Origin of the sequence: Klebsiella sp. 141161 (assembly GCF_050600815.1) — a bacterium.
GTDB classification, from domain to species: Bacteria; Pseudomonadota; Gammaproteobacteria; order Enterobacterales; family Enterobacteriaceae; genus Klebsiella; species Klebsiella aerogenes.
Window position 1 is genome coordinate 518833 of sequence record NZ_JAQIRN010000003.1, and the last position, 55695, is coordinate 574527.

Consider the following 55695-nt stretch of genomic DNA (forward strand, 5'->3'; position numbering starts at 1 on the left):
AGTTGAGCCAAAACGTCTGCAAGAGCTGGCCAAACGCATCAGCACGGTACCGGAAAGCGTTGAGATGCAGTCTCGCGTAGCGAAAATCTACGGCGACCGTCAGTTGATGGCGGCGGGCGAGAAGCTGTTCGACTGGGGCGCGGCGGAAAACCTGGCGTACGCCACCCTGGTTGACGAAGGTATTCCGGTACGTCTGTCCGGCGAAGACTCCGGTCGCGGCACCTTCTTCCACCGTCATGCGGTTATCCATAACCAGAGCAACGGCTCTACCTATACGCCGCTGCAGAACGTACACAACGGCCAGGGCCAGTTCCGCGTCTGGGACTCCGTGCTGTCTGAAGAAGCGGTACTGGCATTCGAATACGGTTACGCCACCGCGGAACCACGCACCCTGACCATCTGGGAAGCGCAGTTCGGCGACTTCGCCAACGGCGCGCAGGTGGTGATTGACCAGTTCATCAGCTCCGGCGAGCAGAAATGGGGCCGGATGTGCGGCCTGGTGATGCTGCTGCCGCACGGCTACGAAGGGCAGGGCCCGGAGCACTCCTCCGCGCGTCTGGAACGTTATCTGCAGCTGTGCGCTGAGCAGAACATGCAGGTTTGCGTACCGTCCACTCCGGCACAGGTTTACCACATGCTGCGTCGTCAGGCGCTGCGCGGTATGCGCCGTCCGCTGGTGGTCATGTCGCCGAAATCTCTGCTGCGCCACCCGCTGGCGGTTTCCAGCATGGACGAACTGGCGAACGGCACCTTTATGCCGGCGATTGGCGAAATCGACGAGCTCGATCCGCAAGCCGTGAAACGCGTCGTACTGTGCTCTGGTAAGGTTTACTACGACCTGCTGGAACAGCGCCGCAAAAACGAGCAAAAAGATGTCGCCATCGTGCGTATCGAACAGCTCTATCCGTTCCCGCATCAGGCGGTGCAGGAAGCGCTGAAAGCTTATTCGCACGTCCACGATTTTGTCTGGTGCCAGGAAGAGCCGCTCAACCAGGGCGCATGGTACTGCAGCCAGCACCACCTTCGTGAAGTAGTTCCATTTGGGGCCTCTCTGCGTTATGCAGGCCGCCCGGCCTCCGCCTCTCCGGCGGTAGGGTATATGTCCGTTCACCAGAAACAGCAACAAGATCTGGTCAATGACGCGCTGAACGTCGATTAATTAAAGGATACACAATGAGTAGCGTAGATATTCTGGTTCCCGACCTTCCTGAGTCCGTAGCTGACGCAACCGTCGCCACCTGGCACAAAAAACCGGGCGACGCGGTAGTCCGCGACGAAGTTCTGGTCGAAATCGAAACTGACAAAGTGGTACTGGAAGTACCGGCATCAGCGGACGGCATTCTGGATGCAGTACTGGAAGACGAAGGCGCCACCGTGCTGTCTCGTCAGATTCTGGGCCGCCTGCGTGAAGGCAACAGCGCCGGTAAAGCCGCTGATGCGAAAGCTGATACTAAAGAGTCCACCCCGGCTCAGCGTCAGCAAGCGTCTCTGGAAGAGCAAAGCAACGACGCGCTTAGCCCGGCTATCCGTCGTCTGCTGGCTGAACACAGCCTCGACGCGGCGGCGATTAAAGGCACCGGCGTTGGCGGCCGTCTGACCCGCGAAGACGTTGAGAAGCATCTGGCGAGCGCGCCGGCGAAAGCTGAAGCGAAAGCGCCAGCCGCTGCTGCGGCGCCGGTTGCGCAACTGGGCCACCGCTCTGAAAAACGCGTACCGATGACCCGTCTGCGTAAACGCGTTGCCGAGCGTCTGCTGGAAGCGAAAAACTCTACCGCCATGCTGACCACGTTCAACGAAGTCAACATGAAGCCGATTATGGATCTGCGTAAGCAGTACGGCGAAGCGTTCGAAAAACGTCACGGTATCCGTCTGGGCTTCATGTCCTTCTACGTGAAAGCGGTGGTTGAAGCGCTGAAACGCTACCCGGAAGTGAATGCTTCCATCGATGGCGACGACGTGGTTTATCACAACTACTTCGACGTAAGCATGGCGGTTTCTACGCCGCGCGGCCTGGTGACTCCGGTTCTGCGTGACGTTGACCTGCTGGGCATGGCGGATATCGAAAAGAATATTAAAGAGCTGGCAGTGAAAGGCCGTGACGGCAAGCTGACCGTAGATGACCTGACTGGCGGTAACTTCACCATTACCAACGGCGGCGTATTCGGTTCTCTGATGTCCACGCCGATCATCAACCCACCGCAGAGCGCCATCCTGGGTATGCATGCCATTAAAGACCGTCCGATGGCGGTGAATGGCAAGGTAGAAATTCTGCCGATGATGTACCTGGCGCTCTCCTACGACCACCGTCTGATCGACGGACGTGAATCGGTAGGCTTCCTGGTAGCGATTAAAGAGCTGCTGGAAGATCCGACTCGTCTGCTGCTGGACGTGTAGTAGTCACAATGGCCCGGTGCGTCTGCCCGGGCCAATAAAAACATCATCGGCCTGCAATTGTGTCGGCTACATGATAACGATTACCTGAAGGATGGACTGAACACATGAACTTACATGAATATCAGGCAAAACAACTTTTTGCCCGCTATGGCTTACCGGCGCCGGTGGGTTATGCCTGTACTACTCCGCGTGAAGCAGAAGAAGCCGCTTCAAAAATCGGCGCGGGTCCGTGGGTAGTGAAATGTCAGGTTCACGCTGGTGGCCGCGGTAAAGCGGGCGGTGTGAAAGTAGTTAAGAGCAAAGAAGAGATTCGCGCTTTTGCTGAGCATTGGCTGGGCAAACGCCTGGTGACTTACCAAACAGATGCTAACGGCCAGCCGGTAAACCAGATTCTGGTTGAAGCGGCGACCGATATTGATAAAGAGCTGTATCTGGGCGCGGTTGTTGACCGTAGCTCCCGTCGCGTAGTGTTCATGGCGTCTACCGAAGGCGGCGTGGAAATCGAAAAAGTGGCGGAAGAAACCCCACACCTGATCCACAAGATCGCTATCGATCCGCTGGCGGGCCCGATGCCTTACCAGGGGCGTGAACTGGCGTTTAAACTGGGTCTGGAAGGTAAACAGGTTCAGCAGTTCACCAAGATCTTCATGGGTCTGGCGACCATCTTCCTGGAGCGCGACCTGGCGCTTATCGAAATTAACCCGCTGGTTATCACCAAGCAGGGCGACCTGATCTGCCTCGACGGTAAACTGGGCGCTGACGGCAACGCGCTGTTCCGCCAGCCGGATCTGCGCGAAATGCGCGACCAGTCTCAGGAAGATCCGCGCGAAGCTCAGGCGGCGCAGTGGGAACTGAACTACGTTGCCCTTGACGGCAACATCGGTTGCATGGTTAACGGCGCAGGCCTGGCGATGGGCACCATGGACATCGTTAAGCTGCACGGCGGCGAACCGGCTAACTTCCTCGACGTTGGCGGCGGCGCAACCAAAGAGCGCGTGACCGAAGCGTTCAAAATCATCCTCTCTGACGACAACGTTAAAGCGGTTCTGGTTAACATCTTCGGCGGTATCGTACGTTGCGACCTGATCGCTGACGGCATCATCGGCGCGGTTGAAGAAGTGGGTGTTAACGTACCGGTTGTGGTTCGTCTCGAAGGTAACAACGCCGAACTGGGCGCGAAAAAACTGGCTGACAGCGGCCTGAATATTATTGCAGCGAAAAGTCTGACGGACGCAGCACAGCAGGTTGTTGCCGCAGTGGAGGGGAAATAATGTCAGTTTTAATTAATAAAGACACCAAGGTTATCTGCCAGGGCTTTACCGGTAGCCAGGGTACATTCCACTCTGAACAAGCGATCGCTTACGGCACTCAGATGGTTGGCGGCGTAACGCCAGGTAAAGGCGGCACCACTCATCTGGGCCTGCCGGTATTTAACACCGTGCGCGAAGCCGTTGAAGCCACCGGCGCGACTGCGACCGTCATCTACGTTCCGGCGCCGTTCTGCAAAGACTCCATTCTGGAAGCTATCGACGCGGGCATTAAGCTGATTATCACCATCACCGAAGGTATCCCGACCCTGGATATGCTGACCGTGAAAGTGAAGCTGGACGAAGCTGGCGTTCGCATGATCGGCCCGAACTGCCCGGGCGTTATCACTCCGGGCGAATGCAAAATCGGCATCATGCCTGGTCACATTCACAAGCCGGGTAAAGTGGGCATCGTTTCCCGTTCCGGTACCCTGACCTATGAAGCGGTTAAGCAGACCACCGACTACGGCTTCGGCCAGTCTACCTGCGTCGGTATCGGCGGCGACCCGATCCCGGGCTCCAACTTCATCGATATCCTGAAAATGTTCCAGGAAGACCCGCAGACCGAAGCGATCGTCATGATCGGTGAAATCGGCGGCAGCGCGGAAGAAGAAGCGGCAGCTTACATTAAAGAGCACGTGACTAAGCCGGTTGTCGGCTACATCGCGGGCGTTACCGCGCCGAAAGGCAAGCGTATGGGCCACGCCGGCGCCATCATCGCGGGCGGTAAAGGTACTGCTGATGAGAAATTTGCTGCGCTGGAAGCGGCCGGTGTGAAAACCGTTCGCAGCCTGGCGGATATCGGCGAAGCGCTGAAAGCAATCATCAAGTAAACCCTCACTGCTCCTCAGGAGCAGACTAATGTCCGATTTCGACATGGTTGGCCACCGTCAGGTGGCCTTTTTTTTTGCCTTGTCGTCATGCCGCAGGCTCTCCCTTGCGTTCAAAAACGCTATTGTATTGATTTGATGAGTATTATTGGGAATAATCACTCGCCGCTTTCCGGGGGAGGGGAGATGGTTAATTTTATGTGAAAATAAACAGAAAAACGCAGACGTTATTTTTTTGCATTTCGATTGGGAAAAATAGTGTGACCGGTCTAACATTATTAGGATCGCATCATTTCTTGCCTTAAATTGGTTAAAGTTAAAATTATATTACCTATAATTCTCATTCCCCCCTTTTTAGTAACCGCTAGCGGCAGACTTTAAACACATTTTTAACATCAATTTCACCGTTATTCTTTATTGCGCCACATAATTAACATAAGAAGAAAAAATTGATTTATATCAATGCTTAATCCTTGGAAAAAATCACCAAAAAACGTTAAATTGTCGCAAATCAAATTGGCCTATTCCGGGCATTTTCGCTATATATTGATCACCGTCGAAAAATGTAAAGCTGGAACAATAAAATCCTATTTATTGTAAGGTTATTGCGGCGTAATATATTAGAGAATCATTTGGTTTTTTCGTTAACGTATTTGTAACCTTTGCGAGGGCGCTGTTTCATCGCCAGATGAGCAGTAACGTACCAGGGAGCAAATAATTTTGTATTGGGGCATGCGTATGAACCTGAATTATTGGGTTCGTTCTCGGAGTCTTCATGCGATGAGCAAGGAGTCATGATGTTAGATATAGTCGAACTGTCGCGCTTACAGTTTGCCTTGACCGCGATGTACCACTTCCTTTTTGTGCCGCTAACGCTCGGTATGGCGTTCCTGCTGGCCATCATGGAAACGGTCTACGTCCTTTCCGGCAAACAGATTTATAAAGATATGACCAAGTTCTGGGGCAAGTTGTTTGGTATCAACTTCGCTCTGGGTGTCGCAACCGGTTTGACCATGGAGTTCCAGTTCGGGACTAACTGGTCTTACTATTCTCACTATGTGGGCGATATCTTCGGTGCGCCGCTGGCCATTGAAGGTCTGATGGCCTTCTTCCTCGAATCTACCTTTGTAGGTCTGTTCTTCTTCGGTTGGGATCGTCTGGGCAAAGTTCAGCACATGGCGGTGACCTGGCTGGTCGCGCTGGGGTCTAACCTCTCCGCGCTGTGGATCCTTGTGGCCAACGGCTGGATGCAGAACCCGATCGCATCGGATTTCAACTTTGAAACCATGCGTATGGAGATGGTCAGCTTCTCCGAGCTGGTCCTGAACCCGGTTGCTCAGGTTAAATTCGTCCACACCGTGGCCTCCGGCTATGTGACTGGCGCGATGTTCATCCTTGCCATCAGCTCCTGGTACATGCTTAAAGGCCGTGATTTCGCCTTTGCTAAGCGTTCCTTCGCGATTGCTGCAAGCTTTGGTATGGCCGCTATCCTCTCCGTTATCGTCCTCGGCGATGAGTCCGGTTACGAAATGGGTGACGTGCAGAAAACCAAACTGGCGGCGATTGAAGCGGAATGGGAAACTCAGCCGGCGCCGGCTGCCTTTACCCTGTTTGGTATTCCCGACCAGGAAGCGCAAACCAACCACTTCTCCATCCAGATCCCTTACGCGCTGGGTATCATCGCTACCCGCTCGGTGGATAAGCCGGTTATCGGCCTGAAAGATCTGATGGCGCAGCATGAAGAGCGTATCCGTAACGGGATGAAAGCCTATGCGCTGCTGGAACAGCTGCGCGCCGGCTCCACCGATCAGGCGGTTCGCGATCGGTTCAATGATGTTAAGAAAGACCTCGGTTATGGCCTGCTGCTCAAGCGCTATACCCCGAACGTCGCTGACGCCACGGAAGAGCAGATCGCTAAAGCGACCAAAGACTCTATTCCGAGCGTAGCGCCGCTGTACTTCGCCTTCCGTATCATGGTGGCGTGCGGCGTACTGATGCTGTTGATTATCGGCGCCTCTTTCTGGACCGTGATTCGCAACCGTATTGGCGAGAAAAAATGGCTGCTGCGCGCCGCGTTCTTCGGCCTGCCGCTGCCGTGGATTGCCGTTGAAGCGGGCTGGTTTGTTGCCGAATATGGCCGTCAGCCGTGGGCGATTGGTGAAGTGCTGCCAACAGCGGTGGCGAACTCGTCGCTGACCGCGGGCGATCTGATCTTCTCGATGTTGCTGATCTGCGGTCTGTATACGCTGTTCCTGGTGGCTGAACTGTTCCTGATGTTCAAGTTTGCCCGCAAAGGACCGAGCAGCCTGAAAACGGGTCGCTATCACTTTGAACAGTCCTCCGCGGCTATTCAGTCGGCACGCTAAGACAGGAGTCGTCAAATGATCGATTATGAAGTATTGCGTTTAATCTGGTGGCTACTGATCGGCATTCTGCTGATTGGCTTTGCCGTCGCCGACGGTTTCGACATGGGGGTGGGCATGCTCACCCGTTTCCTCGGTCGTAATGACACCGAGCGTCGAATCATGATCAACTCCATCGCCCCGCACTGGGACGGAAACCAGGTGTGGCTCATCACCGCCGGCGGCGCGCTGTTTGCTGCCTGGCCGATGGTATACGCCGCCGCGTTCTCCGGTTTCTACGTGGCGATGATTCTGGTGCTGGCGTCTTTATTCTTCCGTCCGGTGGGCTTTGACTACCGTTCCAAGATTGAAGATACCCGCTGGCGCAACATGTGGGACTGGGGCATCTTCGTGGGGAGCTTTGTGCCGCCGCTGGTTATCGGCGTGGCTTTCGGCAACCTGCTGCAGGGCGTACCGTTCCATATCGATGAGTATCTGCGTCTGTACTACACCGGCAACTTCTTCCAGCTGCTGAATCCGTTTGGTCTGCTGGCGGGTATCGTCAGCGTGGCGATGATCCTGACGCAGGGCGCGACCTACCTGCAGATGCGTACCGTAGGCGAACTGCATCTGCGCACCCGCACCGTCTCCACGGTGGCGGCGCTGGTGACGCTGGTCTGCTTCGCGCTGGCGGGCGTTTGGGTCTACTACGGCATCGACGGCTATGTGGTGAAATCGGTGCTGGATCATACCGGCCCGTCTAACCCGCTGACCAAAGAAGTGGCGCGTGAAGCCGGCGCGTGGATGGTGAACTTTAACAATATGCCAGCGCTGTGGGCTATTCCTGCCCTGGGCGTGGTGCTGCCGCTGCTGACCGTCGCGTCAACAAAAGCAGATAAAGGCGCCATGGCGTTCCTGTTCTCCTCGCTGACGCTGGCCTGCATCATCCTGACCGCGGGTATCGCGATGTTCCCGTTCATCATGCCGTCCAGCACGATGCTGAATGCGAGCCTGACGATGTGGGATGCCACCTCCAGCCAGCTGACGCTGAATGTGATGACCTACGTGGCTATCGTGTTTGTGCCGATTATCCTCGGCTACACCACCTGGTGTTACTGGAAGATGTTTGGCCGCATTACCCGCGAAGACATCGAAAAGAACACCCACTCGCTGTACTAAGGTAAGGAGCTATATATGTGGTACTTCGCATGGATTTTGGGAACGCTGCTTGCCTGTGCCTTTGGGGTGATTACCGCGCTGGCGCTTGAGCACGTGGAAGCCACCAAAGCAGGTAAAGAAGAGCATTGATGAAAATTATCGCGACCCTTTACGCGATAATGGACAAGCGCCCGTTAAGGGCGCTTTCCTTATTATTGGCGCTGCTGCTGGCAGGCTGCATCTTCTGGGATCCGTCGCGCTTTGCGGCGAAGACCAGCGAGCTTGAAATCTGGCATGGATTCTTGCTGATGTGGGCGGTGTGCGCTGGCGTCATTCACGGTGTGGGCTTCCGTCCGAAAGCCGTGCACTGGCAGGGGATTTTTTGTCCGCTTATCGCTGATATCGTTCTCTTCGCAGGCCTGATCTTTTTCTTCTTTTGAAAGATAAGAGTATAAGAGAAGTCTGTTAACCGCATGGGCTTGCATAAGCCCATAAAAATTTACTCGCCGTTTACTTTCTCCCATTCCAAACCACGATTCCCGCGCGTATAGTAGCGAAGTTTGAAAGCACTACTCTTTTTTTGCATTACCGGGATGTAAAGTGAATACAACGCTGTTTCGATGGCCGGTCCGGGTCTACTACGAAGATACCGATGCCGGTGGTGTGGTTTACCACGCCAGTTACGTCGCTTTTTATGAAAGAGCACGCACAGAGATGCTGCGCCACCATCACTTCAGTCAGCAGGTTCTGTTGGCTGAACGAGTTGCCTTTGTCGTTCGCAAAATGACGCTGGAGTATTTTGCGCCCGCCAGACTCGACGACATGCTCGAAATCCAGACGGAAATTACCTCGATGCGAGGCACCTCTTTGGTTTTCACGCAGCGAATCGTCAACGCCGAGAATACAGTTTTGAACGAAGCTGAAGTTCTCATTGTGTGCGTTGATCCACTCTTAATGAAGCCTCGTGCGCTTCCCAAGTCTATTGTCGCGGAGTTTAAGCAGTGACTGACATGAATATCCTTGATTTGTTCCTGAAGGCGAGCCTTCTGGTTAAACTTATCATGTTGATTTTGATTGGTTTTTCTATCGCTTCCTGGGCTATTATTATTCAGAGAACGCGTATCCTCAATTCCGCCAGCCGCGAAGCCGAAGCGTTTGAAGATAAGTTCTGGTCCGGCATTGAACTGTCTCGCCTGTACCAGGAGAGCCAGGGCCGTCGCGATAGCCTCGCCGGTTCCGAGCAGATTTTTTACAGCGGCTTTAAAGAGTTCGCGCGTCTGCATCGCGCCAACAGCCATGCGCCGGAAGCGATTGTCGAAGGGGCGTCGCGCGCGATGCGTATCTCGATGAATCGCGAACTGGAAACGCTGGAAACGCATATCCCGTTCCTTGGCACCGTGGGTTCTATCAGCCCGTATATCGGCCTGTTCGGTACCGTCTGGGGGATCATGCACGCCTTTATCGCCCTCGGCGCGGTGAAGCAGGCGACGCTGCAGATGGTTGCGCCGGGGATCGCGGAAGCGCTGATCGCCACGGCAATCGGTCTGTTCGCCGCCATCCCGGCGGTTATGGCCTACAACCGTCTGAACCAGCGCGTGAACAAACTTGAACTGAACTACGACAACTTTATGGAAGAGTTCACCGCTATTCTGCACCGTCAGGCGTTTACCAGCAGCGAAAGCAATAAGGGGTAAGCCATGGCCAGAGCACGTGGACGCGGACGTCGCGAACTGAAGTCCGAGATTAACATCGTTCCGCTGCTGGATGTCCTGTTGGTGCTGTTGCTGATCTTCATGGCGACAGCGCCGATCATTACGCAGAGCGTGGAAGTCGATCTGCCGGACGCCACGGAGTCGCAAGCGGTGAAAAGCAACGATGAACCACCGGTTATCGTTGAAGTCTCCGGAGTAGGGCAGTACAGCGTGAAAGTCGGTCAGGAAACGTTGTCTCAGTTGCCGCCGGAGCAGGTCATTGCTGAAGCGAAGCGCCGACTCGAAGCGAATGAGAAGACGGTGTTCCTTATCGGCGGCGCGAAAGATGTGCCTTACGATGAAATTATTAAAGCGCTTAACCTGTTGCATAGTGCAGGGGTTAAATCGGTTGGCTTAATGACCAAGCCTATTTAATCGGCCCGCAAAGCGAGCGGCGGTGGATATCGATAGCATTCCGCCGTTGCTTTTAAGCGGCAACAGGCGAACAGTTTTTGGGAACCGATAGTGTCAAAGGCAACCGAACAAAACGATAAGCTTAAACGAGCGATCATAGTTTCAGTGGTGCTGCACATCATTCTGATTGCGCTACTGATCTGGAGTTCGTTCGATGAGCATCTGGATGCTTCTGCCGGCGGCGGCGGAGGTTCATCCATTGATGCAGTCATGGTCGATCCAGGCGCGGTAGTCAACAACTACAACCGCCAGCAACAGCAGCAGTCCAGCGCGCGTCGCGCGGCCGAGCAGCGAGAAAAGCAGGCTCAGCAGCAGGCTGAAGAGCTGCGGGAAAAACAGGCGGCCGAGCAGGAACGCCTGAAGCAAATGGAACAAGAACGTCTGCAGGCGCAGGAAGCGGCGAAAGAAGCGAAAGAACAGCAGAAACAGGCTGAAGAGGCCGCAGCTAAGGCTGCCGCCGCGGCAAAAGCGAAAGCGGATGCCCAGGCGAAAGAGGCGCAGGAAGCTGCCGCCAAAGCCGCCGCTGATGCCAAAGCTAAGGCCGATGCTCAGGCGAAAGTCGCGGAAGCGGCTGCCGCTAAGGCGGCGGCTAAAGCGGCTGCCGACGCCAAGAAGCAGGCGGAAGCCGAAGCGGCCAAAGCCGCCGCGGATGCGCAGAAGAAAGCCGAAGCGGAAGCTGCGAAAAAAGCTCAGCAGGATGCAGAGAAGAAAGCGCAGCAGCAGGCCGAGAAGAAAGCCCAGCAGGAAGCGGCGAAACAGGCTGCGGCAGAAAAGGCCGCCGCTGAGAAAGCCGCTGCCCAGAAAGCTGCCGCGGAAAAAGCAGCCGCCGAGAAGGCCGCTGCTGAAAAAGCCGCAGCAGCCGAAAAAGCCGCCGCCGCCAAAGCTGCCGCCGCAGAAAAAGCGGCGGCTGATAAAGCGGCCAAAGCCGCCGCCGCGAAGGCCGCCGCGGCTAAGAAAGCCGCTGCCGCTAAAGAAGCAAGCGGTGTTGACGATCTGCTCGGCGATCTGAGTTCAGGTAAGAATGCGCCGAAAGGTAACACCAGCGGTAGCGCTGGGGGCACTTCTCCTGCTAAAGGAAGTAAGCAGGGGCAGGGTGGAGCATCTCAGGCTGAGATTAACAACTATAGTCAACTGGTTCAGAATGCCATTAGAGGCCATCTCTATGACTGGGATACCTATAAGGGCAAAACCTGTACTTTGCGTGTGAACCTGGCTCAGGATGGAACATTGTTGAGTGTGAAATCTGAAGGCGGCGATCCGGCGTTCTGTCAGCAAATGCTGGCGGCGACAAACCGGATGACGAAGTTCCCTAAACCGCCGTCACAGGCTATTTATGAAACATTCAAAAATGCGCCACTGGACTTTAAACCATAAGTAGAAAATTCCCCGTGCAAGCGGGGAAAAACAATCTATGGTAGTCACAGGGTTTTGGTAGTTTTGTGTATTTGGGTTTGTTAACATTCTGCTAAATTATCGTGGGCTTTCCGCCCGGATAAGGGAGATATGATGAAGCAGGCATTACGAGTAGCATTTGGTTTTTTGATGCTGTGGGCGGCGGTGCTGCACGCAGAAGTACGCATCGAGATCACCCAGGGGGTGGACTCGGCGCGCCCCATCGGTGTGGTGCCATTCCAGTGGGCTGGCCCGGGCGCTGCGCCTGAAGATATTGGCGGCGTGGTAGCGGCTGACCTGCGTAACAGCGGCAAGTTTAATCCGCTGGATCGCTCGCGCCTGCCTCAGCAGCCGGGTAGCGCTCAGGAAGTGCAGCCTGCGGCATGGTCTGCGCTGGGCGTTGACGCCGTGGTCGTAGGCCAGGTGACGCCAAACCCTGACGGTTCTTACCAGGTTGCCTATCAGCTGGTGGATACCGGCGGTGCGCCGGGTACCATCCTGTCGCAAGGCTCTTTTAAAGTGACCAAGCAGTACCTGCGTTATGCCGGACATACTGCCAGTGACGCGGTATTCGAAAAGCTGACCGGGATTAAAGGCGCTTTCCGTACCCGTATCGCTTATGTGGTTCGCACCAACGGCGGCCAGTTCCCGTATGAGCTGCGCGTCTCTGACTACGATGGCTACAACCAGTTCCTGGTTCACCGTTCATCGCAGCCGCTGATGTCGCCGGCATGGTCTCCGGACGGTTCTAAACTGGCCTATGTGACCTTCGAAAGCGGCCGCTCCGCGCTGGTAGTCCAGACGCTGGCGAATGGCGCAGTCCGTCAGATTGCTTCCTTCCCGCAGCATAACGGCGCACCGGCCTTCTCGCCGGACGGCAGCAAACTGGCATTCGCACTGTCGAAAACCGGTAGCCTGAACCTGTACGTGATGGACCTCGGCTCCGGCCAGATTCGTCAGGTGACTAACGGTCGCAGCAATAACACCGAACCGAGCTGGTTCCCGGATAGCCAGAATCTGGCGTTTACTTCCGACCAGGCTGGCCGTCCTCAGGTGTATAAAGTCAACATCAACGGCGGTACGCCGCAGCGTATTACCTGGGAAGGTTCGCAGAACCAGGATGCTGACGTCAGCGCTGATGGTAAAATTATGGTAATGGTGAGCTCGGCCAACGGTCAGCAACACATTGCTAAGCAAGATCTGGAAGCGGGTGGTGTACAGGTTCTGTCATCAACGTTTTTAGATGAAACGCCAAGTCTGGCACCTAACGGCACTATGGTAATCTACAGCTCTTCTCAGGGGATGGGATCCGTGCTGAATCTGGTTTCTACAGATGGGCGTTTCAAAGCGCGTCTTCCGGCAACTGATGGACAGGTAAAATTCCCTGCCTGGTCGCCGTATCTGTGATAATAAATAATTGATTATTAAAGGAATCAAAGAAATGCAACTGAACAAAGTGCTGAAAGGGCTGATGATCGCTCTGCCGGTTATGGCAATCGCGGCGTGTTCTTCCAACAAGAACGCCAGCAACGACCAGAGCGGTGAAGGCATGCTGGGTGCCGGCACTGGTATGGACGCTAACGCTAACGGCGGCAACATGTCTTCCGAAGAGCAAGCTCGTCTGCAGATGCAGCAGCTGCAGCAGAACAACATCGTTTACTTCGATCTGGACAAGTACGATATCCGTTCTGACTTCGCTGCAATGCTGGATGCGCACGCTAACTTCCTGCGTAGCAACCCGTCCTACAAAGTGACCGTAGAAGGTCACGCGGATGAGCGCGGTACTCCGGAATACAACATCGCTCTGGGTGAGCGTCGTGCTAACGCCGTTAAGATGTATCTGCAGGGCAAAGGTGTTTCTGCTGACCAGATTTCCATCGTTTCTTACGGTAAAGAAAAACCTGCAGTACTGGGTCATGACGAAGCGGCATATGCCAAAAACCGTCGCGCCGTACTGGTTTACTAAGAGAATTGCATGAGCAGTAACTTCAGACATCATTTATTGAGTCTGTCGTTACTGGTTGGCATAGCGGCCCCCTGGGCCGCTTTTGCTCAGGCGCCAATCAGTAGTGTCGGCTCAGGCTCGGTCGAAGACCGCGTCACTCAACTTGAGCGTATTTCCAATGCTCACAGCCAGCTTTTAACCCAACTCCAGCAACAACTCTCCGATAACCAAAGCGATATTGATTCCCTGCGCGGTCAGATTCAGGAAAATCAGTATCAGCTCAATCAGATTGTCGAACGCCAGAAGCAGATTCTGCAACAGATCGACGGGCTGACGAGCGGTGGCGGAGCAGCAGCGGCAGGCGCGCAGGCGCAGGCTCCATCGTCTTCTGGCGATCAGAGTTCGGCTACCGCCAGTACAGCGCCGGCGGCCTCTTCTGGGGCGCCTGCGATGACCGGGGATGCCAACACCGATTACAACGCGGCTATTGCGCTGGTTAAAGATTCGTCCCGCCAGGATGACGCGATGGTGGCGTTTCAGAACTTCGTCAAGAAGTACCCGGATTCAACCTATCAGCCGAACGCCAACTACTGGCTCGGACAGTTGAACTACAATAAGGGGAAAAAAGACGATGCGGCATATTATTTTGCCTCGGTGGTGAAAAACTATCCGAAATCCCCGAAAGCGCCGGATGCGATGTTTAAAGTCGGCGTCATCATGCAGGACAAAGGCGACACCGCGAAAGCGAAAGCGGTTTACCAGCAGGTGGTCAGCAAATTCCCTGGCACCGATGGTGCGAAACAAGCGCAAAAACGCCTTAACGCCCTGGGTTGATTATGGCATGACCAGAAATCGCGTTATTTCTGGTCTTGTCGCACGAAACCCAAGCAGTTAAGTGATCTTTATCGAAATTTTAGTTGCGCTGAAATCTGAAATCAGTAATATATGCCGCCGTTGCCAAGGGATATCGAACAAGCCCAAAGCGACGCCAGAGTGGGTCGTTAGCTCAGTTGGTAGAGCAGTTGACTTTTAATCAATTGGTCGCAGGTTCGAATCCTGCACGACCCACCACTAATTAGTTTTAATTGTAGTATCCAGCGTAGTATCGGGTGATTAGCTCAGCTGGGAGAGCACCTCCCTTACAAGGAGGGGGTCGGCGGTTCGATCCCGTCATCACCCACCACCGGGTCGTTAGCTCAGTTGGTAGAGCAGTTGACTTTTAATCAATTGGTCGCAGGTTCGAATCCTGCACGACCCACCATTTTTAGCATCGAACTTCGATGTTAAACGTGAAGGATAACGTTGCTTCAGCAACGGCCCGTAGGGCGAGCGAAGCGAGTCATCCTGCACGACCCACCATCTTAATGATGGGGTCGGTGGAAGCAGTATCGGTAGTATCCAGCGCAGTTTCGGGTGATTAGCTCAGCTGGGAGAGCACCTCCCTTACAAGGAGGGGGTCGGCGGTTCGATCCCGTCATCACCCACCACTCGGGTCGTTAGCTCAGTTGGTAGAGCAGTTGACTTTTAATCAATTGGTCGCAGGTTCGAATCCTGCACGACCCACCAATTTCAGTATTGGTGTCGAGTAAAATTATTCAGGTAGTACCAGAGCGGGTCGTTAGCTCAGTTGGTAGAGCAGTTGACTTTTAATCAATTGGTCGCAGGTTCGAATCCTGCACGACCCACCAATTTAAGTATTGGTATCGAGTAAAATATTCAGTAGTACCAGAGCGGGTCGTTAGCTCAGTTGGTAGAGCAGTTGACTTTTAATCAATTGGTCGCAGGTTCGAATCCTGCACGACCCACCAATGTAAAAAGGCGCCCTAAAGGCGCCTTTTTGCTATGCGTCATTCTCCACAATCAACTCCATGTTCGCACTACGCTTACCTTGACTCCATAGCGCACGAACCGGTAGCCCGGGAAGATGCGCAGCATCGTCCCCGGGGAATACAAAATTCATCACGACATTTCGCTTGCGATCGGCTATCTTGTTTAGCATATAAAACATAGTGACCGTATTAAGGCGATAGAGAGCGATATTTACGGTTTCAAAGTTAAGCCAGTAAAACGAGATTGCATGATGAGCGTAATGTTTGATCCTGAAACGGCGATTTATCCTTTCCCGCCAAAACCACAACCGTTGAACCGTGACGAAAAAGTGTTTTACCGCGAGAAAATTAAACGCCTGCTGCGTGAACGCGACGCCGTGATGGTGGCGCATTACTACACCGATCCTGAAATTCAGCAACTGGCCGAAGAGACCGGCGGTTGTATTGCCGACTCGCTGGAAATGGCGCGTTTTGGTGCGCGTCACCCGGCCTCCACGCTGCTGGTTGCCGGAGTGCGTTTTATGGGCGAAACGGCCAAAATTCTCAGTCCGGAAAAGACCATTTTGATGCCGACGCTGAATGCGGAATGTTCGCTGGATCTCGGCTGTCCCATTGATGACTTTAACGCGTTTTGCGATGCTCACCCGGATCGCACCGTGGTGGTCTATGCCAATACGTCAGCGGCGGTAAAAGCGCGCGCCGACTGGGTAGTGACTTCCAGCATCGCGGTGGAGTTGATTGAGCATCTCGATAGCCTCGGACAAAAGATACTTTGGGCGCCGGACCGCCACCTTGGCCGCTATGTACAGCGCCAGACCGGGGCCGACGTGCTGTGCTGGCAGGGCGCCTGCATCGTCCATGATGAATTCAAAACCCAGGCGCTGGCGCGCATGAAGGGGCTCTACCCCGACGCGGCGATCCTGGTGCATCCGGAATCACCGCAGGCGATTGTCGACATGGCGGATGCGGTAGGATCAACCAGCCAATTAATTGCCGCGGCGAAAAGCCTGCCGCAGCGCCAGCTTATCGTGGCAACCGATCGCGGGATCTTCTATAAAATGCAGCAGGCGGTACCGGAAAAAGAGCTGCTGGAAGCGCCTACGGCAGGTGAGGGCGCAACCTGTCGCAGCTGCGCCCATTGTCCATGGATGGCGATGAACGGCCTGAAAGCGATAGCGGAAGGGTTAGAGCAGGGCGGCGTTGAACACGAAATTCACGTTGACGCCAAACTGCGTGCCGGGGCATTAATTCCGCTTAACCGTATGCTGGATTTTGCGGCTACACTACGGGGATAACTCATTACCGCGTCGCGTTACGCTTAGGGGATAAAATGGATTTTTTCAGTACGCAGAATATCTTAGTACATATACCGATCGGCGCCGGCGGCTACGATCTGTCGTGGATTGAGGCGGTGGGCACCATCGCCGGCCTGTTGTGCATCTGGCTGGCGAGCCTGGAAAAGATTAGCAACTATGCCTTCGGCCTGGTGAACGTAACGCTTTTTGCGATCATCTTCTTCCAGATCCAACTGTACGCCAGCCTGCTGCTGCAGCTGTTTTTCTTCGCGGCGAACGTTTACGGCTGGTACGCGTGGTCAAGGCAGACCAGCGATAACGAAGCGGAACTGAAAATTCGCTGGCTACCGCTGCCAAAAGCGCTGGCCTGGCTGGCGGGCTGCGTGGTGGCTATCGGCCTGATGACGGTGTTTATTAACCCGGTATTTGCCTTCCTGACCCGCATCGCCGTCAACCTGATGCAAATGCTCGGGCTGCAGGTGGCGATGCCGACGCTGGAACCCGATGCTTTCCCATTCTGGGATTCCTGCATGATGGTGCTGTCGATTGCCGCGATGGTATTGATGACGCGTAAATACGTTGAGAACTGGCTGCTGTGGGTGATCATCAACGTCATCAGCGTGGTGATTTTCGCTCTACAGGGCGTATACGCGATGTCGCTGGAGTATTTGCTGCTCACGTTCATTGCCCTGAACGGTAGCCGGATGTGGATTAACAGCGCGCGTGAGCGGGGTTCTCACGCGCTTTCACGTTAATGGTGATGATGATGTTCATGTCCGGAATGCGCCAGATTCAGGTGGCATTCCGGGCCGCTGCAGGGGCGATACTCCATCTGTACCGTCACATGCTCAATTTCATATTTATGCTCAATAAAATGCTGGATGCTATCAAGTAGCGCATCGTGATCGTGTGGCGGCACGACCTGTACATGCAGCGTCATCACCGGTTTTTCCCCCACCAGCCAGACGTGAACGTGGTGAACGTCGCGGACTTCAGGAATTGAGCGGCGTAGATCGCGGCCTAGTGCTTCGACATCCAGCGAGCGCGGCGCGCCCTCCAACAACTCATTCATACTCTCCTGCAGCAGTCGCCAGGCGCTGCGCAGTACTAAACACGACACCAGCACCGAGAGGATCGGGTCAATCGGCGTCCAGCCGGTCATCAGAATGACGATAGCGGCCACGATGGCGCCGACGGAACCCAATAGATCTCCCAGCACATGCAGTGCCGCCGCGCGGACGTTAAGATTACTTTCGGCGCTGCCGCGGTGCAGGATCCAGAAGGCGAGGATATTGGCCAGTAGTCCGGCGACGGCGATAACCATCATGGTTTTTCCCGCGACAGGCTGCGGATGGTTAAAACGCTGTACCGCTTCCCAGAAGATGAAAATGGTAATGACTACCAGGGCGATGGCGTTGACGAAGGCGGCGAGAGTGGTTAAACGCAGCCAGCCAAAGGTGTGGCGGCTATTTGGCGGCCGGCTGGCGAAGCGCACCGCCAGCAGAGCGAACAGGAGGGCGGCGGAGTCGGTGAGCATATGTCCGGCATCGGCGAGCAGGGCCAGGGAACCGGAAATGACGCCGCCGATGGCCTCAATAATCATAAAGCCGGCGGTTACGATAAAAGCCCAAAGCAGCCGGTTGGCGTTACTGTTTTCGCCAGCAGGGGTCGGTGAATGTGCATGCGCCATGATGTCATCCCTTAATAGTTATCATTATTACACTATGACATCTTACCGAAATTCAGCGAACAAAGGGATCAAGGTGAGCACTGCCACCCCGATCCCTTATCTCATCCGTTTCAATTACTGCGAGGTGCCATCCGTTTTGCTGGCATCGTTGTTCATGCCATTGCCGCTTTCCATTTTTTTATCCGTATCCGGACAGCGTCCATCTTTGCACATGCTGTTTTTATGGACCTCGTCGCTCGACATCCCGTCATGATTCATCGTCGAACCATCAGGGTGAAGCATGGTGCCGCCGGAGTTAATTTTGTCGTTATCGACATTATTTGGCGCCACGTTTTCACGGGCATCGGGCGCAACCTGTCCGGCATCAGCGGCGGAATTGGCCTGACCGTTGTTCGATTGCGCGCCGCTATCGGCGGCCAGCGCGGCGCCGCTGGCTAAGCTTAAGGTGGCGGTGAGAAGTAGGGCTGTGAGTTTATTCATATTCATCGGATACTCCTGCTTAGTCGATTTGCTGGCTAAACGCGGCCAACAGAGATGTGCCAGGGATCTGCGGTGCTATGGTTTAACACTCCGCCTTAGCGTGAGGATTTAAAATATAATACTGAAAATAAACATTTAATTGGATGTTGCAGTTAAAAATTGTAGTTGGCTGGCAGGATTTCGCTACTTTATGGCGTATTTTTCCCTAATTCCAGGATTATTCCATCGTCAGTGTAAAATCACGTTTACACTTTTTGACCGAAGAGATAGATTGGAAGGATTGCATTTCATTGTATAAGTATGGCAACGCCTGGAAAGAAGATGAATTATCAGAACGACGATTTACGCATTAAAGAGATCAACGAATTATTACCTCCCGTTGCGCTCCTGGAAAAATTCCCCGCTACCGAAAATGCTGCTAATACCGTTGCACATGCTCGCAAAGCGATTCACAACATCCTCAAAGGCAACGACGATCGTCTGCTGGTGGTCATTGGTCCGTGCTCTATTCACGACCCTGCCGCGGCGAAAGAGTATGCCAGCCGCCTGCTGACGTTGCGTGAAGCGCTTAAAGGCGAGCTGGAAATCGTTATGCGCGTCTATTTTGAAAAACCGCGCACCACCGTCGGTTGGAAGGGGCTAATTAACGATCCGCATATGGATAACAGCTTCCGCATTAACGACGGGCTGCGTATCGCGCGTAAGCTGCTGCTGGAAATCAACGACAGCGGTCTGCCAGCGGCGGGCGAGTTCCTTGACATGATCACCCCGCAATATGTGGCGGACCTGATGAGCTGGGGCGCAATCGGCGCGCGTACCACTGAATCCCAGGTGCACCGTGAACTCTCTTCCGGCCTCTCGTGCCCGGTTGGCTTCAAAAATGGCACCGATGGCACCATCAAGGTCGCTATCGATGCGATCAATGCAGCTGGCGCGCCGCACTGTTTCTTATCGGTAACGAAGTGGGGCCATTCCGCTATTGTGAACACCAGCGGCAACAGCGATTGTCATATCATTCTGCGCGGTGGTAAAGAGCCGAACTACAGCGCTCAGCACGTTGCCGAAGTGAAAGTGGGTCTGGCAAAAGCCGGTCTGCCGGCGCAAATCATGATCGACTTCAGCCACGCTAACTCCAGCAAGCAGTTTAAAAAGCAGATGGAAGTCGGCGCCGATGTGTGCCAGCAGATTGCCGGCGGTGAAAACGCGATTATGGGCGTGATGATTGAAAGCCACCTGGTGGAAGGCAATCAGAGCCTGGAAAGCGGCGAACCGCTGACCTACGGCAAGAGCGTGACCGACGCCTGTATCGGCTGGGAAGATACCGAGACCATCCTGCGCCAACTGGCGGATGCGGTTAAAGCGCGCCGCGGCTAGCCTGTACTTTGCCATTGTTGGCTGCCTTCGCGTTAGGCCTGCAATGGCTAAAAATAAAAAAGCGTGGGAAATTCCACGCTTTTTTGTTGGCGAAATAATTCAGTTGCGTATTACTTCGCTTTACCCTGGTTAGCGACAGCCGCGGCCTTCGCAGCGATTTCGTCAGCATTGCCCAGGTAGTAGTGTTTGATCGGCTTGAAGTTTTCATCGAACTCATACACCAGCGGTACGCCGGTCGGGATATTCAGTTCGAGGATTTCGTCTTCGCCCATGTTGTCGAGGTATTTCACCAGCGCACGCAGGGAGTTACCGTGAGCGGCGATAATAACGCGCTCGCCGCTTTTCAGGCGTGGCAGAATGGTTTCGTTCCAGTACGGTACGACGCGGTCAATGGTCAGCGCCAGGCTCTCGGTGGTCGGCAGTTCCGCATCGGTCAGCTTCGCGTAACGCGGATCGTGGCCCGGATAACGTTCATCGTCTTTGGTCAGTTCCGGCGGGGTGACGGCAAAGCCGCGACGCCACTGTTTAACCTGCTCGTCGCCATACTTCTCAGCGGTCTCCGCTTTGTTCAGGCCCTGAAGTGCGCCGTAATGACGTTCGTTCAGTTTCCAGGATTTCTCAACCGGCAGCCAGGCCTGATCCAGTTCGTCGAGCACGTTCCACAGGGTGTGGATGGCACGTTTCAGCACGGAGGTATAAGCAAAATCAAAGCTGAAGCCTTCTTCCTTCAGCAGTTTACCTGCCGCTTTCGCTTCGCTAACGCCTTTTTCAGACAGGTCAACGTCGTACCAACCGGTGAAACGGTTTTCGTTGTTCCATTGGCTCTCGCCGTGACGAACTAGTACCAGCTTAGTTACAGCCATTCTCTTACTCCTCCTACACGCAACCCGACTACTGTGGTGTATGTGTTTATTGATTGATAACTATTCTCATTATATTGCCGTGATTTGCCTCACGGCAATGCTTATCCCTAACCATAGCGAAAATAGTGACGCAGTGTAAGATGCTTGTAAAACACCGGTTAGCTTTTTGTCTTTTAGCGGTGCAAATTACAGCAAAAAGGCGAAAAAAAACCCTCCGCAGGGAGGGTTATGACGTTATCCGGCGATAAACTGATATTCCGTCAGGCTAATGTACTCGGCGCCGGGCCGTAATACGCAATCTGGCTGCGGCCAGTGCGGATGATTTGGGGAGTCCGGCAGGAACTCGCTCTCCAGCGCCAGCCCTTGCCAGTCGCCGTAAGGTTGACTGCCGCGCGATGGCGTGCCGCCGAGATAGTTACCGGAATAAAACTGCAGCGCCGGGGCGGAGGTGTACACCGTCAGCTGTAGCTTTTCATCCTGCGACCAGACATGCGCCGCCGGCTGGCGGGCATCGCCTTTGGCCTGCAGCAGAAAGGCATGATCGTAACCTTTCACTTTTTGCTGGTCAGCATCGGCAAGGAACTCGTCGGCAAGCACCTTCGGCGCGCGGAAATCAAAGCTGGTGTACTCCACGTCGCGCAAATCGCCATACGGAATACCGTCGCTCTCCACCGGCAGATACTGGTCGGCGAAGATCTGCAGGCGGTGGTGGCGCACGTCGCCCTGCGCGCCGTCGAGGTTAAAATAGACATGGTTAGTCATATTGACCGGGCAGGGCTTATCAACGGTGGCGCGATACTCAATGGCGATACGATTATCGTCAGTCAGGCGAAAGCGCGCGGTTGCCTGCAGATGGCCCGGGAAACCCTGATCGCCATCGGCGGAGTCGAGCGCAAACAGCACCTGGCTGTCGTCGTGGCTGACAATTTGCCAGCGACGCTTGTCGAAGCCGTCCGGCCCACCGTGGAGCTGGTGGCCGGCCTCGTTCGACGGGGTTAAATTCACGATCTCGCCATCGAGCGTGAAGCGGCTGTTGGCGATACGGTTAGCGTAGCGGCCGACGGACGCGCCCAGAAATGCCGCCTGCTGGCGATATTGCTGCGGCGTGGCGCAGCCCAGTAACGCTTCGCGCAGGCTACCATCGGCAAGGGGCACTTGCGCGGAGATTAGCGTTGCGCCCCAGTCCATCACCGTCACCGTCATCCCGGCGTTATTACGCAGCGTTAGCACGTTCCACGGCTGTCCGTCGGGCGCGAGTTCGCGGGTTGGCGTTAGCATTGGCCGGCTCCCTGGGATGGTTTGCAGACGTAAAAAGTCTCTTTAATGCCGGTTTTCGCTTCATACTGAGCGGCAACCGCCTGCTGTACTTTTTCAACCAGTGCTTCCGGCATCAGGGCAACGATACAGCCGCCAAAGCCGCCGCCGGTCATCCGCACGCCCCCCTGGTCGCCGATAACCGCTTTGACAATCTCAACCAGCGTATCAATTTGCGGTACGGTGATCTCAAAATCATCGCGCATGGAAGCGTGAGACTCCGCCATCAGTTGGCCCATGCGCTGCAGGTCGCCGTTTGCCAGCGCGCTCGCCGCTTCGACGGTACGGGCGTTTTCGGTTAATACATGGCGCACGCGTTTCGCCACAATCGGGTCCAGCTCGTGGGCCACGGCATTAAACTGCGCAAGTTCAACGTCACGCAGAGCAGGCTGCTGGAAGAAACGCGCGCCGGTTTCACACTGTTCGCGGCGGGTGTTGTATTCGCTGCCGACCAGCGTGCGTTTAAAGTTGCTGTTGATAATCACCACCGCGACGCCTTTCGGCATCGACACCGGTTTGGTGCCAAGGGTGCGGCAGTCAATCAGCAGCGCATGATCTTTTTTACCCAGCGCCGAAATAAGCTGGTCCATAATGCCGCAATTACAGCCGACAAACTGGTTTTCCGCTTCCTGGCCGTTAAGGGCGATTTGCGCGCCGTCGAGCGGCAGATGATACAGCTGCTGGAACACGGTGCCGACGGCGACTTCCAGCGACGCCGAGGAGCTTAACCCCGCGCCCTGCGGTACGTTGCCGCTGATGACCAGATCGGCGCCGCCGAAGTGGTTATTGCGCTTCTGCAGATGTTTGACCACGCCGCGGACGTAGTTTGACCACTGCTGGGTGTCGTGGCTAACGATGGGCGCATCGAGGGAAAACTCGTCGCGCTGGTTATCGTAATCGGCGGCAATGACCCGCACGATACGGTCAGAACGCGGCGCGCAGCTGACTACGGTTTGATAGTCAATGGCGCACGGCAGCACGAAACCATCGTTGTAATCGGTATGTTCGCCAATCAGGTTGACGCGGCCCGGCGCCTGAATGACGTGACTAGCAGGGTAGCCAAACTGTTCAGCAAACAGCGCCTGGGTGTTCTCTTTCAGACTCATTGTTCAACTCCTGATTCACGAAAATGGATATCGCTAACGGCACGTAACTTTTCGGCGGCTTGTTCCGCCGTGAGATCGCGCTGGGTTTCGGCTAGCATTTCGTAACCGACCATAAATTTGCGCACCGTGGCGGAGCGCAACAGCGGCGGGTAAAAGTGAGCGTGCAGCTGCCAGTGTTGATTATCTTCGTTATTAAACGGCGCGCCGTGCCAGCCCATGGAGTAGGGGAAGGAGGTCTGGAACAGGTTGTCGTAACGGCTGGTCAGCTTTTTCAGCGCCAGCGCCAGGTCGTGGCGCTGGGCTGCGGTTAAATCGGTCAGGCGCTGGATATGCGCTTTTGGCAGCAGCAGCGTCTCAAAGGGCCAGGCCGCCCAATAGGGGACCACGGCCAGCCAGTGTTCGGTTTCTACAACGGTACGGCTGCCGTCGGCCAGTTCGCGTTGCACATAATCCACCAGCATCGGCGAACCCTGCTCAGCGAAATATTTCTTTTGCAGACGGTCCTCACGTTCCGCCTCATTGGGCAGGAAACTGTTGGCCCATACCTGGCCGTGAGGGTGCGGATTGGAGCAGCCCATCGCCGCGCCTTTATTTTCGAAGACCTGGACCCAGGGATAACTTTTCCCAAGGTCCGCGGTCTGCTCTTGCCACGTTTTAACCACGCCTTCCAGTGCTTCAATGCTCAGTTCCGGCAGCGTTTTGCTGTGGTCTGGCGAAAAGCAGATAACCCGACTGGTGCCGCGCGCGCTTTGGCAGCGCATCAGCGGATCGTCGCTCTCCGGGGCGTCCGGAGTATCGGTCATCAATGCCGCAAAATCGTTGGTAAACACGTAAGTGCCGGTGTAATTCGGGTTAGTGTCGCCGGTGACGCGGGTATTACCCGGGCACAAGAAACAATCCGCATCGTGCGCGGGCAACGTTTGTTTTGCCGGCGTCTCCTGCGCCCCTTGCCAGGGGCGCTTGGCGCGATGCGGTGAAACCAGAATCCACTGCCCGGTTAACGGGTTATAACGACGGTGCGGATGGTCGACGGGGTTAAATTGCGTCATGGTATTTCCTTAGAGCCTTACCTTTAGGCTATTAGTCCGGATAACCCTGCGGATGACGGGACTGCCAGTGCCAGGTGTCCTGCGCCATTTCGTCAAGGTTGCGCGTCACGCGCCAGTTCAGCTCGCGGTCGGCTTTGGCGGCGTCAGCCCAATAGGCCGGGAGATCGCCATCGCGGCGCGGCGCGAAGTGATAATTAATCGGTTTACCGCAGGCTTTGCTGAAGGCGTTGACCACGTCCAGCACGCTGCTGCCGACGCCTGCGCCAAGGTTGTAGATATGAACGCCGGCTTTATTCGCCAGTTTTTCCATGGCCGCGACGTGGCCGTCGGCGAGGTCCATCACGTGGATGTAGTCGCGCACGCCGGTGCCGTCTTCGGTCGGGTAGTCGTTACCGAAAATCGCCAGTGATTCGCGGCGGCCGACGGCAACCTGGGCGATATACGGCATCAGGTTGTTCGGGATGCCCTGCGGATCTTCGCCCATATCGCCTGATGGATGCGCGCCGACCGGGTTGAAGTAGCGCAGCAGCGCGATGCTCCAGTCCGGCTGGGCTTTCTGCAGGTCGGCGAGGATCTGCTCAACCATCAGTTTGCTTTTACCGTAGGGGCTTTGCGGGGTACCGGTCGGGAAGCTTTCAACATAAGGGATCTTTGGCTGGTCGCCGTAGACGGTCGCGGAGGAGCTAAAAATAAAGTTTTTAACGCCGGCTGCGCGCATAGCGGAAACTAATTTAAGTGTACCGGTGACGTTATTGTCGTAATATTCCAGCGGTTTGGCGACGGACTCGCCGACGGCTTTCAGGCCGGCAAAATGGATCACCGCTTCAATAGCGTGATCGTGCAGAATTTCCGTCATCAGCGCTTCATTACGAATATCGCCTTCGACAAAGGTGGCTTTCTTGCCGCCGAGACGTTCAATGACCGGCAATACGCTGCGTTTACTGTTGCAGAGATTGTCGAGAATAATCACATCATGTCCCTGCAGCAGCAGCTGTACGCAAGTATGACTTCCAATGTAACCGCTACCACCTGTGACCAGTACTTTCATGATTCGCTCCAATAGGCTTATCGTGTGAGAAGAAGATAGCATACCAAAGAAGGCAAAAGTGTGACACAGGCTAAAATAGTGGAATCGTTTACACTTGATGGTGTATTAAGACTGATTTTATGTAATTATTTATAAAACAGTGTGTTGTTGTGGTTTTTGGTTATTTCTCTGAAAAAATACAGGGATCCGCAGACCCCTGTATAGCGCTATTCCGCCAGCGCGCCGAGACGGTAAGTGTAACCGTCTCCACTGCGAATGAACTCCAGACGGTGAGTGATGCAGTCAGGGGCATCTTCGGCGTGATGCGATACAAACAGCAGCTGCGTGGCCCCTTCGCTAATCAAAACATCAACAAAACGACGTACCAGTTGACGATTCAGCGGATCCAGCCCCTGTAACGGTTCGTCGAGTATCAGTAGAGTCGGATGTTTAACCAGCGCGCGAACGATCAGCGCCAGCCGCTGCTGTCCCCACGACAAACTATGAAACGGGGCGTCGGCGGTGCGTTTATCAATGCCGAGAATATCCAGCCAGCGCTGGACCAGCTTGTGCTGCTTATCAGAGACCGCCTGATAAATGCCTATCGAATCAAAGTAGCCGGAAAGGATCACGTTACGCACGTTTGTGCTGACGCGGTATTCCAGATGCAGGCTGCTGCTGACATAGCCAATATGTTTTTTGATATCCCAGATGGTCTCGCCGCTGCCGCGACGGCGGCCAAAGAGCGTCAGATCGTTGCTGTAACCCTGCGGATGGTCACCGGTGATCAGGCTTAGCAATGTGGATTTTCCCGCGCCGTTAGGGCCGACAATTTGCCAGTGTTCGCCGGGGTTCACCGTCCAGCTTAGCTGGTTGATGATCGCTTTATCGTTATACGACACCGTGCCGTCGTTAAGAACGATAAGTGGAGCGTTCTCTGCTAAGTCATGCCGTGCGGCGGGGGCATCCGGTTCAGGTAGCGTCATACCGGCCAGTTTTTCGCTATGCGCCAGTTGGGCAACCAGCGCCTGCTGTAATAACGCCTGTTTCTCGCCGGTTTCGCTCAGCGTGCAATCCGCCAGCACGCCGGCATATTCAATGAATTCCGGGATTTCATCAAAGCGGTTGAGTACCAGTACCAGGGTGATACCAGCCTGATGCAGGCAGGCCAGCAGGTCGGCCAACTGTTGGCGCGAAGCGACATCCAGGCCATCAAACGGCTCGTCGAGGATCAGCAGATCGGGGTCGCTCATCAGCGCCTGGCAGAGCAGCGTTTTGCGGGTTTCGCCTGTCGACAGATATTTAAAGCGCCGCGTCAGCAGGTGGCTAATGCCAAACTGCTCCGCCAGCCGGGCACAGCGCTCCGGATCGCGTTTTTCATCTTCGATGATTTCCGCGGTAGTGCGCCCGGTATCCTCTTCGCCGGGGCTCAGCATATCGGTGTTGTTGCGTTGCCACTCGTCGCTGACCAGTTTCTGCAGCTGTTCAAAAGAGAGGCGAGTGATACGCTGAAATGCGCTTTCGCGCTGCCCGTTGAGTAGAGTCAGTTCGCCGGCCAGCGCTCTGGCCAGCGCCGATTTACCGCTACCGTTGCTGCCGACGAAAGCCCAGCTTTCGCCAGCGCGCAGCGTGAGGCGATCGATATGTAATGTTTTAGTATCGCTAAGGCGAAACGTACCTTGCGAAATTTGCAATGATGACATTGTGTATCCCACTTTTTGCAGCGTTGTGCTTCAGGGATACGACTTCACGGCAATAAAGTCAATGCCATTAGCATAAGGTCGCCAGAATGATACGATCGGCATTGAAGTAAGCGATCGCCTGCGCGCCTTCCTGCAAACCGTCGGTTTGCGCCGTTGGCAGCGTGGCGCACAGGTTTTGCCCATCCGGCAACGCCATGATAACTTCGCACCGATCCGGCCCGCGTTCAATGTGGCTGATGCGCCCGGTAAGCTGGTTGTCCGCCTGCTGCGCTACGGCGTGGTCAAGCGTGATGCCGACCCACGGCGCTTTCAGCAACACCAGCACTTCCTGGCCTTCATCAAGCCCGAGGCGGTCGGCGCTTTGAGCGGTAATGGCGACTTTAAAACGGGTCTGACCGTCCGCCAGCAGCACGTCGACATGTTGCTGTACCTGCTGGTGGTCGCGACCGGTGATGGTGCCGAACCACTGGTTGCGGGCGCTGGTTTGTAACGAGAAGCGGGAAATCGCCGCCAGCAAACTGTCGAGGGGCAGGGCGTCATCGTCGCTTAACACATCGAAGGCTTTTTGTTGAATCTGCGCCAACAGATCGTATAACTGAATCAACCGCTGGCCATAGCGGGTCAGCACCGCGCCGCCGCCGCCTTTGCCGCCGGTGGCGCGGTCGACCAGCGACTGTTCGCTGAGCTGGTTCATTTCGTTGATCGCATCCCATGCGCTTTTATAGCTGATACCGGCGTTCTTCGCGCCCTGGCTAATTGAGCCAGTCCGATCGATCTGCTTGAGTAAGGCTATCCGGCGGGGATCGGCGAACAGGCGCTGCTGAAGCTTAAGCGTAAGAAGGATTTCGGCCTGCATAATCAATTCCTGACGTAAAAAGCGTATTGTGAACGATAGCGCCCATCTTGCAACAGGCATCTGCCGCGGCGGCGGCGAGGCACCGCACAAATGGGGCGTGTTTTTCCGGCTGAAATGGTTACAATGAAGTATTCGTACTATCTGGAGCCAACCATGTTAGAGCTGTTGAAAAGTCTGGTATTTGCTGTCGTCATGGTACCTGTGGTGATGGCGGTCATCCTCGGTCTGATTTACGGCCTCGGTGAAGTGTTTAACCTTTTCTCCGGCGTCGGTCATAAAGACAGCAGCCAGCAAAATCACTGATTCCCCAACGCCCGGTCCGCCGGGCGTTTTCTTTTGTACCGATCCCGATTCCCCCTAATTGACGCTGTGAAATTCTCACCATAGTCGTTATATTATCTACTACATAACGAATAAACAGGAGTTTCCAATGGCAGGTCAATGGTCGCGTTTTCTCACCGGAGCGGCATTAACGCTCTGCGTTTCTGGTCATGCGCTGGCGCAGGACGGCAAAATTACCGTTTTTGCCGCGGCGTCGTTAACCAACGCTATGCAGGATATCGCGCAAGCGTATAAAAAAGAGCATCGTGTCGACGTGGTCTCTTCCTTTGCTTCTTCCTCCACGCTGGCGCGGCAGATTGAAGCCGGCGCGCCCGCCGATCTGTTTATTTCAGCGGACCAGAAATGGATGGACTATGCCGTAGACAAAAAATCAATCGATACGGCTTCCCGCACTACGCTGCTGGGCAATAGTCTGGTGGTGGTCGCGCCGAAAGCCAGCGATCGCGGCGATATCGCCATTAATGATAAAACCGACTGGACCAGCCTGCTGCAAGGCGGGCGTCTGGCGGTCGGCGATCCGGATCACGTGCCGGCGGGGATTTACGCGAAAGAAGCGCTGCAGAAACTGGGTGCCTGGGAGACGTTGTCGCCGAAGCTCGCGCCGGCAGAAGACGTGCGTGGCGCGCTAGCGCTGGTGGAGCGCAACGAAGCGCCGTTGGGCATCGTCTACGGCTCTGATGCCGTCGCCAGCAAGGGGGTCAAAGTGGTGGGCACCTTCCCGGAGGAATCGCACAAAAAAGTCGAGTATCCGCTGGCTATCGTTGATGGGCATAAAAATGCTACCGTAACCGCGTTTTACGACTACCTCAAAGGCCCGGAAGCCTCGGCTATCTTTAAACGTTACGGATTCACCACACAGCAATGATTTTAAGCGATCCCGAATGGCAGGCGGTACTGCTGAGCCTGAAAGTTTCATCCCTGGCGGTGGTTTGCAGCTTACCTTTTGGGATCTTTTTCGCCTGGCTGCTGGTGCGCCGCCATTTTCCCGGCAAAGCGTTACTCGATAGCATTATACATTTACCGCTGGTGCTGCCGCCGGTGGTGGTCGGCTATCTGTTACTGATTTCCATGGGGCGACGCGGCTTTATCGGTAGTTGGTTATATGATTGGTTTGGTCTGACTTTCGCCTTCAGCTGGCGGGGGGCGGTGCTGGCGGCGGCGGTGATGTCATTTCCGCTGATGGTGCGGGCGATACGCCTCGCCCTTGAAGGGGTGGACGTGAAGCTTGAACAGGCGGCGCGCACCCTCGGGGCTAATCGCTGGCGGGTATTTTTCACCATCACGCTGCCGTTGACTCTGCCGGGCATTATTGTCGGCACGGTGTTGGCCTTCGCCCGTTCGCTGGGGGAGTTTGGCGCGACGATCACCTTTGTCTCAAACATTCCCGGCGAAACGCGCACCATTCCTTCCGCGATGTATACCCTGATTCAAACGCCCGGCAGCGAAGGCGCCGCCGCGCGGTTATGCATCATCTCTATTGTTCTGGCGCTGGTATCGCTGCTGGTGTCCGAATGGCTGGCGCGCCTTAGCCGTAAGCGGATGGGGAAATAACTATGCTGGAGCTCGATTTTAGCCAGACGTTAGGCAATCACTGCCTGGAAGTGCATGAAACCCTTCCCGCCAGCGGCATCACCGCTATTTTCGGCGTCTCAGGCGCGGGCAAAACCTCACTGATTAATGCTATCAGCGGGCTGACGCAGCCGCAGCAGGGGCGCATTGTGCTCAATGGCCGGGTGCTCAATGACGCGCGACAGCGCATCTGCCTGGCGCCGGAGAAGCGGCGTATCGGTTATGTGTTTCAGGACGCGCGGCTGTTTCCGCACTATAAAGTGCGCGGCAACCTGAAATATGGGATGGCTAAAAGCATGGCCGAGCAATTTGATAAGCTGGTGGCGTTATTGGGCATTGAGCACCTGCTCGAACGGCTGCCCGGTAGTTTGTCCGGCGGCGAAAAACAGCGGGTGGCGATTGGCCGCGCCCTGTTGACCGCGCCGGAATTGCTGCTGCTGGATGAGCCGCTGGCCTCGCTGGATATTCCGCGAAAGCGCGAATTACTCCCCTATTTACAGCGGCTGGCGCGCGAGATCCATATCCCGATGCTGTATGTCAGCCACTCGCTGGATGAAATTCAGCACCTGGCCGATAACGTGCTGGTGCTGGAAGCGGGAAAAGTGAAGGCGTTTGGCGATCTCGAAACGGTGTGGAGCAGCAGCGTGATGCATCCGTGGCTGCCGCAGGAGCAGCAGAGCACGATTCTTAACGTCTCGGTGATCGCGCAGCATCCGCAGTATGCAATGACCGCGCTGGCGCTGGGCGATCAGCAACTATGGGTTAATCAGCTGGCGCGAGAGCCGGGCGAAGCGGCGCGTGTTCGTATTCAGGCGTCGGATGTGTCGCTGGTGCTGGAGCACCCGCGACAGACCAGTATCCGTAATATCCTGCGCGCGCAGGTTGTTGGTTGCGTGGAAACCAACGGCCAGATTGAGGTACAGCTTACGGTCAGCGGCAGAACGCTATGGGCGCGAATTAGCCCATGGGCGCGGGATGACCTGGGCATCACCGCAGGTCAATGGCTCTATGCGCAAATTAAAAGCGTATCGATCGCGGCCTGATTACAACAGATGGCGATTGATGAAGTCGGCGATGCTGGTGGTTTCGTTTTCACCAATCACCACTTTTGCCCGCGCTTTTACTTCCTCAACCGCGTTACCCATCGCCACGCCGGTCCCGACGGCTTCCAGCATGCTGAGATCGTTGTAGTTATCGCCAAAGGCGATAACATCCTGCATGGATAATCCTTGCGCGGCGACCCACTGCGCCAGGCGTTTGCCTTTGCTATTGCCGGCGCGGGCGATATCCACCTGATCGTGCCACGACCATTCGCATTCCAGGCCCAGATTCTGGCCGACGGTCTGCGCGAAGTCCTGTAGTTTCGGGATATTTTCATCGGTGAGGGCGAATTTCCACACCGCCTGCACTTCACGCGCCGCCTGGGCCAGAGAATCCACCTGGGTGAAAACCGGGCGCTGTTCAACCGGCAGCGACTGCGCCCAGTTAGTGGTGCGGATCACGTGACCGGTCGGACGCTCATAAAGCATGGCGTCATCAACGTACATCAGACCGTGAATATCGTGTTCGGCGAGCATGTTGGTGAGGCTGAGGGCTTTATCTACCGGCATCGGATCGGCTTCGAGAACCTTTTTTGCATGATAATCATACAAATAGGTACCATTACAACAAATTGCAGGTGTATCGAGAGCCAGTGCCTGATAAAAAGGATGGATAGCGACGTGATGTCGGCCGGTTACGACGATCACCTGATATCCAGCCTCCCGGGCGCGAGCCAGCGCATCGAGCGACGCCGGAAGAATCGTTTTTTTTGAGGTCAGTAGGGTGCCGTCTAAATCGAGGGCGATCACGCGTGAGGTCATGTGTTGGTTCCGGTAAATGGTGAAAAAGGGTCTGCCATGATGGTACACGGCTTCGTCTCAGGGGCAAATTTTTCAGCATCTACCGTTAAAAACGTCTATACCATTCATCGTTGCGCCGCGCGCCGGATGAAATGTATAACGATGTCCACGAGCAGTTTCACGAGCAGTGAGGAAAGGAGTAGTCATGAAACAAACCGTATATACCGCCAGCCCGGAGAGCCATCAGATTCACGTCTGGAGCCTCAATGCTGAGGGAAATCTGACATTGGTTCAGGTTGTTGATGCCCCGGGCCAGGTGCAGCCGATGGTGGTAAGCCCGAACAAAGAGTATCTCTATGTCGGCGTTCGTCCGGAGTTTCGCGTCCTGGCTTACCGCATTGCGCCAGATAATGGCGCGCTGACTTTCGCCGGTGAAGCCGCGCTGCCGGGGAGCCCGACGCATATCTCCACCGACCATCAGGGCCGTTTTGTTTTCAGCGCTTCCTACAATCAGGGCTGCGTGAGCGTGACGCCATTGATTGACGGCCTACCGGGCGAAACGGTCACCGTCGTCGAGGGGCTGGAAGGCTGTCACTCGGCCAATATTTCGCCGGACAACCGCACGCTATGGGTCCCGGCGCTGAAGCAGGATCGTATTTGCCTGTTTAATCTGAGCGATGACGGCTATCTGGCCGCGCAGGAGCCGGCGGAAGTTACTACTGTGGAAGGCGCTGGTCCGCGGCACATGGTGTTCCATCCGAACCAGCAGTACGGCTACTGCGTGAACGAACTGAATAGCTCCGTTGACGTGTGGGAGCTTAAAGATCCGCACGGGAAAATTGAGTGCGTGCAGACGCTGGATATGATGCCGCCAGATTTCACCGGCGTGCGCTGGGCTGCGGATATTCATATTACGCCGGATGGCCGCCATCTGTATGCCTGCGATCGTACCGCCAGCATTATCACCATCTTCAGCGTTTCTGAAGACGGTAGCGTACTGTCTATTGAAGGCTACCAGCCGACCGAAGCGCAGCCGCGCGGCTTTAATGTCGATCACAGCGGTAAGTATCTGATTGCCGCCGGGCAGAAATCGCATCATATCGCGGTATATGAAATTGCCGGCGAGCAGGGGCTATTAAAAGAGAAAGGACGTTATGCCGTTGGTCAGGGCCCGATGTGGGTAGTGGTTAACGCGCATTAATTTGCTATTGATAGAAAAAAACCTCGCGCCGGCGAGGTTTTTTTATTCGGACTGACAGGCCTAAATATCATCCATCGTATAGCCGACGACAATTTCCAGCGTCTTACGAATCACATCCGCGGTGACCACGTTATCGGTGGTTTCCAGGGCATTGATCAACCATAAAATAAGCGCCTTATTGCTCAGATGCCCATCTGAGCTGAGGATACTGTCGATTGCCAGCGACATGACCGCAGATTCATCGACTAATTTATCTCCGGCGCTGCGGAAATATTCTGAGAGCGCTGTATCCTGCAGTCCTGCGTAAATATCTGATTGCTGATGCATAGTCTGTCTCATCATATTCTCACTTGTTTATTAAACTTGATCGGGGATCAGTGTATTTTTTTGCCCGTCGGTTCGACGTTACTATCCACAACAACGGCTCTGTTTTCCCACTGGCCGTTAATCTTTTTAATGACTGGAGCGTGATTGCCGCGCGTCGTGAGTCTGACGCTAATTTCATCAATAACGGCAATAATTGCATTCCTTCGCTGGTGGTTCGTTTCCGCTGCCTGCATTAACCGAAGTTTGACTAGCAGCGTCGGAATATTAATTGGCCGGTTTGTTTTAAGAAGAGATAAAACCGCCTCGCCGATAATCTCATCGCTAACCCGATCTGATTGACTGCTTTTCATCATCGTCCCTCTGCATGCCTCGTGTTCCTGTAAGCCAGGTTAGGTGCAGGCCGACAGTCAGCGTTTACTCCTGACGCTCAAACAGCAGGCCAATCAACGTTTGATAATGATCTTCTTCTTCGGGGGCTCGTGCGACGTCAAGACGGCTCAGTAACTTGGTGCAAAGCGCTTTGCGGTTTAAATGCCGCCCTTCGGTGAGAATGTCCATCACGATTTCGCCCAGCGTCTCCTGCTGAGAAGGTAAAGATGCTTTGTTGAAATACTGGGCTATCGCGTTCGCTGTATCTGGAATGTAACCATTCTGCTGCATATGCGCTCCTTTAATTTCACTCATCTGTTAACTGTGAGTAAACTTATACAATAATTTGTAACTTGTACATAGCGTGTTGCGCAATAAATCGCGTTTAGATTATAGTCTATTGAAATTTATTGATAAATTTATTGTTTTTTTATTTTGTGTAAAATTGCCATGAGGGTTCTAAGCGTGACAATCTGTACAAGATTATGCGGCCAGGCGGCGTCGTGTGTTCAATTTTTGTTAATATAAATACTTGTTTCGCAAGACGTATCGAGCAGTAACTGCTACTGTGAATGCTTATACCTCTCATCTGGAACCGCTATGCTCACCACCATCATTTATCGCAGCCATATCTGCGACGATGTCTCATTCAAATCGCTCGAGTCGATGGTTGCTGCGGCTAACGAGAGAAATGGTCAGGCGGATGTCACCGGTATTTTACTTTTTAACGGCACTCATTTTTTCCAACTCATTGAGGGGCCGGAAGAAAACGTACAGCAAATTTATCGGCATATTTGCGCGGACCCGCGTCATTACAATCTGGTGGAGCTTCTGTGCGATTACGCGCCGTCTCGCCGCTTTGGTAAGGTTGGCATGGAGCTGTTTGATTTAAGGGAACACGATCGCGATGCGGTACTACAGGCCGTGCTGGATAAGGGGACGACAAAATATCAGCTGACTTATGACGACCGGGCGCTGCATTTTTTCCGTACCTTTGTCGAAGCGACGGAAAAAGAGAACTACTATGAAATTCCTTCAGCTGATAGCTGGGATTTTATTGCCGATGAGAGCTCGTTTTACCCGGCCGTGCCCTGTATCGACCGTGCTGAAACATGCTGTTTTGCTTTTCAGCCGGTGGTTGACCCTTTTGCCTGTGAAATAGTCTCCTGGGAAGCGCTGCTGCGTACCGTTGACGGAGAACCGCCTGCGGCCTATTTTGCCGGTTTGTCAGGCGATGAGATTTATGTCGCGGATTTGCAAAGTAAACGGGTTGCGCTGGCCATTGCTGGCAAATTAGGTCTGCGTGAACGTACCCTGACCATCAATCTGCTGCCGATGACGCTGGTGAAAGTGGCGGATGCGGTGCCATTCCTGTTAACGGAAATTCAGCGCAATGACCTGATTCCGGAACAGATAATTGTTGAATTCACCGAGCGTGAAGTGATTTCGCGGATGGATGAGTTTACCGATGCCGTACGCAAACTTAAGGGGGCGGGAATTCGCGTCGCTATCGATCACTTTGGCGCCGGTTTTGCCGGGCTATCGCTGTTGGCGCAATATCAACCGGATCGAATTAAAATCGACCAGCAGCTGATCCGCAACATCCATCGTGACGGGCCGCGCCAGGCTATCGTGCAGGCGATCATCAAATGCTGCCATTCACTGGAAATTGCCGTATCGGTGGTTGGCGTTGAGCAGGCGGAGGAGTGGATGTGGCTTGAGGCGGCGGGTATTTCTCATTTCCAGGGAAATCTGTTTGCCAGCCCGCGACTGGCTGGTCTGCCGGCAATCCTCTGGCCGGGGAAAATATGATCCATCCTGAGATAGCGTAAACGCACTTTCATCCTTTTTCCCGCACGCTGTGAGCTGCAACCTGATATCTTTATCTGTACAAGAAAAGAGAGTTGTACAGTATGCCTAAATTCGTTAGTTTAGGCGCTAAAGTATCAGGTTGAGATAAGGCGGCTTATGGCTTTTTACAGTATCGGTGAAGTAGCCGAGCGTTGCGGAATCAATCCGGTCACCCTTCGAGCCTGGCAGCGGCGTTACGGTTTGCTGAAACCGCAGCGTAGCGAAGGCGGGCACCGTCAGTTTGATGAAGAAGATATTCAGCGAATCGAAGAGATTAAGCGCTGGATAGAACGTGGCGTTTCAGTGGGCAAGGTGAAAGCGCTGCTGGAAGGCCAGCTACCTGCCGCACGCGATGAATCTGCCCAACTGCAGGAAGAGATGATGAGTATCCTGCGCTATATGCAGCCGGCAAAAATCCGCGCCAAAATCACCGCATTAAGCCATCAGTATCCTGTCGACACCCTGCTTGATAGCCTGTTTGCGCCGGTGCGCCAGCGGTTGAAGCTCGATCAAAACACCTCGCTGGTTATTAGCAGCATGCTGGATGGCATTTTGATTGATTGCGTGGCGCTGTTTTTAGCCGAGTCGCGGAAGAAAAATGGCAAGGAGACGCTGCTGGTGGGGTGGGGGAATGAAGACCGCACCGGCCTATGGCTGGAAGCCTGGCGCCTTTCGCAGCGTGGTTGGCACGTCAACGTGCTGGCGGAACCGTTAGAATCTCCCCGCCCGGAACTGTTTCCTGGGCAACATATTTTCGTCTGGACCGGGCGCGCCGCCTCGCCGCTGCAGCTGGAGCTGCTGGGCCACTGGCAGGAGCAGGGCTTCAGTATTCACTTCCACGGTAACGAATAAAAAAACCTGCCTTGTAAGTGAGGCAGGTTTCTGTTTGCTTACGTCGCGCGTGCTTACAGATGGATTTGACTCCAGGACTTAAATGTTTCGCTACGGCTGATATTAAAGAAATCTGTCCTGCCGCTGCAGCCCAGTTTTTTTATCAGATTCAAACGGATTTGATAAATTGTCTTAATATGCAAGTTGAGCGAGCGGCCAATACTGGCAATGGCTTCGCCATTACTGATGAGCTGAATGACTTTCTTTTCTCGCTCGGTAAACTGCACCCGTTCACCAGGGGAGGTATGCGTTTTATAATACCGGGTGGGTTGATTGAGAAATGTTTTTAATTCTGCTGGCGTCGATCTAGCGGGAATGCGTAACATTGGCAATTCGCTGAGAAAATTAAGATCGTTGCCTTCGGTTAATAAAACAAAAACCGTCTCCCGGCGATTATATTTATGTTGTAATACCGAAAAATAACTGTCGCTGGTAAAAAAGACATACTTTTTACTGAAACACCTTTCTGGCAGCGTACGCAGAATGAGGCTAATGCCGCTCAGAAGATAGTGGTTGTCAATCCACAGGTCGTAGCGTTCGGAACAAATGTGCGTGTGTTTACTGAACATTTTGGTCTCCACGAAGCGGGTGGACGAATTAATGGTGAATACCGCGGCGTAGAATATCCAACGCCTGCAAATAGAGATCAGAAAGTATTTCATTACTTTCTGTTTGCAGTCGCTGGTTAATCTCGGTAATTAATTGAAGGTCATCAACTGTTTTATTTTCTTGCAATAAGCTATTTTCAATGTTTTTTAGCAATGCGCAGTTAGCAATAAACTGCACGGGAATTGTATTTTTGATGTGCATAACCCTGAATCTCCCACGCGAAAAATAAAAGCCGCTGGCGTAAACGATTTGCTCATCGTTTACGCCAAAACATTGCGGACAGGCAACGGTAAAGCAGGAACCACCTCAAAATAACCGCGGTATCGGCGCAGAGTGCTGACCCGAACGCCCGCGCAAAATCGAGCTACCCGTCAACTATAGACGCTCAGAACAAACTTGTACAAATTTCTGCGAAAAAATTTGTACACATTAAATTTTTATTTGCTGAGTTAAGTGTATTTTATTGATATTATTGGATTTATTTTCTTGCGTCATTGTACAATTAGAGCGGTGAATATCTCTGAAAAATGACCGGCGCTCACTGCTCGGGGTTATACTTGTCGGCCAAGAAGGTGAAGAAAAAGGGAATGCGATGAAACTATGGCCAATTCTGACCGGGGTAGCGGTATCGCTGGCGCTAGTCGCCTGTAAGACCCCCACGCCGCCTCGAGGTGTCAAACCGATAAACCACTTTGATGCCAGCCGTTATCTGGGGCGCTGGTATGAAGTCGCGCGCCTGGAAAACCGTTTTGAACGAGGTCTGCAGCAGGTGACGGCAACTTACAGCATGCGTGATGACGGCGGCATTCGCGTACTTAATCGTGGATTTGACCCGCGCAACAACCGCTGGCGCGAAAGCGAAGGCAAAGCCTATTTCACCGGCGCTTCCACCACGGCAGCGCTGAAAGTCTCGTTCTTCGGTCCCTTCTATGGCGGATATAACGTGATCGCGCTCGACGACGATTATCAATACGCGCTGGTGAGCGGGCCAAATCGCGACTATTTATGGCTACTTTCGCGCACCCCGGATATTCCGACCCACATCCGACAACAATACCTTGCCCTGGCCGCTGAGCTCGGTTTTGCGGTTAACAAACTGGTCTGGGTGCCGCAGGCGAAGGCTTAAACTATCGCCTGCCGCAGGGTGTGCGCCGCATCGTTGAGCGCGGGCGCCGGCATACGGCCGATCAGCGCAAACTGGTAGCCGCCGTGGCGCCACCAGCGCAGGTTCATGCCCTGTCGCTGCTCATTTTGCGGCGGCGAGGCGGTTTGCCGGGCGGCGGGTGAAATACAAAGCGCGACCGGGCCGTAACCGGTATGCAGCCAGAGGATTTGCGTGATCGAGGTACTTTCGTAACGCAGCATACGGACCATTTTCAGCTCCGCCTCAGGCAAGGCGAGCTGGCGTCGTTCTAGAAACAGTCCTGTATCCTGCGCCGAACGACGCAGGCCACGGTCGAGCATCTCGGGTGAATTATCCACATCGGCCACGGTTTCCGCGCTATATAGCGACATGTACTGGGCTTCAAGACGGCGAATATTCTCGTCATCGTCTTCCTGCGGCGCAGGCCGCCAGAAGTAACTTGTTGCGCTACCGATAACCAACAGGCCCAGTGAGGCGCCGATCAGCGCGCGACGGCTGAAGCGCGCCTGATTTTGCGCTTTACTTTCCGACCCGGTGAGGTAGGGCGCCAGTTTCGCCTGCATCCGCGCCACGGGCGCTTCATCAAGCAGGGCGGCGAAAGCATGTTGATAAGGCTGATGATTATTCATCAACGTGGCGGTGCGGCTGGCGAGCTGCGGGTCGCGGGCAAAGGTTTCGCTAAAACGGCGGGCGTCCTGCGCGCACATTTCGCCATCAAGCCAGGCGACAATGGCCTCGTCCTGCCAGGGTGGGGAAAAGCGAATAGGGTTCATGAGCGTTTCTCCTGCGCCGGGGGTGAAACCGCCGGCGTTTTGGCCAGCGTTTCTCGCGCGGCGGCTAGCCGACTCATAATGGTGCCAATAGGTACCGATAGCGTCTCGGCGGCTTCCTGATAACTAAACCCCTCGACATACACCAAAAAGACGGCATTACGCTGCGCCTCGGGCAGTTGATTAACCCGCAGCATCAGTTGCCGATAGCGCCACTGCGTCTCGTCCTGCTCGCCCGGCTCAGGGGCAGCCAGCTCCTCACACTCGACAAACCCCTGGCCGAGGCGGACCTGGCGGGCGCGCAGCTCTGAAATCCAGATGGAGTGCAAAATGGAGAATAGCCACCTGTCGATGCGGGTGCCGGGGGTAAACTGCGCGCTCTTTTCGAGCGCGCGAAGGCAAGTGGCCTGCACCAGCTCCTCGGCGACGTCGCGGTTGTGCGAGAGTACGAGGCCGTAGCGCCACAGGCGAGGAAGATGGGCGGCAAGTTGGCTATCAACGATACGGTTAGCGATGTTCTTATCCTTATTGATTCTGGCGAATCACGACTATCAGGATTCAGGATGTCCGTTTATTGCCGACTGAAGATCGCGGTACTCTTCGCAGCTTTGGCCGCAAATGCCGGCAATCGCCGCCAGCTGCTGTTTGGCCAGATCGGGACGTCCTTTAACCATCCATGCCTCGCCAAGGTATTCGCGGGCTTTCGCGTAGTCTGGTTTCAGCGCCAGCGCCCGCTGATAATAGCCAATTCCTTCATCGGTTCTGCCGAGCTTACGCGTGGCGTAGCCGCGATAGTTCCACGCCTCAGGCGTATTGGCGTTGTGCAGCGTATCCAGCAGGTTAAGCGCGGCCTGATATTCCCCTTTTTTCGCCAGATGCCAGGCATAATTGGTTTTATCTTCATCGCTAAGGCTGCTGGTTTTCTGCGGGACGCATTTTTGGCTCACGCTGTCGTAGGCCTGTCCGCTCGGGCAATCCGGGGTTTGTTTGCTCGGGCTGTTATCGCCCATGGCCAACGCCGCCGGGGTATATAACAAAAATAGCAGCGCCGGAACGACTAAGCGCCTGATGGGAGAAATTTGTGCGTTCATGGTGACCTCCAGGTGGGCGAGAGACGCGATAAGGCATCGCGTTGCCGGTTCTAAGGAGTAAACGCGCAAGCGGGGGGATTTATTCGCCGTTGGCGAAAATTATTAATTGGCGTTGTGGCGAGAGAATGCGTCGATAAGAAAAGCCCGCGCTCGGGGGGAGCGCGGGCCGATAATATTACTGTTTCGGAGCGGCAACCACAAAGCTGCCCACGCCGCGGTTGTTATATTCCCACATGCGGTTGAAGCCGTTGTCGTTAAGGTTACGCTGCGGGTGGCCTTTGTCATCCTGCGCGCCAACGTTACCGCTGAAGGCGCGGTTAGAACCTACCGCCGCCGCCCACGGTTGAGCAATGTTAAAGCCTTCATTGATGACGCTATCGCGGATTACCACCTGGCCGTTGCTGTTGCCGTCGACGTCCAGCGCGCGGCCCAGCTGCGCGACGTTATCGCCGGACGCGGTGAAGCGGCTGTTGGTCGCCAGGAAGCCGTAGGTCACGCTTTTCAGCGTTGCCGGCGCGAAAACGTAGGCTTCTTTCTGCGTACGCGAGTTCACGACGCGGAAATCGGTATTATCAAATACCACCGCGCCGCGACCGGAAACGATATCCACATCGCCTTCAATATAGCTATTGGTCACCAGCGTGCGGGTTTGACGGTTGTCCTGCAGACGGTTCTGCACGCCGCTATTGGTCACAAAGAAGGTGTTCTGGCGGCCAAGAATGTTGACCTTGTTGATCTGCACCTGGTCGCCATCGCTGCGCAACGCCACCGCCTGGTGGGTACCGGCATCGACGCTATCGCCGAGATTGTTGGCGATAGTCAGGTTCTGCAGCTGCAGGCCATTGTTCTGCGACCAGAAGACCGCGGAACACATCACGCCCACGGTGGCGGCGGATTTGCTCTGGCAACTGTCGAACATATACCACGCGGGTTTGCCTGGCATATATTTGCCGCCCGGATTAACCAGATGACGCCAGCTATTACGGTCCATTTCGGAATCAATTGCTTCGCTGATTTTGACGTCGGCAGGATTTTCACCGGTACCATAAATCGTCAGCGCGCCCGGCGCGGCAGGTACGTAGACGGTACCCGCATATTCGCCCGGCATAACGGCGATGAACAGGCGACGGGCAGAGTGACGGGCAATCGCCGCATCGACCGCGGCCTGAATAGTCGTGTGGGTCACGCCCTGGGCGCCCGCTGGGCCGACGATGAAATCAGGCTGCGCCGGCAGGCTGATAGCGGATGGCGTCCACGCGGCGGCATTCGGCGTCAGCGACTGGAAATAGGCCGCTTGAGTAAAGTTTTTCGCTTCATCGGCGCTAAGAATCGGCCGTGCGGTATTGCCCGGTGCAGTCTGCGTTGAGGGCTTTTGATCGGCAGGCGTCGAGCTACAGGCGGACAGCGTCACGCCGAAGGCCAGCGCCAGCGCCAGACGGGAAACGGAATATGTGTTCATGTTGCTCCGGGCGATAATATGCAAAGTTACATACCCTTTGTGCGCGACAGGGTATAAGTCCTTTAAAACCTGCTGTTTTATACTAACTTGAACGAAACGGGAAGATGCCAGTTCAAAAACTTCACTTCTTTACGCAACGCGAAGCGCTGACGGAACGTCTTTAGTCACAAAAAAATAACATTTACCCGCGCTTTTATTGACATTACCGGCGTTATGAAAATAAATGTCTATACAACCCATGACAAGTTGAATGCTATGACTGAAGCCACCTCTGAACTCGTTATCTGGCGAAACGCGCGTCTCGCCACCCTGAACCCTGATTATTCCCAACCGTATGGCCTGCTGGAGCGCCATGCGCTGCTGGTGCGTAATGGCCGCATCGAGGCGATCGTTGACGATGCTGATGCCCCGGCAGGGCGTCATATCGACCTCGAAGGCCGGCTGCTGACGCCGGGTCTTATTGACTGCCACACGCACCTGATTTTTGGCGGCAGCCGGGCGCAGGAGTGGGAGCAGCGGCTGAACGGCGTGTCGTATCAAACCATCAGCGCCAACGGCGGCGGCATTAACTCCACCGTGCGCGCCACGCGCGAAAGCAGCGAAGCTGAACTACTGGCGCTGGCGCAGCCGCGTCTCGCTCGCCTGCTGCGTGAAGGGGTGACAACGCTGGAGATTAAATCAGGCTACGGTCTCGATCTGCAAAACGAACGCAAAATGCTGCGGGTCGCCCGAAAACTGGCCGACGACAACGGAGTGGAACTGTCGGCGACGCTGCTCTCCGCCCACGCCACGCCGCCGGAATATCATGGCGACGCCGATGGCTATATCTCGCTGGTCTGCGAGACCATACTGCCGATGCTGTGGCAAGAGGGGCTGTTTGAAAGCGTTGACGTCTTCTGTGAAAACGTCGGCTTCAGTCCACAGCAAACCGAGCGCGTATTTCAGGCCGCGCAGGCGCTGGGCATTCCGGTAAAAGGCCACGTTGAGCAGCTCTCGTCGCTGGGCGGCGCTCAGCTGGTGAGTCGCTATCATGGGCTTTCCGCCGACCATATCGAGTATCTGACGGAAGAGGGTGTGGCGGCGATGCGCGAAAGCGGCACCGTGGCGGCCTTGCTCCCCGGCGCGTTCTACTTCCTTAACGAAACCCGCAAACCGCCGGTGGAACTGCTGCGCAAGTACCAGGTGCCGATGGCGGTGGCGACCGATTTCAACCCGGGCACCAGCCCCTTCGCCAGCCTGCACCTGGCGATGAATATGGCCTGCGTCAAGTTTGGTTTAACGCCGGAAGAGGCCTGGGCCGGGGTGACTCGCCATGCCGCGCGGGCGCTGGGGCGACAGGAGAGTCACGGTCAGCTGGCGGCGGGATTTGTCGCAAACTTCGCCATCTGGGATGCTGAGCATCCGGTCGAGATGGTGTATGAGCCGGGGCGCGCGCCGCTCTGGGGGCGCGTGGTACGAGGAGAACTGCAATGATGCTGTGGCAAGCTACGCCCGCCAACCTTTGGCAGGGGCGCGATGATAGCGCGGAGGCGCCCAATGCGCTGCGCCTGTTCCAGACCATCGCCCGCGCGGAACGCTTTGCGCCGCAGGAGATGCCCGGCGATATCGCGCTGCTCGGCTTCGCCTGCGACGAAGGCGTACGGCGTAATAAAGGTCGTACCGGCGCCGGACATGGCCCGGAAACGCTACGCCGGGCGTTGGCCAATATGGCCAGCCATCAGGGCCATGACCGCTGCGTAGATATGGGCACGATTAGCGTTGATGGCGAACAGTTAGAAGCCGCACATCAGGCGCTGCGCGAGGCGGTGGTCGCCTGTCAACGCGCCGGCAAACGCACGCTGGTGCTGGGCGGCGGCCACGAGACGGCCTTCGGCCACGGCGCTGGGGTACTGGATGCCTTCCCGGGCGAAAAGGTGGGTATTATTAATCTCGATGCGCATCTTGATTTACGCTTTGCCGAATGCGCCAGCTCCGGGACGCCGTTCCGCCAGTTGGCGCTGGAGTGTGAAGCGCAGCAGCGAGGTTTTCATTATACCTGCATTGGCGTCAGTCGGGCGGCGAACACCCAGGCGTTATGGGATGAAGCGGCGCGCCGTCAGGTGAATATCGTTGAGGATCTGGAGGTTCTGGAGGCCTTCGAAACTCGCGTGTTGCCGGAGCTTGAGCGCAATATCGCGCAATTCGACCGTCTGTATCTGACTATCGATCTCGACGTGCTGCCGGCGCGCGAAATGCCGGCGGTTTCCGCGCCGGCGGCGCTGGGCGTGCCGCTGGCGACCCTGTTGCGGATCGTCGAGCCGTTGTGCCGCGGCGGTAAGCTACAGGCGGTGGATTTGGTCGAGTTTAATCCGCAATTTGACGTCGACGGACAGGGCGCTCGCGCGGCGGCCCGTCTGGCATGGCAAATCGCCCATTGGTGGCGCTAGCGATCCGCGCTATTATTTTCGTTTCGCCGCTCCGCTTATTACGCATAAGGAAAGCCAGGCCATGTTTGCACAACAACCTCGTTCCGCGCCCGCGCCTTTCTATGAAAAGGTGAAGCAGGCGATCAGCGAAAAGATCCACCGCGGCGAGTGGCGTCCGCACGACCGAATTCCCTCGGAGGCTGAACTGGTCGCCCAGTTCGGCTTCAGCCGCATGACCATCAACCGCGCGCTGCGCGAGCTGACGGATGAAGGCTTGCTGGTGAGGCTACAGGGCGTCGGTACCTTCGTCGCCGAGCCGAAAGGGCAGTCTGCGCTGTTTGAAGTGCGCAGCATTGCCGATGAGATTGCCTCCCGCCGTCACCAGCACCGCTGCGACGTGCTGCTTTTAGAGGAGACCGAAGCGGATGTTATCCAGGCGGAGGCGCTCAACGTCGCCGAAGGCACGCGTATCTTCCATTCGCTGATGGTGCATTTTGAAAACGAGGTCCCGGTACAAATCGAAGATCGCTGCGTCAATGCCGCGGTGGTGCCGGACTATCTATTACAGGATTACACCGCCACCACGCCGCATGATTATCTATCGCTCATCGCGCCGTTAACCGAAGGCGAACATATTGTCGAGGCGGTGCAGGCAACGTCAGAAGAGTGCGCGCTGCTGCGCATCATGCCGCACGATCCCTGTCTGCTTATTCGCCGCCGAACCTGGTCGACGACGCATATTGTCTCACACGCTCGCCTGCTGTTCCCCGGCGCACGCTACCGTCTGCAGGGCCATTTCAGCTCGTAATTTCCCCTGGCGTCAGCAAAACGTGATTGCTGACGCAATATAACAAAATTGTATCATTTCTGTTAAATCCTGGCTTGCGTAGAGTTGTATAGACAAGTATATGTATCTACGTACACAACGTTAATTGTCAGGAGAAACCCCGATGTCGCAAAGCAAATATCGCCAGCTGGACGTACGTGCCCCGAGAGGCACGACGCTGACTGCCAAGAGCTGGTTGACCGAAGCGCCGCTGCGTATGTTAATGAATAACCTCGATCCCGATGTCGCCGAAAACCCGCATGAGCTGGTGGTTTATGGCGGTATTGGTCGCGCTGCGCGCAACTGGGAATGCTATGACGCTATCGTGAAGGCGCTGAAAAACCTGGAAAGCGATGAGACCCTGCTGGTGCAGTCCGGTAAACCGGTCGGCGTATTTAAAACGCATGAAAACTCGCCGCGCGTGCTGATCGCTAACTCCAACCTGGTTCCGCACTGGGCTACCTGGGAACACTTCAACGAACTGGATGCCAAAGGGCTGGCGATGTACGGCCAGATGACCGCCGGCAGCTGGATCTACATCGGTAGCCAGGGCATCGTACAGGGCACCTATGAAACCTTCGTCGAAGCCGGTCGCCAGCACTATCAGGGCAGCCTGAAAGGCCGCTGGGTGTTAACCGCCGGTCTGGGCGGCATGGGCGGCGCGCAGCCGCTGGCCGCGACGCTGGCAGGCGCCTGCTCGCTGAACATTGAATGTCAGCAGAGCCGCATCGATTTCCGTCTGCGTACCCGCTACGTGGATGAACAGGCCACTTCTCTGGATGACGCCCTGGCGCGCATCAAAAAATATACCGCCGAAGGCCGCGCTATCTCTATCGCGCTGTGCGGCAACGCCGCGGATATCGTTCCGGAACTGGTGAAACGCGGCGTGCGCCCGGATATGGTCACCGACCAGACCAGCGCCCACGACCCGCTGCACGGCTATCTGCCGAAAGGCTGGAGCTGGGAAGAGTATCAGCAGAAAGCCGAATCCGATCCGCAAGGCACTATTCTGGCGGCGAAACGCTCGATGGCCGACCACGTTCAGGCGATGCTGGCCTTTAATGAAATGGGCGTACCGACCTTCGACTACGGCAACAACATCCGCCAGATGGCGCAGGAAATGGGCGTCAGCAACGCTTTCGATTTCCCGGGCTTCGTGCCGGCGTATATCCGCCCGCTGTTCTGCCGCGGCATCGGCCCGTTCCGTTGGGTAGCGCTGTCCGGCGATCCGCAGGATATCTACAAAACCGACGCGAAAGTGAAAGAGATCATTAAAGATGATAAGCATCTGCACCACTGGCTGGATATGGCGCGCGAGCGCATTAGCTTCCAGGGACTGCCGGCGCGTATCTGCTGGGTAGGTCTGGAGTGGCGGCAGAAGCTGGGGCTGGCCTTTAACGAAATGGTGCGTAGCGGCGAAGTCTCCGCGCCGATCGTGATTGGCCGCGATCACCTTGATTCCGGCTCCGTCGCCAGCCCGAACCGCGAAACCGAAGCCATGCGCGACGGTTCGGATGCGGTATCCGACTGGCCGCTGCTCAACGCACTGCTTAACACCGCCAGCGGCGCGACCTGGGTCTCGTTGCACCACGGCGGCGGCGTAGGCATGGGCTTCTCGCAGCACTCCGGGATGGTTATCGTCTGTGATGGTACCGATGAAGCGGCGGCGCGTATCGCTCGCGTCCTGCATAATGACCCGGCGACCGGCGTAATGCGTCATGCCGATGCGGGTTACGATATCGCCATTGAATGTGCGGCGGAACAGGGTCTGAATCTTCCGATGGTTGCGGCAACGCAGGGGAACGCTAAATGAAATCTTTAACGCTAATTCCGGGGCAACTGAGCCTGTCGCAGCTCCGCGACGTTTACAGCCACCCGCTGAACATCACCCTCGATAGCAGCGCGTTTGCGGCAATCGATGAGAGCGTGGCCTGCGTCAACGCCATCCTTGCCGAAGGGCGGACCGCCTACGGTATTAACACCGGTTTTGGCCTGCTGGCCCAGACCCGTATCTCGACGGAAGATCTGGAGAACCTGCAGCGTTCACTGGTGTTATCCCATGCGGCGGGCGTTGGCGAGCCGCTGGACGATGATCTGGCGCGCCTGATTATGGTGCTGAAGATTAACAGCCTGTCTCGCGGCTTCTCCGGGATCCGCCTGAGCGTGATCCAGGCGCTGATTGGCCTGGTCAATGCCGGCGTGACGCCGTGGATCCCGGCGAAAGGTTCCGTCGGCGCCTCCGGCGACCTCGCGCCGCTGGCGCATATGTCGCTGACGCTGCTTGGCGAAGGCAAAGCGCGGGTACGCGGCGGCGAATGGCTGCCGGCGACGGAAGCGTTACGTCAGGCGGGGCTGGAGCCGATTACCCTGGCGGCGAAAGAAGGTCTGGCGCTGCTGAACGGCACCCAGGCGTCGACGGCCTTTGCGCTGCGCGGCCTGTTCGAAGCCGAGGATCTGTTCGCCTCCGCGGTCGTTTGCGGGGCGTTAACCACCGAAGCGGCGCTGGGCTCGCGTCGTCCGTTCGATGCGCGTATTCATGAGGTACGCGGCCAGCGTGGCCAGATTGATGCGGCGGCGCTGTATCGCCACCTGTTGACCGATGACAGCGCGATTTCGCAGTCGCACCATAACTGCGCCAAGGTACAGGATCCGTACTCTCTGCGCTGTCAGCCGCAGGTGATGGGCGCCTGCCTGACGCAGATCCGCCAGGCGGCGGAAGTACTGTTAGCCGAAGCGAATGCGGTCTCCGATAACCCGCTGGTCTTTGCCGCTGAAAATGACGTCATCTCCGGCGGTAACTTCCATGCCGAACCGGTAGCGATGGCGGCGGATAATATCGCGCTGGCGATCGCGGAAATCGGCTCGCTCTCCGAGCGTCGTATCGCGCTGATGATGGACAGCCATATGTCGCAGCTGCCGCCATTCCTCGTGAAAAATGGCGGCGTCAACTCCGGCTTTATGATTGCTCAGGTCACGGCGGCGGCTTTAGCCAGTGAAAACAAAGCGCTGTCGCACCCGCATAGCGTTGACAGCCTGCCAACTTCCGCGAACCAGGAAGACCATGTTTCCATGGCGCCGGCTGCCGGTCGTCGCCTGTGGGCGATGGCGGAAAACACCCGTGGGGTGCTGGCCGTCGAGTGGCTGGCGGCGGCGCAGGGGCTGGATATGCGCGAAGGGCTGACCACCAGTCCGTTGCTGGAAGAGGCGCGTCATCTGCTGCGCGAACGCGTGCCGCACTATACCCAAGACCGTTTCTTCGCTCCTGATATTGAAAATGCCACCGAGCTTTTGGCCGCACGTCACCTGACGCGTCTGCTGCCTGCCGTATTGCCTGGCCTGAATTAATCACCGTTGTTCTCTGTACCCGCGTCGGGGGGATGTCATCCCCCCGGCCGTCCTACATCGCATATTTGTCGTCATATAAAAAAACCAGGACACCTGTATATGCAACAACAACACAAACCGCATCTGCTGCGCGGGCTGAATGCCCGACACATTCGTTTTATTGCGCTCGGTTCCGCTATCGGCACCGGGCTATTCTACGGTTCGGCCTCCGCCATTAAGGCGGCGGGGCCGGCGGTACTGCTGGCCTATCTGATCGGCGGCGCGGCGGTCTTTATGGTCATGCGCGCGCTGGGTGAAATGGCGGTGCGCAATCCGGTTTCCGGCTCCTTCGGCAGCTACGCTCGCCAGTATCTCGGGCCGCTGGCCGGATTTATTACCGGCTGGACCTACACCTTTGAAATGGTGATCGTGGCGCTGGCCGACGTCACCGCGTTCGGTATCTATATGGGGTTGTGGTATCCCGATGTGCCGCGCTGGATCTGGATCCTTAGTATCATCTTCTTTATTGGCGCGATGAACCTGTGCAACGTACGGGTGTTCGGCGAGATGGAGTTCTGGCTGTCGCTGATTAAAGTGGTGGCGATTATCGCCATGATGGCGGCGGGCGCGGGGATCATCTTCTTTGGCTTTGGCCATAGTTTCCCGGCCACCGGGCTGGAAAATCTGTGGAGCCATGGCGGCTTTGCGCCAAATGGCTGGCAGGGGATCATCGCCTCGCTTGGCATCGTGATGTTCGCTTTCGGCGGTGTGGAAATTATCGGCGTCACCGCGGCGGAAGCGCAGAACCCGAAGAAGGTTATCCCACAGGCCATCAACACCATTCCGCTGCGTATTATCCTGTTTTACGTCTGCACCCTGGCGGTGCTGATGGCGATATTCCCGTGGAATAGTTTTGGCGAGCAGGGCAGCCCGTTTGTGCTGATCTTCGATGGCCTCGGGATCCCGGCGGCGGCGACCGTGCTGAATATCATCGTGATTAGCGCCAGTATCTCGGCGATTAACAGCGATATTTTTGGCGCCGGGCGCATGATGTACGGTATGTCGAAAGAGGGGCTGGCGCCGAAGTGCTTCCAGCGGATCGCCAACAACGGCGTACCCTGGATGACGGTCGTGGTGATGGGCGTGGCGCTGCTGGTGGCGGTGGTGCTTAACTATCTGATGCCGGAACAGGTATTTGTCCTGATTGCCTCGCTGGCGGCGTTCGCCACCGTCTGGGTGTGGCTGATGATCCTGCTCTCTCATTTCTCAATGCGCCGCGGTTTGTCGGCCGAAGAGCGTAGTAAGATCGAATTCCCGATCCCCTTCTGGCCGGTTGGCCCGCTGTTGACGCTACTGTTTATGGGGCTGGTGATCGCCGTGCTGGGAATGGTGGAAGAGACGCGCGTGGCGCTGTTAGCCGGGCTGGTCTGGCTGGGGCTGCTGACGGTGGTGTGGTACGCACGCGTGCGTAAAACCGCGCTGCAGGTAGCCACTGAACAGTAAGGTCAATCTCCCCGGTGGCGCTGCGCTTACCGGGGCTACGTTTGGACCGTAGATACTGTTATCGGTTTGCAACGGTTTTGGTCGGGGAAAACATGTGCTTTGTGTTAATTCCGACACATTGCGCTCCCAATATTTCTTCTGCGTTATGTCCCTCATGGCGCAGGGAGCGCACAGGGGGCGGCCAGTCGCCGCCGCCCCCTGTACCCCCGGGCTCTGGCCGCCAAAATCGCCACTTCGTGGTACCTTCGACTTATCCCTGCAGGCTTCGGGTCGGGCCGAGGCAGCGTCCTTGCAAAACACGGCCCTCAGCCCGCATCCATGCGGGCTGCCCCGGCCTTCCGGGAACGTCTCAGCGATTTTGAGGCCGCCAACAACGGCAGTTTCAGCAAGCATGGTGAATAAATTAAAGGCAGGCCGCACGGACCGTAGGTCGGGTAAGCGCAGCGCCACCCGACAATATACCGGTGCCGCGAGTAGCCCGGATAAGGCGCAAGCCGCTATCCGGGGGGATAATTAACAGAACAGGGCGGTGATGGAAGCGCTGGCGAGCGAATGGAAATGGACATTAAAGCCGACCATCGCGCCGCTCGCCTCGGCATCGACATCAATCTTATCGATATCCAGCGCGTGCACGGTAAAAATGTAGCGGTGGGTTTCACCCTTCGGCGGCGCGGCGCCGCCGTAGCCTGCCTTACCAAAATCGGTGCGGGTCTGAATGGCCGGTTCCGGTAGCTCCGCCTGACCGGAACCGGCCCCCTGCGGCAAAACCCGAGTATCGGCAGGCAGGTTGGCTACCACCCAGTGCCACCAGCCGGAACCGGTCGGCGCATCCGGGTCGTAGCAGGTGACGACAAAGCTTTTGGTTCCTGCGGGAACGTCGTCCCACATCAGATGCGGCGAAAGATTATCGCCATCGTACCCCATACCGTTGAATACGTGACGATTAGGCAGCTTGCCGCCGTCTTGCAGATCGTGACTGGTCAGTTTCATGCTTCATCCTCGTTGATAATGCGCTGATTAACAAAGAAGTGTAGCCTTCCCGACGGCGCAATTCCGCTGTTTATTCGCTAAAAAATGTTTCTTCCCGTGCCGCCGCGTTGACCGCACGGGTCAGGCGAGTCAGCTGTTGTGGGCTGATGACATACGGCGGCATCAGGTAAATCAGCCGGCCAAACGGGCGGATCCACACCCCTTGTTCAACGAAAAAGCGCTGCAGAGCGGCCATGTTGACCGGATGCCGGGTTTCAACCACGCCAATCGCGCCCAGTACGCGCACGTCGGCGACCCATTCTGACTCTCGTGCCGGAGCCAGCTCGGCCTTCAGCTGGGCTTCAATCGCCGCCACCTGCTGTTGCCATTCGCCGCTCTCCAGCAGGCGCAGGCTTTCGCTTGCCACCGCACAGGCCAGCGGATTGCCCATAAAGGTGGGGCCGTGCATAAAGCAGCCGGCTTCACCATCGCTGATGGTTTCAGCTACCGTTCGGGTGGTTATAGCGGCGGAAAGGGTCATGGTACCGCCGGTCAGCGCTTTACCCAGGCACAAAATATCGGCGGAAATGCCAGCGTGTTCACAGGCGAACAGTTTGCCGGTACGGCCAAAGCCGGTGGCAATCTCATCGGCGATCAGCAAAATCCCTTCCCGGTCGCACATTTTACGCACTCGCTTCAACCACTCCGGGTGGTACATGCGCATCCCGCCGGCGCCCTGGACTATCGGTTCGAGGATCACCGCGGCGATTTCGTGGCGATGCGCGGCCATCAGGCGGGCAAACGGCACCATATCCATCTCATCCCACTCGCCATCGAAGCGGCTTTGCGGCGCGGGGGCAAACAGGTTATCCGGCAGGTAGCCCTGCCACAGGCTGTGCATCGAGTTCTGCGGATCGCAGACCGACATCGCGCCGAAGGTGTCACCGTGATAGCCGTTGCGGAAGGTCAGGAAACGACGGCGCGGTTGGCCTTTAGCCTGCCAGTACTGCAGCGCCATTTTCATCGCCACTTCTACCGCCACCGAACCGGAATCGGCGAGGAAAACGCACTCCAGCGATTCCGGCGTCATCGCCACCAGTTGGCGACATAGCGCCACCGCCGACGGATGGGTGATCCCGCCGAACATCACGTGCGACATCTGGTCGATCTGCGCTTTCATCGCCGCATTCAGGCGCGGGTGATTGTAGCCGTGGATCGCCGCCCACCAGGATGACATGCCATCAATCAGCTGTTCGCCGCCGGCGAGGGACAGCTCGCAACCGTGGGCGGAAACCACCGGGTAGACCGGCAGGGGGGAAGTCATAGAGGTGTAGGGGTGCCAGATGTGGCGCCGATCGAAAGCCAGATCGTCCAGTGTCATAAGCGACTTGTAAACCATTTTGAAAACATTTAGGTTTACGAGTATAAACCGAACCGCAAATTAACAAAACCTTTTTGGAGAGGCCAATGGCTCACCACGCACGCTGGACAATGTCGCAAGTTACTGAGTTATTTAATAAACCACTCATCGATCTGCTCTTTGAAGCGCAGCAAATCCACCGTCAGCATTTTGACCCGCGTCAGGTGCAGGTCAGTACGTTGCTGTCGATTAAAACCGGCGCTTGTCCGGAAGACTGTAAATATTGCCCGCAAAGCGCACGCTACAAAACCGGTCTTGAATCCGAGCGCCTGATGGAAGTCGAGCAGGTGCTGGAATCAGCGCGTCAGGCGAAAAACGCCGGCTCGACCCGCTTCTGCATGGGCGCGGCGTGGAAGAATCCCAATGACCGCGATATGCCGTATCTGGAGCAGATGGTCAAAGGCGTGAAGGCGCTTGGGCTAGAGTCGTGCATGACGCTCGGTACCCTTACCGATAGTCAGGCACAGCGCCTGGCCGGCGCGGGGCTTGATTACTACAACCATAACCTCGACACCTCACCGGAATTTTACGGCAACATCATCACCACCCGTACCTATCAGGAACGTCTGGATACGCTGGATAAGGTACGCGATGCCGGGATTAAAGTGTGCTCCGGCGGCATTGTCGGGTTGGGGGAAACCGTGAAAGATCGCGCCGGGCTGCTGCTGCAGTTGGCTAATCTGCCAACGCCGCCGGAAAGCGTGCCAATCAATATGCTGGTGAAGGTTAAGGGTACGCCGCTGGCGGATAACGACGATGTCGACGCCTTCGATTTCATCCGCACGATCGCCATTGCGCGCATCATGATGCCAACCTCCTACGTGCGCCTGTCCGCCGGGCGCGAGCAGATGAACGAGCAGACCCAGGCGATGTGCTTTATGGCCGGGGCTAACTCGATTTTCTATGGCTGCAAGCTGCTGACGACGCCTAACCCGGAAGAAGATAAAGACCTGCAGCTGTTCCGCAAGCTGGGGATCAATCCGCAGCAGACGGCGGTACTGGAAGGTGATAATGAGCAGCAGCAGCGCCTGGAGCAGGCCTTACTCACCCCAGACACTGAGGAATACTACAACGCGGCGGCGCTATGAGCTGGCAGCAACGAATCGATCGGGCGCTGGACGAACGGCGGGCGGCGGATGCTTTCCGCCGCCGCCTGCCGGTAAGCCACGGCGCCGGACGCTGGCTGGAGCGAGAAGGGGAGCGCTGGCTCAACTTCTCCAGTAATGACTACCTGGGCCTGAGCCAGCATGATGCGATTATCGCCGCCTGGCAGCAGGGGGCGGAACGTTATGGCGTCGGTTCTGGCGGATCGGGTCACGTTAGCGGCTATAGTCAGGCACATCGCGAGCTGGAAGAAGAACTTGCCGACTGGCTGGGCTACCCGCGCGCGTTGCTGTTTATCTCCGGCTTTGCCGCGAATCAGGCGTTGATTGCTGCGCTTGCGGAAAAAGACGATCGGATTGTGGCCGATCGCCTGAGCCATGCCTCCCTGCTGGAAGCGGCAAGCCTCAGTCCGGCGCAGCTGCGCCGCTTTATTCACAATGACCCGCAACAGCTTGCTCAATTGCTGGCGAAACCGCTGGACGGCCAGCAGTTAGTCGTTACCGAAGGGATTTTCAGCATGGACGGCGACAGCGCGCCGCTCGCTGATATTCAGGCGGCAGCCCGCAGCGCCGGAGCATTATTTCTGGTTGATGATGCGCATGGAATCGGGGCGATTGGCGATGAAGGGCGAGGAAGCTGTCATACGCAGGCGGTTCGTCCGGAGCTGCTGGTGGTCACCTTCGGCAAGGCGTTTGGGGTGAGCGGCGCGGCGGTACTGTGCAGTGAATCGATGGCCGATTATCTGCTGCAGTTTGCCCGTCATCTCATCTACAGCACCGCGATGCCGCCGGCGCAGGCGGTAGCGTTAAGCGCGGCGTTGCGGATCATTCGTAGCGATGAGGGCCAGCAGCGGCGGGAAATCTTGAGCGCCCGCATCCGTCAGTTCCGCGCAGGAATGGGCGATGTTTCGCTGGGCCTGACCGATTCCCGGAGCGCGATTCAGCCGTTGATCGTCGGCGATAACGCGCGAGCGCTGGCTCTGGCATCCAGCCTACGCGAGGCCGGCTGTTGGGCTACCGCCATTCGTCCGCCGACGGTTCCCGTCGGCGGCGCGCGTCTGCGCCTCACTTTGACCGCCGCTCATCAGGCTGAAGACATTGCGCGTTTACTGGAGGTGCTGCATGGCTACGGTGAATAAGCAGGCGGTGGCCGCGGCGTTTGGTCGGGCGGCCAGCGGCTATACGCAACATGATGAGCTGCAGCGCCGCAGCGCCGAATTGCTACTGCGCCAGTTGGCGAAAGGTGATTTCCCCCAGGTGCTGGACGCCGGTTGCGGCCCTGGCAGCATGAGCCGTTACTGGCGCGAAGCAGGAAGCGAAGTTACCGCGCTGGATCTTTCCGCCGGGATGTTGGCGCAGGCGCAACGCAACGGCGCCGCGCAGCATTATCTGCAGGGCGATATCGAAGCGCTGCCGCTGCCGGATGCCTGCTTCGATCTGGCATGGAGCAACCTGGCGGTGCAGTGGTGTGACGATTTGAGCGCGGCAATCGGCGAACTGTGCCGGGTGGTGCGGCCCGGCGGACGGGTGGCGTTCACCACGCTGCTCGCCGGATCGCTACCGGAACTCAATCATGCGTGGCGGGCAGTCGACGACCATCCCCATGCCAACCGTTTTCTTAGCGAACGGGCGGTAAGGGCGACGCTGAGCGGCCTGCGCGCCGAAGGCGTCGTGCATCAGATTAGCTTACCGTTCGCCGACGCGCTAAGCGCCATGCGCTCGCTAAAGGGCATTGGCGCAACCCACTTACATCAGGGCCGGACGTCTGCGCCGCTTAGCCGCGGCAAGCTGCGCGAACTGCAGCTTGCCTGGCCGCAACAGCAGGGCCAGTGCCCGCTGACGTATCATCTTTTTACAGGAGTCATTGAACGTGACTAAACGTTTCTTCGTCACCGGAACCGATACTGAAGTCGGTAAAACCGTCGCCAGCAGCGCGCTGCTGCAGGCGGCGAATCAGCTGGGATTTAACACCGCAGGCTATAAGCCGGTGGCTTCCGGTAGCGACATGACCGCAAATGGGTTACGCAATGAAGATGCGCTGGCCCTGCAGCGCAATAGCCGGGTGGCGCTGCGCTATGAACAGGTTAACCCTTATACCTTTGCCGAGCCGACCTCGCCGCATATTATTAGCGCCGATGAAGGGCGACCAATCGCCGCGACGACGCTTTCCAACGGCTTGCGCGAACTTGAGCGCCTGGCAGACTGGGTGCTGGTGGAAGGGGCGGGCGGCTGGTTTACGCCGCTCTCGGAAACCCTGACCTTCGCCGACTGGGCGCAGCAGGAGCAATTGCCGGTGATTTTAGTGGTTGGCGTCAAACTCGGCTGTATCAATCACGCGATGCTCACCGCCCAGGCGGTACGCGAAGCCGGGCTGCCGCTCGTGGGCTGGATCGCCAACGATATCCAGCCGCCGGGTAAACGCCATCGCGAATATCTGCAAACCTTAACGCGGGTATTGCCAGCGCCGCTGCTGGGGGAAATTCCCTGGCTTGCCGACGCATCGCAGCGTAAGGAACTCGCGCAGTACCTGGATCTGAGTCCACTGCAATAACCCCCATAAGC

57 protein-coding genes and 7 tRNA genes (1 of these 64 only partly in view) are annotated in these 55695 nt (G+C 56.2%); 43 read left to right on the forward strand and 21 right to left on the reverse strand.

Annotated features, from left to right (window positions below; genetic code table 11):
- From sucA to pnuC, 24 genes are all read left to right on the forward strand, one after another.
- Positions 1–1159: the end of a 2-oxoglutarate dehydrogenase E1 component gene (gene sucA, locus PGR79_RS10780; protein ID WP_045381571.1), read on the forward strand. It extends 1649 nt beyond the left edge of the window; only the last 1159 of its 2808 coding nucleotides appear in the window; its start codon lies off the left edge, out of view; the stop codon is at positions 1157–1159.
- Between the two features lie 14 nt (positions 1160–1173).
- The gene (gene odhB, locus PGR79_RS10785) at positions 1174–2394 is read left to right on the forward strand and encodes a 2-oxoglutarate dehydrogenase complex dihydrolipoyllysine-residue succinyltransferase (protein WP_020079338.1); all 1221 of its coding nucleotides are present in this window, start codon (positions 1174–1176) and stop codon (positions 2392–2394) included.
- 104 nt (positions 2395–2498) lie between these two features.
- Positions 2499–3665 (forward strand): ADP-forming succinate--CoA ligase subunit beta, encoded by a 1167-nt coding sequence (sucC, locus tag PGR79_RS10790; RefSeq protein WP_015367670.1) that lies wholly within the window; start codon positions 2499–2501, stop codon positions 3663–3665.
- Positions 3665–4534, forward strand: a complete 870-nt coding sequence (gene sucD, locus PGR79_RS10795) for a succinate--CoA ligase subunit alpha (protein ID WP_015367669.1) — start codon at positions 3665–3667, stop codon at positions 4532–4534. Before sucC ends, sucD begins: the two co-directional genes overlap by 1 nt.
- Positions 4535–5328: 794 nt before the next feature.
- Entirely contained in the window at positions 5329–6897 is a 1569-nt protein-coding gene (gene cydA / locus PGR79_RS10800) for a cytochrome ubiquinol oxidase subunit I (RefSeq protein ID WP_015367666.1), read from the forward strand.
- 15 nt (positions 6898–6912) lie between these two features.
- Positions 6913–8052 carry a cytochrome d ubiquinol oxidase subunit II gene (gene cydB / locus PGR79_RS10805; protein WP_015367665.1) on the forward strand — a complete coding sequence of 380 codons (1140 nt, stop codon included), beginning with the start codon at positions 6913–6915 and terminating at the stop codon, positions 8050–8052.
- Between the two features lie 15 nt (positions 8053–8067).
- Entirely contained in the window at positions 8068–8181 is a 114-nt protein-coding gene (gene cydX, locus PGR79_RS10810; protein ID WP_004100325.1) for a cytochrome bd-I oxidase subunit CydX, read from the forward strand.
- A complete protein-coding gene (gene ybgE, locus PGR79_RS10815) occupies positions 8181–8471 on the forward strand; it encodes a cyd operon protein YbgE (protein ID WP_087860209.1) in 291 nt (96 codons plus the stop codon). The genes cydX and ybgE overlap by 1 nt, the downstream gene beginning before the upstream one ends.
- 160 nt (positions 8472–8631) lie before the next feature.
- Positions 8632–9036: a tol-pal system-associated acyl-CoA thioesterase gene (gene ybgC, locus PGR79_RS10820; protein ID WP_004859689.1), complete on the forward strand. Its 405-nt coding sequence runs from the start codon at positions 8632–8634 to the stop codon at positions 9034–9036.
- Positions 9033–9725 (forward strand): Tol-Pal system protein TolQ, encoded by a 693-nt coding sequence (gene tolQ, locus PGR79_RS10825; RefSeq protein WP_015704769.1) that lies wholly within the window; start codon positions 9033–9035, stop codon positions 9723–9725. The genes ybgC and tolQ overlap by 4 nt, the downstream gene beginning before the upstream one ends.
- A 3-nt stretch (positions 9726–9728) precedes the next feature.
- The gene (gene tolR, locus PGR79_RS10830; protein ID WP_015367661.1) at positions 9729–10157 is read left to right on the forward strand and encodes a colicin uptake protein TolR; all 429 of its coding nucleotides are present in this window, start codon (positions 9729–9731) and stop codon (positions 10155–10157) included.
- Positions 10158–10247: 90 nt separating this feature from the next.
- Positions 10248–11570, forward strand: coding sequence for a cell envelope integrity protein TolA (gene tolA, locus PGR79_RS10835; RefSeq protein WP_113373875.1), 1323 nt, complete (start codon positions 10248–10250; stop codon positions 11568–11570).
- A gap of 132 nt (positions 11571–11702) precedes the next feature.
- Positions 11703–12995: a Tol-Pal system beta propeller repeat protein TolB gene (tolB, locus tag PGR79_RS10840; protein ID WP_015367659.1), complete on the forward strand. Its 1293-nt coding sequence runs from the start codon at positions 11703–11705 to the stop codon at positions 12993–12995.
- Positions 12996–13029: 34 nt separating this feature from the next.
- Positions 13030–13554, forward strand: a complete 525-nt coding sequence (pal, locus tag PGR79_RS10845) for a peptidoglycan-associated lipoprotein Pal (RefSeq protein ID WP_004859700.1) — start codon at positions 13030–13032, stop codon at positions 13552–13554.
- A 9-nt stretch (positions 13555–13563) separates the two neighbouring features.
- A complete protein-coding gene (cpoB, locus tag PGR79_RS10850; RefSeq protein ID WP_411325808.1) occupies positions 13564–14367 on the forward strand; it encodes a cell division protein CpoB in 804 nt (267 codons plus the stop codon).
- A 161-nt stretch (positions 14368–14528) separates the two neighbouring features.
- Positions 14529–14604, forward strand: a tRNA-Lys gene (locus tag PGR79_RS10855).
- A 36-nt stretch (positions 14605–14640) separates the two neighbouring features.
- Positions 14641–14716, forward strand: a tRNA-Val gene (locus tag PGR79_RS10860).
- Positions 14717–14718: 2 nt separating this feature from the next.
- A tRNA-Lys gene (locus PGR79_RS10865) sits at positions 14719–14794 on the forward strand.
- A 150-nt stretch (positions 14795–14944) separates the two neighbouring features.
- Positions 14945–15020 (forward strand) — tRNA-Val (locus PGR79_RS10870).
- Between the two features lie 3 nt (positions 15021–15023).
- A tRNA-Lys gene (locus PGR79_RS10875) sits at positions 15024–15099 on the forward strand.
- A 46-nt stretch (positions 15100–15145) separates the two neighbouring features.
- Positions 15146–15221: transfer RNA gene (locus tag PGR79_RS10880), tRNA-Lys, on the forward strand.
- A 44-nt stretch (positions 15222–15265) separates the two neighbouring features.
- Positions 15266–15341, forward strand: a tRNA-Lys gene (locus tag PGR79_RS10885).
- Between the two features lie 272 nt (positions 15342–15613).
- Complete coding sequence (nadA, locus tag PGR79_RS10890) at positions 15614–16657, forward strand: quinolinate synthase NadA (protein WP_213795100.1); 1044 nt, start codon at positions 15614–15616, stop codon at positions 16655–16657.
- 35 nt (positions 16658–16692) lie between these two features.
- Positions 16693–17412, forward strand: coding sequence for a nicotinamide riboside transporter PnuC (gene pnuC, locus PGR79_RS10895; protein ID WP_015367656.1), 720 nt, complete (start codon positions 16693–16695; stop codon positions 17410–17412).
- Here the strand turns inward: pnuC and zitB are convergent.
- Both zitB and PGR79_RS10905 read right to left on the reverse strand, forming a co-directional pair.
- Positions 17409–18347, reverse strand: coding sequence for a CDF family zinc transporter ZitB (zitB, locus tag PGR79_RS10900; protein ID WP_015367655.1), 939 nt, complete (start codon positions 18345–18347; stop codon positions 17409–17411). The genes pnuC and zitB overlap by 4 nt on opposite strands.
- Before the next feature lie 114 nt (positions 18348–18461).
- Positions 18462–18833: a YbgS-like family protein gene (locus PGR79_RS10905; RefSeq protein WP_015367654.1), complete on the reverse strand. Its 372-nt coding sequence runs from the start codon at positions 18831–18833 to the stop codon at positions 18462–18464.
- Between the two features lie 315 nt (positions 18834–19148).
- Between PGR79_RS10905 and aroG the strand changes: the two genes are divergently transcribed.
- Positions 19149–20201, forward strand: a complete 1053-nt coding sequence (gene aroG, locus PGR79_RS10910; protein ID WP_015367653.1) for a 3-deoxy-7-phosphoheptulonate synthase AroG — start codon at positions 19149–19151, stop codon at positions 20199–20201.
- A gap of 110 nt (positions 20202–20311) precedes the next feature.
- Here aroG and gpmA read toward each other — a convergent pair whose 3' ends face one another.
- The 7 genes from gpmA to modE form a co-directional block, all read right to left on the reverse strand.
- Positions 20312–21064 carry a 2,3-diphosphoglycerate-dependent phosphoglycerate mutase gene (gpmA, locus tag PGR79_RS10915; RefSeq protein WP_015367652.1) on the reverse strand — a complete coding sequence of 251 codons (753 nt, stop codon included), beginning with the start codon at positions 21062–21064 and terminating at the stop codon, positions 20312–20314.
- A gap of 234 nt (positions 21065–21298) precedes the next feature.
- Positions 21299–22342: a galactose-1-epimerase gene (gene galM / locus PGR79_RS10920; RefSeq protein ID WP_430921655.1), complete on the reverse strand. Its 1044-nt coding sequence runs from the start codon at positions 22340–22342 to the stop codon at positions 21299–21301.
- On the reverse strand, positions 22336–23484 hold the full coding sequence (gene galK / locus PGR79_RS10925; protein WP_213317971.1) for a galactokinase: 1149 nt from the start codon (positions 23482–23484) through the stop codon (positions 22336–22338). Before galK ends, galM begins: the two co-directional genes overlap by 7 nt.
- Positions 23481–24533 (reverse strand): galactose-1-phosphate uridylyltransferase, encoded by a 1053-nt coding sequence (galT, locus tag PGR79_RS10930; protein ID WP_047049199.1) that lies wholly within the window; start codon positions 24531–24533, stop codon positions 23481–23483. Before galT ends, galK begins: the two co-directional genes overlap by 4 nt.
- 31 nt (positions 24534–24564) lie before the next feature.
- Entirely contained in the window at positions 24565–25581 is a 1017-nt protein-coding gene (gene galE, locus PGR79_RS10935; protein WP_045364697.1) for a UDP-glucose 4-epimerase GalE, read from the reverse strand.
- Between the two features lie 206 nt (positions 25582–25787).
- Positions 25788–27263: a molybdate ABC transporter ATP-binding protein ModF gene (gene modF / locus PGR79_RS10940; RefSeq protein WP_213317972.1), complete on the reverse strand. Its 1476-nt coding sequence runs from the start codon at positions 27261–27263 to the stop codon at positions 25788–25790.
- Between the two features lie 67 nt (positions 27264–27330).
- Positions 27331–28119, reverse strand: a complete 789-nt coding sequence (modE, locus tag PGR79_RS10945) for a molybdenum-dependent transcriptional regulator (RefSeq protein WP_087860065.1) — start codon at positions 28117–28119, stop codon at positions 27331–27333.
- A 153-nt stretch (positions 28120–28272) separates the two neighbouring features.
- Between modE and PGR79_RS10950 the strand changes: the two genes are divergently transcribed.
- The 4 genes from PGR79_RS10950 to modC all read left to right on the forward strand — a co-directional run bounded on the left by PGR79_RS10950 (position 28273) and on the right by modC (position 31073).
- A complete protein-coding gene (locus PGR79_RS10950; RefSeq protein ID WP_087860064.1) occupies positions 28273–28422 on the forward strand; it encodes an AcrZ family multidrug efflux pump-associated protein in 150 nt (49 codons plus the stop codon).
- Between the two features lie 127 nt (positions 28423–28549).
- Positions 28550–29326, forward strand: coding sequence for a molybdate ABC transporter substrate-binding protein (gene modA / locus PGR79_RS10955; RefSeq protein WP_316424428.1), 777 nt, complete (start codon positions 28550–28552; stop codon positions 29324–29326).
- Positions 29323–30012, forward strand: a complete 690-nt coding sequence (gene modB / locus PGR79_RS10960) for a molybdate ABC transporter permease subunit (RefSeq protein ID WP_015367643.1) — start codon at positions 29323–29325, stop codon at positions 30010–30012. The genes modA and modB overlap by 4 nt, the downstream gene beginning before the upstream one ends.
- 2 nt (positions 30013–30014) lie before the next feature.
- On the forward strand, positions 30015–31073 hold the full coding sequence (gene modC / locus PGR79_RS10965) for a molybdenum ABC transporter ATP-binding protein ModC (protein WP_113373881.1): 1059 nt from the start codon (positions 30015–30017) through the stop codon (positions 31071–31073).
- Here the strand turns inward: modC and PGR79_RS10970 are convergent, their stop codons facing one another.
- The gene (locus tag PGR79_RS10970) at positions 31074–31892 is read right to left on the reverse strand and encodes a pyridoxal phosphatase (protein ID WP_213317975.1); all 819 of its coding nucleotides are present in this window, start codon (positions 31890–31892) and stop codon (positions 31074–31076) included.
- Positions 31893–32076: 184 nt separating this feature from the next.
- On the opposite strand from PGR79_RS10970, the gene pgl reads away from it, so the two are divergent.
- Positions 32077–33072 carry a 6-phosphogluconolactonase gene (gene pgl / locus PGR79_RS10975; RefSeq protein WP_087860060.1) on the forward strand — a complete coding sequence of 332 codons (996 nt, stop codon included), beginning with the start codon at positions 32077–32079 and terminating at the stop codon, positions 33070–33072.
- A 60-nt stretch (positions 33073–33132) separates the two neighbouring features.
- On the opposite strand, the gene PGR79_RS10980 is transcribed toward pgl, so the two are convergent.
- The 3 genes from PGR79_RS10980 to ycgZ form a co-directional block, all read right to left on the reverse strand.
- Positions 33133–33399 carry a biofilm development regulator YmgB/AriR family protein gene (locus PGR79_RS10980; protein ID WP_015367639.1) on the reverse strand — a complete coding sequence of 89 codons (267 nt, stop codon included), beginning with the start codon at positions 33397–33399 and terminating at the stop codon, positions 33133–33135.
- A 47-nt stretch (positions 33400–33446) separates the two neighbouring features.
- Positions 33447–33749: a hypothetical protein gene (locus tag PGR79_RS10985; protein ID WP_171830086.1), complete on the reverse strand. Its 303-nt coding sequence runs from the start codon at positions 33747–33749 to the stop codon at positions 33447–33449.
- Between the two features lie 64 nt (positions 33750–33813).
- Complete coding sequence (ycgZ, locus tag PGR79_RS10990) at positions 33814–34059, reverse strand: regulatory protein YcgZ (protein ID WP_087860058.1); 246 nt, start codon at positions 34057–34059, stop codon at positions 33814–33816.
- Between the two features lie 309 nt (positions 34060–34368).
- Between ycgZ and PGR79_RS10995 the strand changes: the two genes are divergently transcribed.
- Positions 34369–35580, forward strand: coding sequence for a diguanylate phosphodiesterase (locus tag PGR79_RS10995; RefSeq protein ID WP_113373884.1), 1212 nt, complete (start codon positions 34369–34371; stop codon positions 35578–35580).
- 156 nt (positions 35581–35736) lie between these two features.
- A complete protein-coding gene (locus tag PGR79_RS11000) occupies positions 35737–36471 on the forward strand; it encodes a MerR family transcriptional regulator (RefSeq protein ID WP_087860056.1) in 735 nt (244 codons plus the stop codon).
- 53 nt (positions 36472–36524) lie between these two features.
- On the opposite strand, the gene PGR79_RS11005 is transcribed toward PGR79_RS11000, so the two are convergent.
- Positions 36525–37079: a helix-turn-helix transcriptional regulator gene (locus PGR79_RS11005; RefSeq protein ID WP_113373885.1), complete on the reverse strand. Its 555-nt coding sequence runs from the start codon at positions 37077–37079 to the stop codon at positions 36525–36527.
- A gap of 28 nt (positions 37080–37107) precedes the next feature.
- Complete coding sequence (locus tag PGR79_RS11010; RefSeq protein ID WP_113373886.1) at positions 37108–37320, reverse strand: hypothetical protein; 213 nt, start codon at positions 37318–37320, stop codon at positions 37108–37110.
- A gap of 391 nt (positions 37321–37711) precedes the next feature.
- On the opposite strand from PGR79_RS11010, the gene blc reads away from it, so the two are divergent.
- Positions 37712–38245 (forward strand): outer membrane lipoprotein Blc, encoded by a 534-nt coding sequence (gene blc / locus PGR79_RS11015; RefSeq protein WP_087860053.1) that lies wholly within the window; start codon positions 37712–37714, stop codon positions 38243–38245.
- Here blc and PGR79_RS11020 read toward each other — a convergent pair.
- The 4 genes from PGR79_RS11020 to PGR79_RS11035 all read right to left on the reverse strand — a co-directional run bounded on the left by PGR79_RS11020 (position 38242) and on the right by PGR79_RS11035 (position 41583).
- Positions 38242–39036: an anti-sigma factor family protein gene (locus tag PGR79_RS11020; protein ID WP_087860052.1), complete on the reverse strand. Its 795-nt coding sequence runs from the start codon at positions 39034–39036 to the stop codon at positions 38242–38244. The two genes, blc and PGR79_RS11020, sit on opposite strands and share 4 nt — an antisense overlap.
- On the reverse strand, positions 39033–39566 hold the full coding sequence (locus tag PGR79_RS11025; RefSeq protein WP_259678467.1) for an RNA polymerase sigma factor: 534 nt from the start codon (positions 39564–39566) through the stop codon (positions 39033–39035). The genes PGR79_RS11020 and PGR79_RS11025 overlap by 4 nt, the downstream gene beginning before the upstream one ends.
- Before the next feature lie 18 nt (positions 39567–39584).
- Entirely contained in the window at positions 39585–40124 is a 540-nt protein-coding gene (locus PGR79_RS11030; protein ID WP_047049178.1) for a tetratricopeptide repeat protein, read from the reverse strand.
- Positions 40125–40299: 175 nt separating this feature from the next.
- On the reverse strand, positions 40300–41583 hold the full coding sequence (locus PGR79_RS11035; protein WP_087860050.1) for a putative acyl-CoA thioester hydrolase: 1284 nt from the start codon (positions 41581–41583) through the stop codon (positions 40300–40302).
- Positions 41584–41796: 213 nt separating this feature from the next.
- Between PGR79_RS11035 and hutI the strand changes: the two genes are divergently transcribed.
- The 6 genes from hutI (at position 41797) to PGR79_RS11065 (ending at position 49641) form a co-directional block, all read left to right on the forward strand.
- On the forward strand, positions 41797–43056 hold the full coding sequence (hutI, locus tag PGR79_RS11040; protein WP_271032783.1) for an imidazolonepropionase: 1260 nt from the start codon (positions 41797–41799) through the stop codon (positions 43054–43056).
- Positions 43053–44009, forward strand: coding sequence for a formimidoylglutamase (hutG, locus tag PGR79_RS11045; protein WP_430921658.1), 957 nt, complete (start codon positions 43053–43055; stop codon positions 44007–44009). The genes hutI and hutG overlap by 4 nt, the downstream gene beginning before the upstream one ends.
- Positions 44010–44070: 61 nt before the next feature.
- Positions 44071–44796, forward strand: coding sequence for a histidine utilization repressor (locus PGR79_RS11050; RefSeq protein WP_087860047.1), 726 nt, complete (start codon positions 44071–44073; stop codon positions 44794–44796).
- 142 nt (positions 44797–44938) lie between these two features.
- Entirely contained in the window at positions 44939–46627 is a 1689-nt protein-coding gene (gene hutU, locus PGR79_RS11055) for a urocanate hydratase (protein WP_015367623.1), read from the forward strand.
- Positions 46624–48159, forward strand: a complete 1536-nt coding sequence (hutH, locus tag PGR79_RS11060) for a histidine ammonia-lyase (RefSeq protein WP_015367622.1) — start codon at positions 46624–46626, stop codon at positions 48157–48159. The genes hutU and hutH overlap by 4 nt, the downstream gene beginning before the upstream one ends.
- Before the next feature lie 99 nt (positions 48160–48258).
- The gene (locus tag PGR79_RS11065; RefSeq protein ID WP_430921660.1) at positions 48259–49641 is read left to right on the forward strand and encodes an amino acid permease; all 1383 of its coding nucleotides are present in this window, start codon (positions 48259–48261) and stop codon (positions 49639–49641) included.
- Positions 49642–50154: 513 nt separating this feature from the next.
- Here PGR79_RS11065 and PGR79_RS11070 read toward each other — a convergent pair.
- Complete coding sequence (locus PGR79_RS11070; protein ID WP_430921662.1) at positions 50155–50631, reverse strand: kinase inhibitor; 477 nt, start codon at positions 50629–50631, stop codon at positions 50155–50157.
- 70 nt (positions 50632–50701) lie between these two features.
- A complete protein-coding gene (gene bioA / locus PGR79_RS11075) occupies positions 50702–51991 on the reverse strand; it encodes an adenosylmethionine--8-amino-7-oxononanoate transaminase (protein WP_430921664.1) in 1290 nt (429 codons plus the stop codon).
- 86 nt (positions 51992–52077) lie between these two features.
- On the opposite strand from bioA, the gene bioB reads away from it, so the two are divergent.
- Genes bioB through bioD form a run of 4 tightly spaced genes read left to right on the forward strand, consistent with a single transcriptional unit; the run spans position 52078 to position 55684 of the window.
- Positions 52078–53118, forward strand: a complete 1041-nt coding sequence (gene bioB, locus PGR79_RS11080) for a biotin synthase BioB (protein ID WP_008805734.1) — start codon at positions 52078–52080, stop codon at positions 53116–53118.
- Positions 53115–54272 (forward strand): 8-amino-7-oxononanoate synthase, encoded by a 1158-nt coding sequence (bioF, locus tag PGR79_RS11085; protein WP_087860043.1) that lies wholly within the window; start codon positions 53115–53117, stop codon positions 54270–54272. The genes bioB and bioF overlap by 4 nt, the downstream gene beginning before the upstream one ends.
- Positions 54256–55011 carry a malonyl-ACP O-methyltransferase BioC gene (bioC, locus tag PGR79_RS11090; RefSeq protein ID WP_430921666.1) on the forward strand — a complete coding sequence of 252 codons (756 nt, stop codon included), beginning with the start codon at positions 54256–54258 and terminating at the stop codon, positions 55009–55011. Before bioF ends, bioC begins: the two co-directional genes overlap by 17 nt.
- A complete protein-coding gene (gene bioD / locus PGR79_RS11095) occupies positions 55004–55684 on the forward strand; it encodes a dethiobiotin synthase (protein WP_113373895.1) in 681 nt (226 codons plus the stop codon). The genes bioC and bioD overlap by 8 nt, the downstream gene beginning before the upstream one ends.
- Positions 55685–55695: the final 11 nt, after the last annotated feature.

Excerpts from the sequence above, each read along its gene's own strand:
- odhB (WP_020079338.1), top strand. The coding sequence starts at position 1,174 with ATGAGTAGCGTAGATATTCTGGTTCCCGACCTTCCTGAGTCCGTAGCT.
- sucC (WP_015367670.1), top strand. The coding sequence starts at position 2,499 with ATGAACTTACATGAATATCAGGCAAAACAACTTTTTGCCCGCTATGGC.
- sucD (WP_015367669.1), top strand. The coding sequence starts at position 3,665 with ATGTCAGTTTTAATTAATAAAGACACCAAGGTTATCTGCCAGGGCTTT.
- cydA (WP_015367666.1), top strand. The coding sequence starts at position 5,329 with ATGTTAGATATAGTCGAACTGTCGCGCTTACAGTTTGCCTTGACCGCG.
- cydB (WP_015367665.1), top strand. The coding sequence starts at position 6,913 with ATGATCGATTATGAAGTATTGCGTTTAATCTGGTGGCTACTGATCGGC.
- cydX (WP_004100325.1), top strand. The coding sequence starts at position 8,068 with ATGTGGTACTTCGCATGGATTTTGGGAACGCTGCTTGCCTGTGCCTTT.
- ybgE (WP_087860209.1), top strand. The coding sequence starts at position 8,181 with ATGAAAATTATCGCGACCCTTTACGCGATAATGGACAAGCGCCCGTTA.
- tolR (WP_015367661.1), top strand. The coding sequence starts at position 9,729 with ATGGCCAGAGCACGTGGACGCGGACGTCGCGAACTGAAGTCCGAGATT.
- tolB (WP_015367659.1), top strand. The coding sequence starts at position 11,703 with ATGAAGCAGGCATTACGAGTAGCATTTGGTTTTTTGATGCTGTGGGCG.
- pal (WP_004859700.1), top strand. The coding sequence starts at position 13,030 with ATGCAACTGAACAAAGTGCTGAAAGGGCTGATGATCGCTCTGCCGGTT.
- cpoB (WP_411325808.1), top strand. The coding sequence starts at position 13,564 with ATGAGCAGTAACTTCAGACATCATTTATTGAGTCTGTCGTTACTGGTT.
- nadA (WP_213795100.1), top strand. The coding sequence starts at position 15,614 with ATGAGCGTAATGTTTGATCCTGAAACGGCGATTTATCCTTTCCCGCCA.
- pnuC (WP_015367656.1), top strand. The coding sequence starts at position 16,693 with ATGGATTTTTTCAGTACGCAGAATATCTTAGTACATATACCGATCGGC.
- zitB (WP_015367655.1), bottom strand. The coding sequence starts at position 18,347 with ATGGCGCATGCACATTCACCGACCCCTGCTGGCGAAAACAGTAACGCC.
- PGR79_RS10905 (WP_015367654.1), bottom strand. The coding sequence starts at position 18,833 with ATGAATATGAATAAACTCACAGCCCTACTTCTCACCGCCACCTTAAGC.
- aroG (WP_015367653.1), top strand. The coding sequence starts at position 19,149 with ATGAATTATCAGAACGACGATTTACGCATTAAAGAGATCAACGAATTA.
- gpmA (WP_015367652.1), bottom strand. The coding sequence starts at position 21,064 with ATGGCTGTAACTAAGCTGGTACTAGTTCGTCACGGCGAGAGCCAATGG.
- galM (WP_430921655.1), bottom strand. The coding sequence starts at position 22,342 with ATGCTAACGCCAACCCGCGAACTCGCGCCCGACGGACAGCCGTGGAAC.
- galK (WP_213317971.1), bottom strand. The coding sequence starts at position 23,484 with ATGAGTCTGAAAGAGAACACCCAGGCGCTGTTTGCTGAACAGTTTGGC.
- galT (WP_047049199.1), bottom strand. The coding sequence starts at position 24,533 with ATGACGCAATTTAACCCCGTCGACCATCCGCACCGTCGTTATAACCCG.
- galE (WP_045364697.1), bottom strand. The coding sequence starts at position 25,581 with ATGAAAGTACTGGTCACAGGTGGTAGCGGTTACATTGGAAGTCATACT.
- modF (WP_213317972.1), bottom strand. The coding sequence starts at position 27,263 with ATGTCATCATTGCAAATTTCGCAAGGTACGTTTCGCCTTAGCGATACT.
- modE (WP_087860065.1), bottom strand. The coding sequence starts at position 28,119 with ATGCAGGCCGAAATCCTTCTTACGCTTAAGCTTCAGCAGCGCCTGTTC.
- PGR79_RS10950 (WP_087860064.1), top strand. The coding sequence starts at position 28,273 with ATGTTAGAGCTGTTGAAAAGTCTGGTATTTGCTGTCGTCATGGTACCT.
- modA (WP_316424428.1), top strand. The coding sequence starts at position 28,550 with ATGGCAGGTCAATGGTCGCGTTTTCTCACCGGAGCGGCATTAACGCTC.
- modB (WP_015367643.1), top strand. The coding sequence starts at position 29,323 with ATGATTTTAAGCGATCCCGAATGGCAGGCGGTACTGCTGAGCCTGAAA.
- modC (WP_113373881.1), top strand. The coding sequence starts at position 30,015 with ATGCTGGAGCTCGATTTTAGCCAGACGTTAGGCAATCACTGCCTGGAA.
- PGR79_RS10970 (WP_213317975.1), bottom strand. The coding sequence starts at position 31,892 with ATGACCTCACGCGTGATCGCCCTCGATTTAGACGGCACCCTACTGACC.
- pgl (WP_087860060.1), top strand. The coding sequence starts at position 32,077 with ATGAAACAAACCGTATATACCGCCAGCCCGGAGAGCCATCAGATTCAC.
- PGR79_RS10980 (WP_015367639.1), bottom strand. The coding sequence starts at position 33,399 with ATGCATCAGCAATCAGATATTTACGCAGGACTGCAGGATACAGCGCTC.
- PGR79_RS10985 (WP_171830086.1), bottom strand. The coding sequence starts at position 33,749 with ATGAAAAGCAGTCAATCAGATCGGGTTAGCGATGAGATTATCGGCGAG.
- ycgZ (WP_087860058.1), bottom strand. The coding sequence starts at position 34,059 with ATGCAGCAGAATGGTTACATTCCAGATACAGCGAACGCGATAGCCCAG.
- PGR79_RS10995 (WP_113373884.1), top strand. The coding sequence starts at position 34,369 with ATGCTCACCACCATCATTTATCGCAGCCATATCTGCGACGATGTCTCA.
- PGR79_RS11000 (WP_087860056.1), top strand. The coding sequence starts at position 35,737 with ATGGCTTTTTACAGTATCGGTGAAGTAGCCGAGCGTTGCGGAATCAAT.
- PGR79_RS11005 (WP_113373885.1), bottom strand. The coding sequence starts at position 37,079 with ATGTTCAGTAAACACACGCACATTTGTTCCGAACGCTACGACCTGTGG.
- PGR79_RS11010 (WP_113373886.1), bottom strand. The coding sequence starts at position 37,320 with ATGCACATCAAAAATACAATTCCCGTGCAGTTTATTGCTAACTGCGCA.
- blc (WP_087860053.1), top strand. The coding sequence starts at position 37,712 with ATGAAACTATGGCCAATTCTGACCGGGGTAGCGGTATCGCTGGCGCTA.
- PGR79_RS11020 (WP_087860052.1), bottom strand. The coding sequence starts at position 39,036 with ATGAACCCTATTCGCTTTTCCCCACCCTGGCAGGACGAGGCCATTGTC.
- PGR79_RS11030 (WP_047049178.1), bottom strand. The coding sequence starts at position 40,124 with ATGAACGCACAAATTTCTCCCATCAGGCGCTTAGTCGTTCCGGCGCTG.
- PGR79_RS11035 (WP_087860050.1), bottom strand. The coding sequence starts at position 41,583 with ATGAACACATATTCCGTTTCCCGTCTGGCGCTGGCGCTGGCCTTCGGC.
- hutI (WP_271032783.1), top strand. The coding sequence starts at position 41,797 with ATGAAAATAAATGTCTATACAACCCATGACAAGTTGAATGCTATGACT.
- hutG (WP_430921658.1), top strand. The coding sequence starts at position 43,053 with ATGATGCTGTGGCAAGCTACGCCCGCCAACCTTTGGCAGGGGCGCGAT.
- PGR79_RS11050 (WP_087860047.1), top strand. The coding sequence starts at position 44,071 with ATGTTTGCACAACAACCTCGTTCCGCGCCCGCGCCTTTCTATGAAAAG.
- hutU (WP_015367623.1), top strand. The coding sequence starts at position 44,939 with ATGTCGCAAAGCAAATATCGCCAGCTGGACGTACGTGCCCCGAGAGGC.
- hutH (WP_015367622.1), top strand. The coding sequence starts at position 46,624 with ATGAAATCTTTAACGCTAATTCCGGGGCAACTGAGCCTGTCGCAGCTC.
- PGR79_RS11065 (WP_430921660.1), top strand. The coding sequence starts at position 48,259 with ATGCAACAACAACACAAACCGCATCTGCTGCGCGGGCTGAATGCCCGA.
- PGR79_RS11070 (WP_430921662.1), bottom strand. The coding sequence starts at position 50,631 with ATGAAACTGACCAGTCACGATCTGCAAGACGGCGGCAAGCTGCCTAAT.
- bioA (WP_430921664.1), bottom strand. The coding sequence starts at position 51,991 with ATGACACTGGACGATCTGGCTTTCGATCGGCGCCACATCTGGCACCCC.
- bioB (WP_008805734.1), top strand. The coding sequence starts at position 52,078 with ATGGCTCACCACGCACGCTGGACAATGTCGCAAGTTACTGAGTTATTT.
- bioF (WP_087860043.1), top strand. The coding sequence starts at position 53,115 with ATGAGCTGGCAGCAACGAATCGATCGGGCGCTGGACGAACGGCGGGCG.
- bioC (WP_430921666.1), top strand. The coding sequence starts at position 54,256 with ATGGCTACGGTGAATAAGCAGGCGGTGGCCGCGGCGTTTGGTCGGGCG.